Annotated in this window: 34 protein-coding genes, 2 tRNA genes and 1 pseudogene (1 of these 37 running past the window's edge); 22 read left to right on the plus strand and 15 right to left on the minus strand. The window is 31.7% G+C overall.

From position 1 onward, the window contains the following. The 5 genes from ACQ0RB_RS12730 to ACQ0RB_RS12750 all read right to left on the minus strand — a co-directional run. A protein-coding gene (locus ACQ0RB_RS12730) for an amidohydrolase family protein (RefSeq protein ID WP_430498892.1) crosses the window boundary here: on the minus strand, window positions 1-892 show its 5' portion. Its footprint begins 563 nt before the window's first position; 892 of the gene's 1455 nt are visible here — the first part of the coding sequence; it begins with the start codon at window positions 890-892; the stop codon falls past the left edge of the window. A gap of 9 nt (window positions 893-901) precedes the next feature. After that, window positions 902-2938, minus strand: coding sequence for an FISUMP domain-containing protein (locus tag ACQ0RB_RS12735; protein WP_370000184.1), 2037 nt, complete (start codon window positions 2936-2938; stop codon window positions 902-904). 100 nt (window positions 2939-3038) lie between these two features. Then, window positions 3039-4316, minus strand: coding sequence for a DUF418 domain-containing protein (locus ACQ0RB_RS12740; protein WP_430498894.1), 1278 nt, complete (start codon window positions 4314-4316; stop codon window positions 3039-3041). Between the two features lie 18 nt (window positions 4317-4334). After that, window positions 4335-6362, minus strand: coding sequence for a serine hydrolase (locus ACQ0RB_RS12745; protein WP_370000189.1), 2028 nt, complete (start codon window positions 6360-6362; stop codon window positions 4335-4337). 36 nt (window positions 6363-6398) lie between these two features. Next, window positions 6399-7172 (minus strand): hypothetical protein, encoded by a 774-nt coding sequence (locus ACQ0RB_RS12750; RefSeq protein ID WP_430498896.1) that lies wholly within the window; start codon window positions 7170-7172, stop codon window positions 6399-6401. A gap of 145 nt (window positions 7173-7317) precedes the next feature. Here ACQ0RB_RS12750 and ACQ0RB_RS12755 point away from each other — a divergent pair, with 145 nt between their 5' ends. Next, window positions 7318-8229, plus strand: a complete 912-nt coding sequence (locus ACQ0RB_RS12755; protein WP_370000195.1) for a PAS domain S-box protein — start codon at window positions 7318-7320, stop codon at window positions 8227-8229. Between the two features lie 3 nt (window positions 8230-8232). On the opposite strand, the gene ACQ0RB_RS12760 is transcribed toward ACQ0RB_RS12755, so the two are convergent. The 4 genes from ACQ0RB_RS12760 to ACQ0RB_RS12775 are packed head-to-tail and all read right to left on the minus strand — an operon-like array spanning window position 8233 to window position 10679. Further along, window positions 8233-8580 carry a hypothetical protein gene (locus tag ACQ0RB_RS12760; RefSeq protein ID WP_430498898.1) on the minus strand — a complete coding sequence of 116 codons (348 nt, stop codon included), beginning with the start codon at window positions 8578-8580 and terminating at the stop codon, window positions 8233-8235. A gap of 60 nt (window positions 8581-8640) precedes the next feature. Beyond that, complete coding sequence (locus ACQ0RB_RS12765; RefSeq protein ID WP_430498900.1) at window positions 8641-9219, minus strand: RNA polymerase sigma factor; 579 nt, start codon at window positions 9217-9219, stop codon at window positions 8641-8643. Beyond that, window positions 9206-9538 (minus strand): DUF6249 domain-containing protein, encoded by a 333-nt coding sequence (locus tag ACQ0RB_RS12770; RefSeq protein ID WP_370000204.1) that lies wholly within the window; start codon window positions 9536-9538, stop codon window positions 9206-9208. The genes ACQ0RB_RS12765 and ACQ0RB_RS12770 overlap by 14 nt, the downstream gene beginning before the upstream one ends. A gap of 28 nt (window positions 9539-9566) precedes the next feature. After that, window positions 9567-10679 (minus strand): serine hydrolase domain-containing protein, encoded by a 1113-nt coding sequence (locus ACQ0RB_RS12775; protein ID WP_370000207.1) that lies wholly within the window; start codon window positions 10677-10679, stop codon window positions 9567-9569. A 296-nt stretch (window positions 10680-10975) separates the two neighbouring features. On the opposite strand from ACQ0RB_RS12775, the gene ACQ0RB_RS12780 reads away from it, so the two are divergent. From ACQ0RB_RS12780 to ACQ0RB_RS12845, 14 genes are all read left to right on the plus strand, one after another. Continuing rightward, window positions 10976-11740 (plus strand): LytTR family DNA-binding domain-containing protein, encoded by a 765-nt coding sequence (locus ACQ0RB_RS12780; protein ID WP_343799591.1) that lies wholly within the window; start codon window positions 10976-10978, stop codon window positions 11738-11740. A 105-nt stretch (window positions 11741-11845) separates the two neighbouring features. Then, a complete protein-coding gene (locus ACQ0RB_RS12785; RefSeq protein ID WP_430498903.1) occupies window positions 11846-12550 on the plus strand; it encodes an MBL fold metallo-hydrolase in 705 nt (234 codons plus the stop codon). A gap of 632 nt (window positions 12551-13182) precedes the next feature. Beyond that, window positions 13183-13692, plus strand: a complete 510-nt coding sequence (locus ACQ0RB_RS12790) for a hypothetical protein (RefSeq protein ID WP_343799595.1) — start codon at window positions 13183-13185, stop codon at window positions 13690-13692. A gap of 121 nt (window positions 13693-13813) precedes the next feature. Next, window positions 13814-14077, plus strand: a complete 264-nt coding sequence (locus tag ACQ0RB_RS12795; RefSeq protein ID WP_343799597.1) for a helix-turn-helix transcriptional regulator — start codon at window positions 13814-13816, stop codon at window positions 14075-14077. Window position 14078: 1 nt separating this feature from the next. Further along, complete coding sequence (locus ACQ0RB_RS12800) at window positions 14079-15347, plus strand: type II toxin-antitoxin system HipA family toxin (protein WP_430498905.1); 1269 nt, start codon at window positions 14079-14081, stop codon at window positions 15345-15347. Window positions 15348-15352: 5 nt separating this feature from the next. Continuing rightward, window positions 15353-16999 carry an N-6 DNA methylase gene (locus ACQ0RB_RS12805; RefSeq protein ID WP_430498906.1) on the plus strand — a complete coding sequence of 549 codons (1647 nt, stop codon included), beginning with the start codon at window positions 15353-15355 and terminating at the stop codon, window positions 16997-16999. A gap of 1 nt (window position 17000) precedes the next feature. Further along, window positions 17001-18407 (plus strand): restriction endonuclease subunit S, encoded by a 1407-nt coding sequence (locus ACQ0RB_RS12810; RefSeq protein ID WP_430498908.1) that lies wholly within the window; start codon window positions 17001-17003, stop codon window positions 18405-18407. Then, on the plus strand, window positions 18404-20101 hold the full coding sequence (locus ACQ0RB_RS12815) for a restriction system-associated AAA family ATPase (protein WP_430498910.1): 1698 nt from the start codon (window positions 18404-18406) through the stop codon (window positions 20099-20101). Before ACQ0RB_RS12810 ends, ACQ0RB_RS12815 begins: the two co-directional genes overlap by 4 nt. Then, window positions 20101-21165, plus strand: coding sequence for a hypothetical protein (locus ACQ0RB_RS12820; RefSeq protein WP_430498912.1), 1065 nt, complete (start codon window positions 20101-20103; stop codon window positions 21163-21165). The genes ACQ0RB_RS12815 and ACQ0RB_RS12820 overlap by 1 nt, the downstream gene beginning before the upstream one ends. Next, the gene (locus ACQ0RB_RS12825) at window positions 21158-21952 is read left to right on the plus strand and encodes an HNH endonuclease (protein ID WP_430498913.1); all 795 of its coding nucleotides are present in this window, start codon (window positions 21158-21160) and stop codon (window positions 21950-21952) included. Before ACQ0RB_RS12820 ends, ACQ0RB_RS12825 begins: the two co-directional genes overlap by 8 nt. Window positions 21953-21956: 4 nt before the next feature. Then, the gene (locus ACQ0RB_RS12830; RefSeq protein ID WP_343799611.1) at window positions 21957-23243 is read left to right on the plus strand and encodes a hypothetical protein; all 1287 of its coding nucleotides are present in this window, start codon (window positions 21957-21959) and stop codon (window positions 23241-23243) included. A 9-nt stretch (window positions 23244-23252) separates the two neighbouring features. Further along, the gene (locus tag ACQ0RB_RS12835) at window positions 23253-24854 is read left to right on the plus strand and encodes a hypothetical protein (RefSeq protein ID WP_430498915.1); all 1602 of its coding nucleotides are present in this window, start codon (window positions 23253-23255) and stop codon (window positions 24852-24854) included. Continuing rightward, entirely contained in the window at window positions 24838-26505 is a 1668-nt protein-coding gene (locus tag ACQ0RB_RS12840; RefSeq protein ID WP_343799615.1) for a hypothetical protein, read from the plus strand. Before ACQ0RB_RS12835 ends, ACQ0RB_RS12840 begins: the two co-directional genes overlap by 17 nt. Before the next feature lie 726 nt (window positions 26506-27231). Next, complete coding sequence (locus tag ACQ0RB_RS12845) at window positions 27232-27708, plus strand: hypothetical protein (protein ID WP_430498917.1); 477 nt, start codon at window positions 27232-27234, stop codon at window positions 27706-27708. 86 nt (window positions 27709-27794) lie between these two features. Here ACQ0RB_RS12845 and ACQ0RB_RS12850 read toward each other — a convergent pair whose 3' ends face one another. Beyond that, complete coding sequence (locus ACQ0RB_RS12850; RefSeq protein WP_430498919.1) at window positions 27795-28304, minus strand: hypothetical protein; 510 nt, start codon at window positions 28302-28304, stop codon at window positions 27795-27797. 187 nt (window positions 28305-28491) lie between these two features. Here ACQ0RB_RS12850 and ACQ0RB_RS12855 point away from each other — a divergent pair, with 187 nt between their 5' ends. Together ACQ0RB_RS12855 and ACQ0RB_RS12860 are read left to right on the plus strand one after the other, a co-directional pair. Next, window positions 28492-29415 (plus strand): hypothetical protein, encoded by a 924-nt coding sequence (locus ACQ0RB_RS12855; protein WP_430498920.1) that lies wholly within the window; start codon window positions 28492-28494, stop codon window positions 29413-29415. A gap of 224 nt (window positions 29416-29639) precedes the next feature. Beyond that, window positions 29640-30413, plus strand: a pseudogene (locus tag ACQ0RB_RS12860) (recombinase family protein); the annotation flags it as partial. A gap of 733 nt (window positions 30414-31146) precedes the next feature. Here ACQ0RB_RS12860 and ACQ0RB_RS12865 read toward each other — a convergent pair. The 3 genes from ACQ0RB_RS12865 to mutS all read right to left on the minus strand — a co-directional run bounded on the left by ACQ0RB_RS12865 (window position 31147) and on the right by mutS (window position 34040). Further along, window positions 31147-31230, minus strand: a tRNA-Leu gene (locus ACQ0RB_RS12865). A 23-nt stretch (window positions 31231-31253) separates the two neighbouring features. Then, window positions 31254-31325, minus strand: a tRNA-Gly gene (locus ACQ0RB_RS12870). 102 nt (window positions 31326-31427) lie between these two features. Then, window positions 31428-34040: a DNA mismatch repair protein MutS gene (gene mutS / locus ACQ0RB_RS12875; RefSeq protein WP_430498922.1), complete on the minus strand. Its 2613-nt coding sequence runs from the start codon at window positions 34038-34040 to the stop codon at window positions 31428-31430. Window positions 34041-34339: 299 nt separating this feature from the next. Between mutS and ACQ0RB_RS12880 the strand changes: the two genes are divergently transcribed. After that, on the plus strand, window positions 34340-34876 hold the full coding sequence (locus ACQ0RB_RS12880; RefSeq protein WP_430498924.1) for an RNA methyltransferase: 537 nt from the start codon (window positions 34340-34342) through the stop codon (window positions 34874-34876). A gap of 107 nt (window positions 34877-34983) precedes the next feature. Further along, a complete protein-coding gene (locus tag ACQ0RB_RS12885; protein WP_430498926.1) occupies window positions 34984-35709 on the plus strand; it encodes a T9SS type A sorting domain-containing protein in 726 nt (241 codons plus the stop codon). Window positions 35710-35760: 51 nt separating this feature from the next. Here the strand turns inward: ACQ0RB_RS12885 and folK are convergent, their stop codons facing one another. Next, window positions 35761-36903, minus strand: a complete 1143-nt coding sequence (gene folK / locus ACQ0RB_RS12890; protein WP_430498928.1) for a 2-amino-4-hydroxy-6-hydroxymethyldihydropteridine diphosphokinase — start codon at window positions 36901-36903, stop codon at window positions 35761-35763. A 72-nt stretch (window positions 36904-36975) separates the two neighbouring features. On the opposite strand from folK, the gene ACQ0RB_RS12895 reads away from it, so the two are divergent. The 3 genes from ACQ0RB_RS12895 (at window position 36976) to rpsU (ending at window position 40996) form a co-directional block, all read left to right on the plus strand. Beyond that, complete coding sequence (locus ACQ0RB_RS12895; protein WP_430498930.1) at window positions 36976-37680, plus strand: queuosine precursor transporter; 705 nt, start codon at window positions 36976-36978, stop codon at window positions 37678-37680. A gap of 216 nt (window positions 37681-37896) precedes the next feature. Next, window positions 37897-40545 carry an AsmA-like C-terminal region-containing protein gene (locus ACQ0RB_RS12900; RefSeq protein ID WP_430498932.1) on the plus strand — a complete coding sequence of 883 codons (2649 nt, stop codon included), beginning with the start codon at window positions 37897-37899 and terminating at the stop codon, window positions 40543-40545. A 256-nt stretch (window positions 40546-40801) separates the two neighbouring features. After that, complete coding sequence (gene rpsU, locus ACQ0RB_RS12905; RefSeq protein ID WP_129761159.1) at window positions 40802-40996, plus strand: 30S ribosomal protein S21; 195 nt, start codon at window positions 40802-40804, stop codon at window positions 40994-40996. An 11-nt stretch (window positions 40997-41007) separates the two neighbouring features. Here rpsU and ACQ0RB_RS12910 read toward each other — a convergent pair. Continuing rightward, window positions 41008-41407: DUF2797 domain-containing protein (locus ACQ0RB_RS12910; RefSeq protein ID WP_430498934.1), on the minus strand; the 400-nt coding region annotated here is incomplete at its 5' end.

The raw sequence follows: 41407 nt of genomic DNA on the forward strand, positions 1-41407 counted from the left end.
GCTTTACTTCTGGGCTGTCAATAATTAAATCATCCATATATTCGCGACCACCATTACACTGTCCATAATCTTTATTGGTTCTAAAATCACTTGTGCTGTTTAAGCCATGTTCGATTGCATCTATTCCTAGTTTTGTAGCTTCTTCAAAGGTTATTGAACATAAATGTCCTCTTACTTTTGCTTGATTATTATGGGCAACTTCGATAATTGTTTTTAAATCATCTGGATTTGTATTTCGATAGACTTTAAACCATTTTACACCTTGGTCTAACCAATGTTTCATGGTGTCTTTCAGATGTTCAGTATCTCTTGGAATAATCATATTAGGGTTACCACCTTGTCCAGTTATAAAAGGCGCGCTAGGGATGATTTCGGGTCCAACTTGTTTAGCGTCTTTTATTCGTTTTGACAGTTCCAATTCATTATAAGGTGATGCCGCGCCACAGGTCTGTATGGTTGTGACCCCAGAAGCTAAATATAATTTAGCAGCTACGTCACCAACATCAGGAAATCTAGGAATATGTAAGTGGTTGTGCATGCCTACTATACCGGGTATGATTGTTTTTCCTTTTAGGTTAATCGTTGTAGCATTATGAGGAATTTTAATATCAGCATCATTGCCCATCTCTTTGAAAATTCCATTCTTAATGATTAGTGTTTGATTTTGTTTTAAAGCTTTACCTGTTCCATCCACTATCGTGGCATTGGTAAATGCTAACAAATCTTTGTTGTATTTTATGTATGGTTTTAAGCTGTCTGATAGATTGATAATTTGATTTTCATTGTATTGTTTGTCTACAAATATTTTACTTTTTGTAGTGTTTTTACAACTTGAAAAACAAAACAAAAAAGTCATTATAAAATAGAGATAAGTTAAATTGGGTAATGACATAAATTCCAGTTAATTTTTTGATTTTAGTTTTTCTAAAATCTTTTCTCCATTAATATTTGTTGGATCTATTTCAATAGACTTTTTATAGTTTTCAATTGCGAGTTTTTTATTTCCAGCTTTCATATAGGCTTCTCCTAAACTGTCATATACATTTCCAGAACTAGGAAATGCTGCTACATTAAGTTTAAAAACCTCTATAGCTTCCTTGATTTTACCAGCTTGTAATAAACTATAGCCGATTGTATTCATTTCACTTTCTTTAAGGGTGTAGTCTTTAGAATTCTTATATTTTTCGTAATGCTTGAGACCTTCTTCTATTCCTTTATCATTTATGATTTCAAATAGGGAATTTGCCAATGACACTATCTTTATGTCATATAATTTGGCTTCAAACAATTTGTTTAAAAAGCGTTCATACGTTTCTTTATCAGTTCTTCTGCCATAAATTCCTTTTGTTTTTAGAGCCACAACAATATCCATTGATGGAATAACTGTGATATATTGCCCTTGATTTCCAGTAGCCGTATATGCTCCTTTAAATTCTGGCTTTAAATTTGGACTGTCCCAAATGCGCCACATAAGTCCTTGTCCCCATTTCCACCAAGGCCAATCTTTTAGTCTCGGGTCGACTTTATACATATCTTCATAGCTTGTAGTTATCGTAGTCATTTTTTCTACCCAAGATTCTGGTATCACTTGTTCATTTTTCCATTGACCCTTTCGAAGCATTAGATAACCAAGTCTTGCCATATCTCTGGTAGATAATTCAAAATGATAGGCTTTAAATTTAGATTTGCGTGTGTCTCCTGATTTTTGTTGTTTGGTTATATCCCATTGTTGGAAGTCTATTTTTTTTGCAATATCTATTTCGAAAGCTTTGTAAATGTCTTGACCTGTTTCCTGTTCGAAAATGTGACCTGCTACGTTGAAGTCCCAATTGTTGTATATAAAATAAGTTCCTGGTTTTTTACTCCCACGTTCTGGAAACAACCATTCATTACCTCCTGGGTTACTAGCAGGATGAAACACCCCTGATTTAGATTGTAGAATATCTATTATTTTGGCTTCCTTTTCAATATCTAACAGACCTCCAACATCATCAATGTTCAATTCTTTAAGTGTCTTGTTTAAATCTATAGTTCCATTCTCCACATATTTTCCATACAGCATTGACAGTAAACTTTTTCTAACAGATGCTATGTAACTCAATTCATGAGTGTCCCCATAATCATAAATCATTTTACCGCTTTGAATCACAATAATACCCGTAGCATTTGTACTGTCAATAGCATATCTGTATAGTTGGTTAATTTTATCTTGGCTCCAGCCAAACTTGGAAACATCTTCCATCATTTCCCACTCCTTTTCAGGATATGTGATGTATTCTTTAGCAGGAATATCCCTCACATACCTTACACTAAAACCGCAACCCTTATTACCATATTCACGTCCTATTTTTGGGTTATTCACCCCCATCAACCTTTCATGTGCTCTTGTAATATCGTGAGCATCTGCTACCCAAAAATTGGCATGTTCATTTTGAAATCTAAAGTCACCATAATCCGTTCTCCAGCCAGCAAACCTTATGTCAAATCCAGAACTTCCATTTTCTTTTAAAGCAATAATACTTTTTTCATTACCCCTCCAACCATTTTTCGCTACTATCTCTTTGGGCATTCCGACAGCTGTTTCCAACTGCATCCAATCAGCATCAGTTGGTAGTCGCCATCCCTCGGGTGCTAACTCATTTGCCTTTTCCCAAGAATAGAGTGCACCGTATGTTTTATAAGATGCTGTTTTTTTTGCTTTTTTAACCGAATTGCCCTTGTAACCATAAACCGAAATATTTACAGTATCCACCTCTGGCAGGTAAGCAAAGTTTTCAGCAAACCAAACTTGTGAGCCAATAGTTACTGTTTTATACGCTTTACCATCTCTAGGGTCTGTAAAGGTGTTTTCTTTTGACTCTTGCGCATTAGCATAATTCTGGAACCTAATTGCCAATACTGCAATGATGATAATAATTTTGATTGTTTTTGTTTTCATTTTGATTGATATTTTTTTAGTACTATATATTACAAGATACTATTTATAGCAAAATGTTACAATTTGAGTACTCTTCTTAATTCTTTAATAATTCTATATTTTAAGTTTTGTTAAATGACTTATAGGTTAATTTTCTCCAGAGAAATTCCAATGGTCCTTGTTTGAAATTTCTCAACCATATATGTGTGCAGATGATTTGAATAGCCCAGATTGCTACAACAAACCCTAACAGCTCAAATCTTGAAAAGCTATTGTGCAATCCAAAGCCATAGCCATAAAACAGAAGTCCTAGAATGATACTTTGGAAAATGTAATTGGATAAAGCTGTCCTGCCTATTTTGGTAAACACCTTAAACCTTACATTCCTTAAATACTTCTGATATGCCCCGTTTAATATTAATATATAGCCAACGCCTAAAATTTCTTTTGGAAACGTAAAGAGCAATGCATTACATGTGCTGATATTTGGAATATGGTCTTCGTAGGTCCATTGATAATAGCGTAAATAGTTTATTGCCAATCCAATTATTAAAACAGAAACAGCTATAGGCCAATAATATTTCCATGATTTATAGTCAGAAAATATGCCTGTTCTAAACAACAACATGCCTATTATCATCACTATTAAGGTTGATAGAATTAAAGATTGATAATAGAATTCCCCTTTATGAACGTTATGATTTTCATAAGAGTTTATCACTCCTTGCCAATAGGTAGGTTTTGGAACCTCAACTTCCTCTGAAAGATTAGGCGACTTTTTAGTATATCTGTTTTCCCAGGAAGTGATTAACTTATAGTCCTTATCTGTTCTATTAGCCTCTTCTTTATATAGTGCCTTGGTATAATTTGAATATGATTCCTGTCTTTTTGAAACACTCTCGTACGATTTTATAAATAAAAAGGAAGCTAAAAACAAAACAATCAGCACCAGGTTTTTACTTTTCATAGAACGGAATGGAAGCAAAAAAAGACCACAAACAGCATAGTGATACAGTATATCACCATCCCAAATAAAATAGGCGTGAATGATTCCTATAACAAACAACCACAACAACCTTCTAGCATATATATCCATAGTCGTTAAGCCATTGACTTTTTGCTGGATACGTTCCATAAAAATAACAAAGCCTACACCAAAGAGTAATGCGAACATGGTGTAAAACTTGCCTTGAGTTAAAAAGTACACCCAAAAGCGTGTGGTGTGATCTATACTACTTTCATAACCATAGTGCCAAGAACTCCATGGGTTGGGATACACAAAGGACTCTATGTTTATAAACAGGATGCCTAAAATGGCGATACCTCTTAAAAAATCCAAGGATGGAATACGCTCTGTAGCTGTTGTAGGTTTTATATTTTTAAAATTCTCTGTAGTCATTTAATTATTCATTGCACTCTATTTATCAAAAACAATTTTACTTAACACCTGAATATCTGGTATGAAACCATAGTCAGATTCTGAAATTATAGTGGAATTAGTTAGTAAAGCTATAGATAGGTTGCGTTCAGGATAGAGCAACAATAAAGAACTTGAAGATGGCAACTCTCCCAAGTGGTAGTATACTTTCTCTCCATCTTTGTTTTGACCGATATACCAACCCAAACCATAATTAACGGGTTTACCTTTTCCATTTAATTGATTTTGGAACATTTCAATTCGAATCTTTTCATCCAGTAGTCTATTATTAATAATGGCTGAACCAAACTTTACAAGATCGTCCGTAGTTGAAAGCAAACCTCCTGTTGCGTAAGAATAACTTAAATCATAAGGGGTAGCTTCTTCACCAGAGAGAAAATAAAATTTACTCTTATTGGGCATTATACTATCCTTTACTTCACCATAGGTATTATGCATATTTAATGGATCCCAAATATTGTGATGCATATAATCCAAGTAGTTCCTTTTAGATATATTTTCAATAGCTGCACCTAACAAGGTATAGTTAAATGAAGAGTATAAAAATTTAGACCCTGGTTTTACTACTAAAGGATCGTTTTTAAAAATTTCAAGAGCTTCTGATAAACTGTTGTAATGTTTCTGAACAAATATCTCATCTAAACTCTTTCCGTAATAATCGCGTATACCTGCTAAATGGCCTGCTACTTGTTGGACAGTAATAGGATGTTCTTTAATCGGAAATTCTGGTACATACTCTTGAATGGTCGTATTTAAATCTAATAATCCTTTGGAGTAAAGCTGCATAATAGCTGCTGCTGTCATTGTTTTGGATACGCTGGCTATTCGAAATTGAGTTTGGTTATTGACTTCTTTCTTTAATTGAATATCTGAATAACCATATCCGTTTGAAAATATGTTATTACTGTTTTTAGAGATTGATAACTGCAAGCCAGTTACGTTGTATTTTTCTTTAAACTCTATTGCCCAATTTTCAATTTGATTCGTTAAATCTTTTCTCTTACTGATTTGTGACTTACTGCTTTCGTTAACCTCTGTAGGATGATTAGACAAGGTAACTTTAGCCGATAGTATACCTGAAGATCTTTTCCATTCTCCGAAACTATTTGAACGATAATAACAGGCAAAATTCTCACGGTCTTTTTTAGATTTCGTTACCCCAAATACCGTACCTGCTACAACGGTACTCACTTGAGGAATTGAGATTTTTTTATTGTTAACTACAACCGTATCATAAGAAACACGATTGGGATACTCTTGCATATATTTTTCATATTTTTCTGCAATGTACTCACGGTCATCAGCGTTTAAAATCCATTCAAAAACAATAAAGAATGAGCCATCTGTAATTTTATGCAACTCTTTTACTTCAAAGTTCAGCCACCCTTTTTTTATATCTGATATTTCTATAATTTGTTCATTAATTAAATCCTTTCCAGGTTCATTCGTTAGGCTGTCTACAGACATTAATCGAAATCTAACTTTAAATTCAGGCGAAAGATTCTTTGCTATATATAATGAAGCATTGGTTATAAATTTTAAATCACGATTCTCTTTTTTAACCATTAATGCCATTGCACTTCCTGCTTTTAGTCTATCATAATGCAGTTGCCCTGATAACAATAAACTTTTACCGTTTCCATACGTTTCACTTTCCTTTTTACTCCTTTTAAAAGACAGCGTTACGGGATCTAATTTGGTAACATCCTCCTTAAGTTGAATTAACACATTTAATTTATCTGAAAACGATGAGACGTTTGCTGTTTGAGAAACAAAACCTAATGATGAGAAAATTATTGATGAATTTAATTTCTCCTTTGGAATTTGAATTGAAAAACTGCCGTCCTCATTGGAGATAGTTCCTACTTCAGTGTTTAGAATTCCAATATTTGCATAAGGTATTGCTTCATTTGAATTAGCATTTATTATTTTTCCTGCAAGCTTTACTTGAGCATCACTGGTTGTTATAAAAACAAATAATGCTAAAAAAGATAAAAAATTGTTCATAAATTTAATTTGATTTCTAATGGATTTAAAATTATATTATTCTATTGCTCTGTAACTAATTCGCCAAAGCATCGGTTCTTCTGTTTCTACACCTTCCCATTGCACTTCAATGGTTTTAGGAAGATTATACTCATTGTATTCGTATAGCCATTGTGTACCACTTTGAAGGTTTAACGTCATGTTATGACATGATAAGTTTTTTGGCAGCACTGCTTCTGTACCAAAGTAAGGCAATGGTTCTATCTGGAATATTTTGTCTAACCCAAAGTTGGGTGTGGCAGCACAATCAAATTCATAGTTGTAAATAATTTCATCTGTGTAATCTGGTGATGTCAATAGCCTAACCTCATGAACATTTCCGCCTTCGGTATAGGTGAAAGTTGGGGTGACCACATTGTTTTCATGAACTAAACCTTTAAGTCTTCCATTTTGGTAATAGGTATAATTGCGCTCTCCTATCTGTATTCCATTTTTATAGGTTTCATCCTTAACAATCTGACCTGCCTCGTTGTAATAAATTAATATATTGTGATTCAAAGAAGGGTATGTAAAATCGGTATAGATAATTTCCGAAACCCTATTGTCAGTATACATAAACTCATATTGTGAGCTTCTGTTATTTATGGCATCTGTGTCTTTTCGCTTTATTAATTGGTTGTTACTATTATAAAAGTATTCTCCGATTAAGTTGTTATTAAAGTTGTAAACTTTATCAACTAAAACTTGATTTTGGTCAGGAATAATAAAATCGTCATCACTACAACTAATGAATAAGATAGCTACACAAATAATTCTAATAATAGTTTTCATATTTTTTATTTCAAAATTAATTTGTCTATGAATTGTATACAAAATCACACTCTCAATATCGTTAACAAACCGTTAACAAGGACGATAATTTTTTCGATAGAAAGGCTTACTTTAGCGTTATATATATTTAGAATCATAAACCGAAATGCTTAAAAAAAAACAAGGACGAGAAACCGAGGCGCTTCTTACATTAATAGAAAAGAACAAAAAGCTAGATAGTTCTGGTCTATCTAAATTATTGAAAGAGCAGAACATTAATAAGCTAAAGTTAATAGCAGAACACTCTATTGATGTTGTATGTTTGCATCACCCCGCTGATGGCCGATATTTATATGCTAGCCCTTCTACAGAGAAAATAATGGGTTATACAGCCGAAGACCTTGAAGGTAAGGTGCCCATTGATTTTATCCATCCAGATCATTTTATAATACTTCAAAAGAATATTCAAGCTTCCACAACTGGTTTATCCAAGAAATTAGAAAAACTTGAGTTACTTTTTAAAACAAAGCACGAAGGCTATCTATGGTTTGAAGGGTATACTATACCTATATACAATCAAGAAAATGAGGTCGTTTTAATTTTAAGCTGCACGCGAAACATTCAGGAACGCAAAATTGCAGAAATAGAGAAACAAAAAAGAGAAATTGCACAACAAAATTTATTACTTACTTCAGCATTATTTGAAAAGAAAAAAGCCATCATAAAAAAAATTGAAAACAAAATTTTAGAGCTTGAGCCACAATTAAGAAAAGAGTTAAGAAGTATTTTAACTCATATTCAAGAAACCATGAATTTGGACGAAAGCTGGGAAGAGTTTTTGATACAATTCAAACAAATGCATCCAAATTTTTATAAGAACATCTCAAAAGCATATCCGCAACTAACCCAAAAAGACATCAAGCATTTAGCCTTTATAAAAATCGGTATGACGTCCTCTGATATTGCCAATGCCATGTTAGTTAAAAAAGAAAGTTTGAGAGTTAGTAGAAATCGGTTAAAAAACAAGTTAGGGTTAAACCCTTCTCAAAATCTATATGATTTTGTTCAAGGTTTTTGATATCTAACTCTTATCTTGAAAGCTTGCTAATTGTTGTGTTTTCAAAATATGGTTTGTACCCAATAATAAAAACAGAGTAGTTACAACCAACAATGGCATTTTACTTATTTTCAATTGAACATTGAACATGTTTAGTTTTGGCAAAAAATCAAAAAATATCAATAAAAAACAGATTATACCGATTCCAATTGTTCCTATCATAGCGAAGCGAAACATTTGAATATATTGGACATCTGGAAGGCGTTCTGTAGCTTTTTCAGCTTCTAATTTAAGCATTAATTTTTCTGTAAAATCTTCTGATGTATTGATTGTACTTTTTTGGATCAATTTTTTTGCGATGTCTTCTTTCATTTTTATTACCCTATTTTATTTTTTGTCCGTTTATTGATTTATGACGATTTAAAAATCGATTTATAGCAAATCTTTTAATTGATTACCCAGTAAGTCTTTTAGCACGATTTCCATATTCTTTCTTCCACGGTGTAAATCCACTTTAATCTTTGAAGAAGTAAAATTGGTTATCTGTTGAACCTCCTTTAAGCTCATATCACAAAGATAGAATAACCTTAATACTAATGCTTCATCTGCCTTTAATCTATCTAAAGCTAAAATCACGTATTTTTTTTGTTCTTCTTCCTTAAGAAATTGGATTGCTGTTTTGTCTTTTGCTAATGATTCAGTAGAGTTTAAGTCATCCAAATCCGAATAGCTTTTATTTCGTTTTAATTCATTGTACGCTGTGTTCACAACAATACGGTACAACCAACTTGAAAAGGCAGATTGATGTTTAAAACTATTTGCTTTTTGAAAAACTTTCATAAAAGCATCTTGAAGCACGTCTTCTGCTTTTTCTTTATCCTTTAAAATTGAACAAGCTAAAGAAAGGGACACATCCTTATATTTATCGACCAATTGTCTAAATGCTTGTGTATCGCCTTTCTTTACGCTTTCAATAAGTGCTGCGTCTATGTCGTTTTTATTTGTCGCCAAACTTATTTCTTAAAAAATGTGCAATCACCAAACCTATGGCTCCACAAATAAGAATTGTACCCCAAACCAATAAATCGGTTGTATCTTCTGAAAGCTCCATGGTTGTAAATATGGTAGAAACCATTAGTCCAACCCCCAAGCCACCTACTATGCAACCTATGTCTATATATTGGGCTTTTTTAGAATTTGAAGGTGTAGCGAGGCCTTTTTCAATCATTGCTCTCTTGATCAAGTATGTATATTTTGCAATAATAAATACTACAATAACTACTCCTGACATTAAGAATAATGCGCCCAGTGCTTCTTGATAATTTTCCATGTCTTTGTATTTTTTTATTAAAATTAATTTAAAACTGTGGTCCCAAAACTTTCGATAAGTTTGTTAAGAAAGGAATCATCTTATCACTATTAGTAAATACCACCAATCCATAACTCTTTTCAGGTATAAACATCGCATAAGCTTGAAAGTCGTGGTTATTACCTGTATGCATATGCATTGTATAATCCTTTGTTATTTTTTGAGTAAATCCTAATCCCCAGCCAGTTTGACCTATCTCTTGTTTTAATGGATTATCATCCTTAAAATGCGTATGCTCTTTTAACATTTCATTAAACGTTTTTTCTTGAAGTCCTTCTTTCTTTAGCATAGCAATAATAAATTTTGCATACTCATTTGCTTCACTATGAAGACTTGCGTAAGAGAAAAAAGTAGTTCCATCTCCCGACCCAGCTCGTGGACTATCGTCTATAGGCCTTCCTTCTTTATCATGTCCAAATACCTTATGTTTTGCTACATAATCATCCCAAACAAAAGTTGAATGTTGCATTTTTAAAGGTACTGTCACTTCATTTTGAAATAATTCATTTAAGTCTGCTTTATAACCAACTCCATTTTGCATCCCAATAATGGCTGCCAAATATTGATAGGCTTCTCCAGAATACATAAAATCTGTTCCTGGCTTAAATGCTAATTTTATAGGTTGGCCATTAGAATGGTTTGGAAAACCTGTTTGATGCGCCAAAACCATTCGAGCGGTTATCATTTTTGCATCTTCTTGAGATTCAGGAACAATACCTGGGTGTGGAAGGTATTCATAAAGCGGTTTGTCTAAATCCAATTTCCCCTTCTCAACCATTTTCATTACAAAATAAGCAAAAATTGGTTTTGATAAGGATGCTGCTTCAAAAATGCTATGGTCATCTACTTCTATTTTGGTTTCCATATTACTCACTCCCATTGCATCATGATAAACAACTTTGTTATCATTGATTACAGCTATGGAAATTGCAGGGATATTTTCGGATTCCATTATTTTCTTGATTTCAGAGGTAAGTTTGGCATCTTTGATAGTTTTACCATCTACAGTTGTTATTGTTTCCTTTTGCGCACAGGCAAATAATGTTGTTAAACAACAGACTATTGTAAGTGCTAAATAAATTGGTGTGTTTTTAAAAGTCATCTTATTCTTAATTTATATGATTATAATTTTGTTCGATGTGAATTCACAATTATAGGACAAGATGACTTAAAAAAAGGTTGCAGAAATAATCCAAATTGATTGTATCAATCCATTATTGAAAAAAATTATAGGCTTATTAAATGATTTTGAGTAATCAAAATAATATAAGTTAACCAGTTTTTATAGTTTTGTTTCCAACAATTTAGCGTTTAAATTACCAAAAGCATTAACTCATAAAAACACATTCAGAAAATATTTTGAATTTCTTTAATAATCAGGTCCATTTTGTGTCATCCTTGAGGATTAAACTTGTTATTAGTATAATCATTGGAGTTTTTTTATCGTTTGTGATTATTTTTCTTGAACCTTTTAACACGAATGAATATAAATCTAGTTTTAGAACACTATTACTCATTGGATTTGGTTTTTTATTGTCTTTAGTTTATGTAATTCAAAGTGTTTTTGAAAACATCTGGTATCGTAGATTCAATAAAGTTTGGAAAGTCTATCATGAAATAGTTTCTATATTAGTTTTTTTTGTTGTTTCGGGAAGTGTTATATTTCTGTATAACACTAAAGTTATCAATGGTTTAGATTATTCCATCGAAGCTCATTGGTGGTATTACAAAAATATTGTCTTTGTTTTTATTCCCATTCTTACACCACCATTATTTTACTTACGAAACAAATTAGGGGAACGTATTTTGCCTATAGATAAAAGTATAGTTATCGTAACAGGAGAAAACAAAAAAGATTTTCTAAAACTTGAAAAAAAGAAATTACTCTACATTAAAGCAGTTCAAAACTATATTGAGATATGTTTTTTAGAAAATGACACAAAAGTATCTACAAAAATGTTCAGACAGACGCTTTCTAACGCACACAAACAACTACCCTATTTAGAAAAATGTCATAGGTCTTATCTTTTGAATATAGGTAATATTAAAAAAATAAAAGGTAATTCTCAAAATGCAAAAGTATCTTTTAATAATGTTGAGCAAATGATACCACTTTCAAAAACATATTATAATAAAATAAAAAGTAAATTATTCATTGAGTAAAAGCACAACCTATTCATTAATCAAAATAAGGCTCATTTCGTCACTTTTACTTGAATAGCATACGGTTTGTTATTTTATTTGAAAATCAAATTTAAAACATCTGTTATGTACGACTATCAAAAAACAAAAACCAAATTACTAACTATATCTTTAATTTTTATATCATTCTTTGGGTTTAGTCAATCAAAGGAAATTAACATCGAATTCATTGGTAACTGTGGATTGTATATGACTGATGGATTAACTAATATCTATACTGATTTCCCATATAAATCTGGAGCACATAATTATATGGAGTTCGACGAATCTGAATTGGATAGTGTAAAAGAAAATTCTATATTTATTTTTACTCATAAACACTCTGACCACTACTCAAAAAAGAACTTAAAAAAGATAATTAAAGAAAAAGGAGGAGAACAATTTGGAGTTTCTAACATTTCAGATTTAGAAAAATTGAATAATACAATAAATGATTTTGAGATTAAAGCATTTAAAACTGAACACAAAGTATTTGGAGTTTCATTTAAACACTATTCATTTTTAATATCTTGGCACGGTAAAAGGATATACTTATCTGGAGACACAACTAATCCTGAAACAATGGGGAAAGTTAAAAATATTGATTGGGCTTTTGTCCCTTATTGGATTTTAAACAACGCAAAAGAACAGGGAATCTCAATTGATGCAAAAATGTATTTTATTTATCATTTGTTCCCCGAGCAAATTCCAAGTGCGAAAGCACAATTGAAAGAGGTTGAGAACATGCATCCGTTAACAGATCAAGGAGAAATACTCACTCTAAAATATTAAACTAAAAAAAATTGAGTTGGGATTAAATCTTTGAAAAACCAAATAAACAACTTTCTAGAACCATCGTGGTTTTATTGTTGAAACCAAGATACGTCCAAGTTTGGATTCAGAAAAAATCATAAATTGGATATTTTTATTTATATCATGAGAAATTTTTTAAAAATAATATTTTTTGTTTTTGGATTTGCTTTTATTTTTATCGCATATTCAAGTATTATGTTTTCCATCTCAAAGCTCTTATCTGATTCTAATACTGTATTTTACACATTACTGATTCCCAACTTCTTTATAACTATGTTCACTATTATGAAAATGGATGAAACCCGTCATGAAAAGAAATCTATTATAATTATTCTATCTATTATATTCCTGATATTAAATGTCAGATTTTTCTTGTTTAATTTTCATTATATTTTTTAACTGCTTTTAATAATATTTGTTATAAAAGCAAAAAACAAGAACCTGTGTTACTGTCAACTCCAAAGCGAAAGAACTCGAAAAGCTATATAGAGCAGCCGAGTTTATTCCAGAATGCGCCAACTATTCAATTTAACTGCTTTTGATAAAGATAGTGTAGATAAACGAAGTTAATTTAATTAATTTTAACGGTATCAATCATTTTATAAAGCGTTATGAAAGAGTTTGCTTATTCAGTTTATTTAAGCGAAATAGTTTTTCAAGTAAAAATTGCTCAACAAGCGGCAAGCCGTTTACCTGTCGATCCTGGGAATTTTGACCACATTGAAGTTTGGTGTTCAATTCAATCTATTCTTGGGGCAACTGCAAATGTTTCTAAAATACTTTGGCCCAGTTTAAAAAAAAGCCAAGGAAGAGGTGAAGAGTTAAGAAAACTGCTGGGTGTTGATGAAAACAGTGTTATTGCTGATAGAGGTATACGAAATCATTTTGAACATTATGACGAACGCATAGAACGTTTGTTTCAAGGCAAATCAAGTGTTAGTTTTATTGATCTAGCTTTCAACCCTTTTAAACCACAAAAGTGGGAAACGCCAAAATATTATCAAAGGGCGTATAATCAAGTTGATAGAATAGTGACATTTCAAAACGAAACTCTTGATTTAAAAGAAGTTCTTATAGCTCTTGAAAGCATTAAAACAAAATGCAGTGCTTATGTCCTATAAAGTTTATTGCTTTTGAAAAAGAAAGTGTTGAAATGAGAGTGTAACTTCAAATAATTAAATAACCATTATATTGGTTTTTTTAAACTAAAAACACTATATTTGACTGTTTTAATGGTTTTTTATGTTAGATATAGTTACAATAAAAGATGTAAAAGTAAAGTTAGGAGAAATTTGCAAACAACAACGTAAAATTCACGAATTATCACGTGAAGATTTAGCTGATGCATTGGATGTTTCTAGAACAACTATTCAAAATTTTGAAAACGGTAATAATGCAACATTAGATACCGTATTGAAAATTACGAATCATTTTGACCTGTTAGAACCCCTTTATAAATCATTAAAGGATTTAGAAGATACTAATAATTTAAATTCATTGTATTAGTATGTCTAAAAATAATATAATAGAAGTCATAATATTTGGTCAAGAGATAGGAAAACTGGGCTATGATATAGACAAAAGAGCGTCCTATTTTCAATACAACCCAGACTTTTTAGAATCGAACCAATACACGAATATATTTCCCTATATATTTAAGCGAATAAAACCAATACAGGTATTTAAAAAGTTTGAAGGAGAAACATTTAGGGGCTTACCACCAATGATTGCCGATTCTTTACCTGATATGTTTGGTAACATTATCTTTAAGGAATGGTTTGAGACCAAAAATAAAGAATTCAAAAAAATAACCCCACTTGAGCAATTAACCTATGTGTCCAATCGTGGTATGGGTGCTATAGAATACCATCCAACGGCTGAAATACCAAAATCATCAACAATTAATATTGATGAAATTGTTGAAGTATTGAATAAAGTGTTGGATTTAAAAAATGAAACGGCAGCAGAAGAATTGAACGATGCAGCACTGTTAAATATATTCAAAATAGGTACCTCTGCAGGAGGCGCACGTCCTAAAATTTTAATCTCTGAACATAAAAAGACAGGCAAAATTATTCCTGGAGATATTGAATATAGTGAAGACTATAGCCATTATTTGGTCAAATTAAGTATGAATGAAGAATGGGGCTATAACAAAGAAAAGGTGGAATACGCCTACTATCTCATGGCTCAAGAGGCAGGAATCCAAATGATGCCTTCAAAATTAATTGAAAACAAACACTTTGCAACCCTGCGTTATGATAGGCAAAATGGTGAAAAACAACATGTGCTAACGGCAACTGGTTTAACAGGTTGGGATTTCAAAAAACCAGACAATGCTAGTTATGAAAACGTATTCAAATTAGCTTTAGATATTAAAGTACCCTACAAGGATATTCAAGAATTGTTTAAGCGGATGGTCTTTAATCTCGTTTTTGCAAACATAGATGACCACTTAAAGAATCACAGCTTTATATACAATAAGGAAACCGATGCTTGGGGTTTGGCACCAGCCTATGATTTGACATACCCATTAAATATTAATTTCAATTACAATAATATTTCTAGAGCGCTGTCTATAAATGATAAAAGAGCAGATATATCTTTAGAAGATATAATGACAATTGCAGAGACCTATGCAATTAAAAATCCTAAAGGAATTATCAAAGAAGTGCAAAATGTAATAGATAGTTGGGATGCTATTACCAAAGATTTGGAGATTCCAGAAAAGGTAAGAAATGAAATTAAAAAAGAATTTACAAAACTAACAGATTAATTAAAATGTTAACAACAGACATAAAAAGTAAAATACAATTGCTATGGGATAGACTTTGGGGCGGTGGTCTTTCAAACCCTATAACAGCTATTGAAAACATTTCCTATTTAATTTTCATGAAAAGGTTAGAAAAATTTCATGAGGAAGTAGATGATAAGTACAAATGGAGTAAATACAATAATCTAAAAGGAAGCGAACTCAAACAAAGATTTGATGATGTCTTTTTGTTTATTCAAAATGATTTATCAAAAGAAGACGAGGATCCATTTGCTGAAGAAATGAAAAAAGCAAAATTTGGTATTTCTACCCCTTCATTGTTGGAGGATTCTGTTTCAATTATCGATGATATATTCAAATTAGTTGAGGAAGAGGAGCGTAAACATCAAAATTTTCAGGATTTATTAGGTGATGTCTATGAATATCTATTAAGGGCCACTAATGAAGCAGGTAAAAATGGACAATTTAGAACGCCAAGGCATATTATTCAAATGATGGCAGAATTGGTGGCGCCAACAATCGATGATCCAGATACAAAAATTTGTGATGTTACTAGTGGTAGTTCAGGTTTTTTAGTAGGTAGCTTTCAGTATATATTAAAAGAAAATTCTAAAAAGGTAGAATTAGATGAAGACAATCAGTTGCCAAAAGGGTTAGATGGAGAAAAATTATCAGAAGAAGATAAACAACGTTTAAAAGAACATACTTTTTTCGGGTTTGACATAGATGCTACTATGGTACGAATAGGAATGATGAATATGATGATGCATGGTATTGAAAAACCACATATCATCCATTTGAATACGTTGTCAAATCAATATGAAGATTATTTTGAACATCAGTATTTGAATCAAATTACTATTGATAATTTGGTTGATGGTAAAATTAAAGCCAGTATTAAAATGACCAAATCCCCAAGTAAGAAACCAACTAATTGGGGTAAGGAAGAATATAATTATATATTAGCTAACCCACCTTTTGCCGCTAAAGTAAACAGTAAGGTTATTAGCAAAAACCTTAATAGGATTTATGATATAAAATCCGACACAAAGACCCCCCAGTCACTTAAAACCGAGTTGTTATTTTTAGAGCGGATCATCTATATGCTCAAAAAAGGCGGTCGTGCTGCTGTGGTTGTTCCAGAAGGAGTGCTATTTAGTTCGAGTAAAGCCTATAAAAAGGCAAGAGAAATACTTTTAAAAGATTGTGATTTGGAAGCTGTAATTTCCATGCCCAGTGGTGTGTTTATACCATATACTGGAGTGAAAACTTCAATTTTACTTTTTACTAAAAAGCAATTCAATAGTAAAACATTCCATACCAAAAAAGTATGGTTTTACGGGATGGAATCTGATGGATATACTTTGGATAGCAGTAGAAAGAAAATCAAGGAAGACTATCCTTTACCTTCGCTTATTGAGAATTACAAAACAAGGAATAAAAGAAATAATCCCCAAAAAGATAGAAAGCAAAATCATTTTTATGTTCCTCTAAAGGAAATTGAGGATAATGCTTTAGAGCTCAATTTTAATTTTTATAAGGAGTTTGTTTTTGAAGATAAAAGTTATGAGCCACCAGAAAAATTAATAAAAAAAATAACTGAACTTGAAAATAAAATACAAGAATCATTAAGAATTTTTGAAAAGGAATTTTAGTATGGAATTTATTTCAAAAAAAATTGAAGATATAGTTGTTTCGATAAAAACAGGGAAAACACCAAATACTAAAGAACCATTGTATTTTGAGGGTGATATTCCTTTTGTTACCCCTGTAGATTTGAAAGGTCAAATGTTTATTACTGATTCTTTACGAAAAGTTTCCGATTTAGCAATCATAGAAAATCAATCTTTCTTACATGAAGAAAAGAGTATTTTAATATCAACTATTGGGGAGATAGCTAAAACTGGAATGGTCAGGTCACCATTAGCTTCCAATCAGCAAATCACAGGTGTATTAGTTAATGAAGAAATTATAGATCCTCATTTTTTCTATTATTGGGTGAAAAACAATAAAGATCTATTGAGTTATAAAGCTAACAAAGCTGTAATTCCTATTTTGAACAATAAAGTCTTAAAGAATATAACAATTAATTTTCCTTCAAGTCTTGAATTCCAACGTAAAGTCGTTGAGCAACTTAATATGATTCAAAGTTTGATAGATAGAAGGATAAATACAATCAAAATTTTAGATGAGTTAATTGAATCAATTTATTACAAAGAATTCGGTGATGTGGTTAACAATCAAAAAGAATTCTCAAAAAAGAAACTTGGAAAATTAACAAAGAAGCATAGGCCAATTACTAGAGGTATAGAGAATCCTGGTTTAAATGTGAATGAAGGAGTGGAAATAATAAAAACTAGTGATTTATACAATGGGAAAATAAAAACAGAAAATTTGACTAAAACCAGTAATCAAATATCTACACAATTTTCTAGAAGCATTTGTACAGAGGGTGATTTACTACTGACTATTAGAGCCACTGTTGGAGAATGCGCAAAAGTCACTAAAAAACATGAAGGAGCAAATATTACTAGGGGGATAGCTTTAATCTCACCAGATGATAAAATTGTATTATCGGATTATTTATTGCATGCATTTTTGTCTAATGGATTTAAGTTTGTTTTGGACCAAAAAGTAAAAGGAGTTACTTTCAAGCAAATTAATTTAATTGATTTAAAAGAGATTTATATACCAATTCCAGATATTAATCTTCAATTAAAATTTGTCAGAAAGAAAAAAGATATAGATAGAGTTAAATATGATCTTCAAGAATCTTTAAAGCTTTTTACCGCTCTTTTTCAGTCTATACTACAAAATGCTTTCAAAAAAGACGCAGTTATTGACGAAGAACCTATATTCAAAGAATTAATTAAAAATTTCACACTAGAAGATTTAAAAGAGAATAAAAAAAGACTTCAGCTTCTAATTAATTTATTTGATTCAAAAGAATTTGATGATTTAGATGATTATTCGGATGCAAAAGAAAAATTATTCCAATTAATAGAAGAAGACCAAATTATTCAAGAGCTTACTAATAACAATTTAAAATTAAAGGTTAAATGAAGTTAGTAAGACTTACCATATTAGAGCAATTCCGAAGCTTAAAAAAAATTAAAGCTGAAAAGGATTTTGAAGATTTCACAGTTCTTTTTAGAGAAGATGAGCCTAATGAAAACTGGACACAATTTCATCCCTATTGCTTTGCTGGTTTAAATGGTAGTGGTAAATCTAATGTGTTAGAAGCTTTGGCTAATATTTTCTATCATTTAGAATGTAGTACCCTAGACCCAAATACTTCGGAATATTTAAATGAGGATTTTGATCTAAAAAAATCAGACCCAATAGCTTATGAGTTGGAATATTATATCATTCCTAAAGAGAGTGAAAAAAAGTCTATTGAAGATTATGTAAATGTAATTATAAGAAAAGAAAAGTTAGAGGCACCACAAATTAAAATTACTGCTCAAGACCAAACTTCAGAATCTGTTTTTATAGACATTTCAAATTCTATTAGAAGTTATTTACCTGAATTAGTTATTGGGTATTCTTCAGGAGAAAATGAGATTTTAAGTTTGCCATTTGTTAAATCAAGGTTATTACAGTTAGATGAGTACTATTATCATCTTAAAAACCGTGACAAACTAAAGCTTACATACAATCTTAATGAAAAACCAGAGAGTAGCCTGGTGTATATGGATTATCATATGAGTCAGGCAATACTTTTGGCAAACTTTTTAATTCAGGATGATGAAACTTTAGAACCAATTAAAGAACAACTAGAAATTGATAAACTTCATAGTTTTAGATTGGTAATAAATAACCATAAACTTTATCATAAAGACGATGATCCAGAGCTTGGACACCTCTTGCCTTTGGCAGAAGAAATTTTAGTAAAACTACGCAGTTGTGCTACATCAGTATTTAAAAATTCTAATGATGAATTTGAAATATTTGATTTCTATTTTGATCAAAATTCCAAAACAAAAAATAGTACATTAAAAAAGGCTTTCAAAACCCATTTTACTTCGCCAATAGAGCTTTTTAAAGCATTTCAGATACTAAACTTGTTAAACTTAAGAGTGGTTAGTAAGTCACTTAAAAAAGAGATTTACAATTCCGATAGTTTATATGCAATGTATAAAGTGCCATCTTTTGAAGAGTCAGAACATGTATTTCATTTTAATTTATTTAAAATAAAAAAGAAGAACTCATCTGATAAGATGCTACTAAAAGCATTTTCAGATGGAGAGCATCAGTTTCTACATACAATGGGTATCTGTTTAATACTAAAAGATAAAAATACCCTGATGCTTCTAGATGAACCAGAAACACATTTCAACCCAGAGTGGCGTTCAGAGTTTATAAGTTTACTAAAGGATAGTTTAAGTAAAAGTGGAACTAATCATTTAATGAGAGATATCCTAATCACTTCACATTCACCCTTCATTATTTCAGACTGTTTCCCAGATAAAGTATTAGTTTTTGAAAAAGGAAAACAACCAAAAAGTGCTTTTAAAATGAATTTTAGAACTTTTGGAACTTCAGTAGACTTAATCATGGATAATATTTTTAATAGAGGCAATACTATTGGAGATTTTTCGTCAAGGATTATTTTAGAAATTGAAGAAGAAATAAAAAACAAAAAGTCGTTAAAAGAAGAAGAAGTAAGAGCATATAAAAATAGAACAAATGATTTAGGTGATTCAATAGAGAAAATTCTACTGTTTACTAAACTGAATGAACTTAAAAAGAAATAATGCTATATAGTTATCAGAAAATAGAACATAAAATTTTTAAAGCTCATGATTTAATTAGAAATCTGGTTGTAGAAGTTATATGTAAGGCAGATAATGAAGACTGTTATACAAAGTTAAAAGCATATCCTATTTTAGTAAAGTTATATGATAATAATCGTTCAGATTGGTTTAAAAATTCCATTGAAACTATTTATAGAGAGAGTAAAAAATTAAATAAAAATGAAAGGGCAAAATTAATTGAGGTTTTTGATAACAATAACAATATTGAATATCTGTGTTTAAATCCAACAAAGAGGTTGCCTATATCTTCTATTAAAGACGAAGTATCAGGAATATTAGTAGACTTTTTTAAAGAATTGTATTCTAAATTTCTTTCTTGGAAAGATGTATTCTCTGAATTTGGTACAAAAAAGGAATATTATGACGATTTAATATGGGGTAATGAGTTTAGTTTTTGCCCAGGCTGTGGTTATGGTATTATTAAAAATGTTTATGATAAAGGACATTCAGCATATGATCATTACTTACCCTTAAAATATTATCCATTTTCTGCGGTTAACTTCAACAATTTATTTCCATTATGTAATGATTGTAATTCTGATTCTAAAGGGGAAACAGATATCTTAAAAAAAGGAAAGAAAATATTTTATCCGTTTAATAAAAGCCATCCAAGAATAGATTTTAATGTTAAAGTAGAGCCTAAAACTTTATTCAAATACATAAATAAAAAAGAGCGTATAGAAAAAAAAGAGTTGAAAATTGATATTATCTGTGATTCCAAATTTAATGAAGAAATAGAATCATGGGACTACATATTTGAAATACGCAAAAGATATTTTGGACAGGTAGCCCAAAATGGCAAAAGCTGGTTGGGTGATGTTTTGGAGAAACAACGCAAAACAAAAAAAACAATTCAAAAATCTTTTGATACAATCATTGATGATGATTCAAATAAGCATTTAGGGTTTCTTAAGTCCCCTTTCTTATCAGAGCTTAAAAATTATGACTCTTTGATAGAGGCTATAAATGAATCCAGAAACTCTTCAAAAATTCGTAATGAGTAAAGAAGTAAACCAACATCAACGAGCAGCAAAAGCATGGGAGATATTAATAAAAGTTGCAGAAAAGAAAGACTTTGTTAGATATAAGGAGCTCGGTGATAAAATTGGCATACACCACAGAACTGTTAGATTTGTCCTTGCGGTTATTCAAGATTATTGTTTGGAGAATAACTTACCACCGCTTACAATTCTTATAGGTGATGAGAATGGAATGCCAGGTAAAGGTTTTACAGCTTGGGATAGAGACAATATTGATCAGGGAAAGGAGGAAGTCTATAATTACAATTGGTTATCACTACAAAACCCCTTTAGGTTTGCATTGAAAGGAGAAAGAGAAGCGGATTTAATTACTACACTTCTTGAAAAACCAGAAAAATCTAAAGAGGTCTATCAAAAAGTAAAAGCACGAGGAATGGCTCAAATCATATTCCGAAAGGCGCTACTAAAGGCATATAAAAGTAGATGTGCAATTTGTGGTTTGAGTTATGACATCGTTCTACAAGCTGCACACATAATACCTTGGTCTAAATGTAATCTTGGACAAAAAATGGATGTGTGTAATGGCTTGCTTTTATGTGCAAATCATCATTGTTTATTTGACAAAGGACACATTAAAATAGACAGTGATTATAATTTAATTATTAATCCAAAACTCAAGCAAATAACAAATCTAGATAAAAATTCAACTAGGAATTTTAATAATCAAAAAATAAGATTGCCTAAAAATAATCTTTGGTGGCCAAATTCAAAATATTTGGCAAGTCATCGAGAAACTAAACCTACATCATAATAGAATGTCTAAAATCAAGAAAAAATTTTATCATCATTTTTGGCATAACCCATCTTGCCAAAATTTATTTCTACTATCAAAAGAAGAACTGCTGGAGACAAAAACTTTTGGTACAGGTAAGAATACATTTACCTTTTCTACGAATAGAATTATTATTTCTAATGTCCAAGAAGGTAACGATGATGTAATGGAAACAGTAAAGTCAAGAAGTGAAATATATAATATTGATTTAGACAGTTCAATAGGCGAAAAAATTGAATATTTCAAACCAATTTTAGAGCAGTTTTTTGATAGTCGTTTCAAAAAATCTTTAGATAAATTGTCAAATGATGTAGAAAAAAAAGGATGGAAGCTTTTTATGAAAGTGGTCAAAATTCTAATTAATGAAGACTCGCGTGAGTCTAATATTATTAAACTATTACAACAATACGGCTTTATCGGTAAGCATATAAATAGTTTCAAGGAAGCAGAATCCAGTTTTGAAAAAATGTTAATTCCCTCAAAAGGTAATGAGTTAATCAATGAAAAAACAATAAGTACGTTTTTTGAAGGCATAAAATTTATCAAAGAATACTATGTAAACAGCTCATATAAAAATTTATATAATACAAATCAAATACTTGTAAATACATTAAATAGCGAAGATAATTTTACTTCAAGGGTTGAGCTATTTGGCAAATTGTATGACGCCAAAATATTAGAACCTAGTGCTGATGATGCTTTTATGGAATGTACGCATTGCGATCCATTAACTTATAGAGGCGTTTTTCAGTTACGTTTAAATCCCAAAAAATTAAAGAGCCTCAAGTGTCCAGTTTGTGCAAAAGAACTAACCTATTTTGTTCCTTATGAATTACATGAAGATATTTATAGCATAGTTAGAGAAAAAGACGGTCTGTTATTAAATGCCTTATGCAATAAATTAGATACTCATAAAATTAAATATCAATTGAATCCAACATTCTTAAAAAACATAGAAATCGATTGCTTATTTAAAACAGAAGAGTCAATATTTATTGTTGAAGCTAAAATGTATAAAATCAATACGTCAAAGGCTAAATTAAAAAGTAAAATACGGAAGCATTTTGGAAAGTTAGTCAAAGACATTACCCGATTAATTGAACTCGAACAGTTTAAAAATCAACCGATAAAACCAATACTTTTACTAAACATTCCAGACAAAGAGTTATTGACAGAAGTTAATCATGAGCTGAAAACAAAGAATCGTGATGCTATTTCACGACAAGTAAATATCATAAATTTAAGTTTATTAAAGTTTAAAGAAGAATAAGAGTTCGATATGAGTATAAGTGATAAATCGTTTTTAGAACGCTTAAATGAGAACCCGGATTACTTTGAATTTTGGCAAGACTTCCATGAATTTTGTAAGGATATAAAAATTAATGATAAAGAATACTTTGTCAATTCACTACCAATTATCTTCAAAAAGATTAAAAATGATGGGGCTGGATATGCAATATATCAGGGTTTAAGAAAACTTGCAGTAGAAAAACCATCAGAAGCTATTCAAATTATTGAGCTTATAGAAGAAAAAAATAATAATGAATGCCTAAACTTCATTTCTTCTTTGTTAGGTGGGCTATCCCAGAGTAAATCTAAATATACCTATAAAGATAAAATCCTCACACTTATTAAAAGCGAGGAAGAAGCTAAAATAAATAGCGGAGTTAATGCAGCATATCAAGTGGTTATTAGCAATAAGCAAGAAGAATTAAAATTCATAAATGAAGTTAGTCAGAATATTATTCAGACCATTGAAAAAGGAAATATAGAGGATTTGGGTATTATAACTAGATTTTATAATAAACATTTAAACAGTATAAATGATGCAAAAAAAATGGTTGTTCAGTTACTGAATACCAAAAAAGTAGAGGTGCAAAGCGAGGTAGCTAGATCAATCAATGCTGAATTTAATTTTGATGAAGACCCAATACATTTTAAAACTTGTTTAAAATTATTAACACATACTGATTCAAAATACATAGGTATTTACAACACAATCAACTTTAGATTGAAAGATACTATAAAAGAACAGCCAGAGTTAGTTACTGAATTTGTTAATCTATGGATTTTAAATAATAAACGGAACCTTAAAGGAATAACTGTTTTAAAAGAGATAATTGAGGAATTGTATGCATCAGACCCTCATACCATTGAAAGTCTTTTTTTAGAATGGTTAAATTCGGATAAAAGTATTTACAAAGATGCTTTACAGTTTGTTATTAGCGATTTAAGTAATCATATAAATGCTGTTGGGCTTCCAAAAGATAAATTAGAAAAGTTTACCGAGACGGATGCCCTTTATGTTGTCTTTATGATTGTAGGGAACATATTAGACCGTAAATACGCTTCAGAAATGCTCTATAATATTTTAGAGGTACATTTTAATAATGAGCGTATTAGAAATCATATAGCAACACTTTACGCTAAATATTTAATAATTAACTATTATTCTGTTACTGATATTTTAAAAGAAAAAAGAAAAATAGCTAACCCAATAATAACTTCAATAATAGATCAAATAATTGAAGTGTCGGAACAATATTATAAACAAGTAACCGAATTGGAAGTGGTAAATGAATTTGAGCCTTCCGACAAGAGAATGACTTATTTTTTAAAGCAGCAAAATAAGCAAATGCAAGAACTTATGGATGCAACAGAAAATAAGAGAAACTCATTTTTAGATTTTGCAACCAAGATTAGTTTGAAGGCAGGCAAATCATTCTTTTCAAAATACAACGGTCAGTATACTGAAGAGAGAGAAATGCAAAACTTTAGAAGTAGTGTTGAGGTAGCAAGATTACAATATATTGATGAAATAGGTCAAATAAAATCAAGAATAATGTGGCAAAATATGAAGAGAAATGAACTTCCTAACTAGTGAGTATATAGCACTTCTTAAAGAAGATGGTGAACTTGATGCTTTACTTATTGATGTTTTAATTAGTAAAGGGGTAACACCCATTTCTAAACCTCAAAAAGGGAGACAATATGGTGTCGATATAGCTGCGATAGGTAAAGATGTAGATGGAAAGGAAAAATTATTTTTAATCACAGTAAAGCAAGGAAATATTACCAGACAAATTTGGGATACTGGACCTACAAGTGTACGTCAATCTTTAAATGATATAAGAGAAACTTATATTAATATATCACTCACGAGAAGTCAAAAAAAACTTCCCAAGAAAATAGTAGTAGCAACAAATGGTGAGTTAGAACAAACTGTGCAGACAAGCTGGGGGCAATATACTGAAACTTACAAGGCCAAAAAATTAGAGTACCTATTTTGGGGTATTGATGACATTTCTAAAATGGTTTCTGAAAATTTGTTGTCAGAAAGACTTTTTAATGCCGAAATGCGATTGTTATTAAAAAAGACATTAGCATTTTTAGAACTTAAGGACTATGATTTAAACCACTTTGTCAAACTAGTAGACCTAATACTAGACAAACCAATTAAAACAAAAAAACCTCTTTTAAAACGATTAAAGTTATTACAAATTTGTTTAAATATTGTATTTAAATGGGCTGAAGATAGTGGTTACATTAAATCAGCTATATATGCAGCTGATAAAACCATATTAAAATCATTTGATTGGTTAAATACCCAAAATCATTTTGAAAAGAAATATATTCAGATAGAGTTTTATAATATTCATGTATTAAGACGGAAAATTGGAATAGCTTACTTTAATAAAGTAAATGACCATTATTATGTAGAACATAGCATACAACGTTACTCAAAAAATCAAATTGAGTATGGACTAACGCTGTGGCAAGAAATAGGTGTTTTAGGAAGTATTGGTTTAACAGAAATAAAACACTATCTATACCATTTTAATCTTGAGGACAAAAGTTTAGCAAAAATATATGAAGATTCAGTTATAACTATAGCTCAAGCACTTATTTCCTTTATAAAAGCTAATCCACCTTCTCATTATCCTTTATATGATGAACATTTAATAGATATTGAACCAGCAATGAGATTTCTTTATTTATCTGGCTTCAAAGAAGATTGTAAAAAATGGTTACGAATGATAATTGTAGGCATTCACGACGCTAAAATTCTTAAAGACTTTTTTCCTCTATTTAATACTAATTATGAAAACATGGTTGAGTATTATTTAGGCACAAAAAAGCAAAGAGAACAATCATCAATGCTGCTAGCATTTTTAGCAGATTGGTCAGTGATACTAAACTCTAAAGAAGCTTATAATGATTTACATAATATTTTAGAGTTATTTGATAATAAACTTAATCTTCAAATTTGGTTTCCAAAAAAAGAAACTGAAGATATTTATTCAGATAAGGGTTACAGTTTAAAATCGGGAAAGGTGAAGCATTCCATAATGCTTTACGAATCAATTGATGACTATAAAAAAGAGATTCAAGAAGAGTTAGAGCTCTTTTCAGCAGAAAAAGATTTTATTGTTGTTAAGTCTGGTTTCGATTTTATTTTATCAATATCTAGTTTACACCATAGAGATTTACCATTCCCTTTTCTTTGGAGAAGACTTATTAAAACAGAATAGAATTCCCCACAAACCAAAACCCAGTTTATTACTATCGCAACAATCCTCTGTCTTTTGGTTTGTTCCGCTCCCCAACGCTCATGTAGTTTTTGGCTGCTAACCCGCACACAGCACATTGCTTGTTTTGTTTAGAGGAACTATTTGTAAAAATAGGTACAACAAAAAAGCAAAGAGCAGTTTCCAACCCTCACACCAAAAACTACCCCAAGTCATGTTATGTACGGGTAAGTATAAAAGCAGCCGCAAATTAACACCATACAACACCAAAGCTGTGGTTATAACGCCTTATGTAAAATACTTGTTAGCCTTTATGCTCAAATTAGGACTGAAACTATAATAGTCGGTATTAATGAACACTTCTAAAATAAAAAGAATGATGCGAACTAAATACCAGAAATACAAAGGGATACTTTGATGATGCAATATGGGTTAAAGTCAAATACCTATTCGAGAATTTTTCTCAAGATTCTTGAAAAGGATATGACTTTATTGGCTTTAGCAAACAACCAAAATTTAAGCGAAACATTTAATTTGGGAAAAGGAAATGTGTTAAATTCAAAATTTGCAATAGCATTTTTAACTTGAACTAGATCTCATATACTCTAGAAAAAATTGTTGATGAAATAGGTATAATAATTACTATTCTCCCTAAACCGTATAAGTTGTTCCTCCGGTTCCGATTCAGACGGTTGTCAAACCATTTTCTGCACTAATGGTGGTACTTTTGTGGATTGCGAATGCCAATGTCCTGATGGTTATTCAGGAAACGATTGCTCTACTCAAGTAACGCCCTGCAAAGTAATCATTAACAAAGCTATTGTAAAGGTATTTCCAAACACTGATAATGGTGATAATTGGGATGTTGGCATACCCAATGCTGAAGATGCCTTGCCTGATGTTTATATCACTGTACAAAATTCTGATCTTAACTTAATTTTTGATAGCCCTAGCTTTTATGAGAATGCATTATCTGGAAGTGGAACATTCTATGAATTCAGTTTTAACCCCAATCTTGAAATCACAGACTATGATGATCCCTATTTAATCAGTATTTGGGATTATGATCCCTCCGATACTGATGACTTTATGACTAGTTATGGTTTCTTTGCTTATACATCAAACAATAACTTCCCTAATGTAATTACTGTTGTTAGTCAATCCGATGAAATATTGATTGATTTAGAAGTAACCTATCAGTGGTAATATTCTATAAAGCACTTAGAGAAGAATTACAATCTTATCTAGGTGTTTTATGTCTTTAGAATTCATTTCCAGTATTCTGTTCTTCATCATTTTTTAAAGAGTACAGGTGCAACAATCAGTACCAATCCCGAAAGTACAATAGAGCCTATAGATCCCATAAGTAGATTTGTATCAGCATTTTTCTTTTCAATAGGCTGATTTGATTTGATTGCTTCATTCAACCTATGCATCTCCATGTTAACCGTTTTAAGCTCTTCCCTTAAATCGAATATTGTTTTGTTCAATTTAAACTGTTCCTCAACAAATTTTCGATTGGCTCGTTGTTCCATATCTATTCTGTTATTTGCATTCTCCAGTTCCAAGGTCAGTTTCCTGTTCTCCCTGTTTACTTTTTCAAGCTCCTTTTGAAGTGCCTGTTCTCTTGGAAATGCTTTTCCAATAAAATCGTAGTAAGGCATATAGGCATGCACTACGCTTGCTACAAATTCAGATCTTGTTACATTTTTTTCGTTTGCTAATTGCTGCAGCTTGATTTTATCTTCCTGCGTGGTCTTAAAACTTAGGGTTCTATCTCTTGCTCCTACAATGTTTTCCATAATTTAATAGTTTTTTGTTAAGGTATACCTCTTGTACACAGCTAGTAAACCTAGTGTAAACTTTAGGTATACTTATTAATATTGCTTGTAATAATAATCAAATATAGTTCATTTGTGTCGTTTTTTTCAAATGTTTTTAGATTCATTTGTATCAAATTTGTATATTTGAAATATCAAAACATAAAAAATGACAGAACAGGAACTTGTACACATCGGTAATTTAATCTATAGTGAGATTGAGATTAACCCAAGTAAAATTGGTGTGTCAAGTAGACAAATAAACTATTGGATCAGTAAAGGGCTTATTCCTTTTGCTTCTTCAGCAGCAAACAATCAAAAAGACAAAAAAACAAACAAAGGCAAATGGGTGCGGTTAAATGCTTCTCAAGCTGTATGGGCTTGTCTTATTCAAGAGCTTTTTAAATTGAATGTATCCAAGAAAAGGGTACAGGACATCGCTGAAGATATTTGGCAAAAATCAAGGAAGGAAAAATATGCAGATGAAGTTTTTAAAAGACATATTGAAAAGAATCCCCTTAAGTTGTCAAAGCAAAGCATTGAACAATTGGAACGTATTTTACAGGATGAGATGCTTATGGAATATTACTACCGTACCATCATCAATCCGTTTACCGATTTAATTAAATCCGCATTCACAAGAAAGGACCTACCCTACTCCTTTATTTATGTTCCCGATACGGGTGAACATGGGTTTAGATACAATGGAAATGATCTTTTAATGGACCTAAATAGTCTTTATCTGCAGCATACCGTAATTTCAATTCCCTTTTTACCCATACTTTCCAGAATCATCAACACTGAATTTAGCGACAGAAAGAAAAAAGACCTCAACTATTTAAATGAAATTGAAAAGCAGATTCGGGATATTGTGGTCTTTAAAAAACCGAAGGTAGTAGAGATTGCTTTTGAAGAAGACAGCATTAAAACCATTGTAGTAACGGAAGAGCATAAGAGCAGGGAAAAACTTGCTGAATATATCCTTCTAAACAAAATGAAGAAGGGTTCAAAGCTACTTATTGACATCCGATCAAACGACAACTATAAGATTACATTGATTAAAAAAGAAGAATCACATAATACTTTGAAATAATTATGAAACGAAACGTAGAACACAATCAGTCCCTGAAAATACAGCCTGGTTTTATCACTTACAGAGATGGACCAGAAATCAAAATTGTTCGAAGAAGCAAAACAACTATTAAACGATAATGAAACAGAACCGTATTCTGATTCTGAAATCAACGAAATCATTTCTATTTTAGAACTCTACTCCGATATCATATACCTTAACCTGACACAAAATTCCAAACACAAATGAAAAACGCCATTCTATACACTAGAGTCTCTACAGATGAGCAAGCCGACAAAGGGTTTTCACTAAGAGACCAGGAACAGAAACTGTTGAATTACTGTAGCTCCAACGATATAAATGTCATAGCGATTTTCCGTGATGACCATTCCGCTAAGTCCTTCAACCGACCTGAGTTTAAAAAACTGTTTGGGTTTATTAAAAAAAACAGATCAAAAGTAGACCTGCTATTATTTACCAAGTGGGATCGGTTTTCCAGAAACACCAAAGAATCCTACAACAAGATTAAAGACTTTTATGATCTTGGTGTTATTGTCAATGCTATAGAACAACCTTTGGACCTTTCGGTTCCTGAACAGGGGTTGATGCTAGCGGTCTACCTATCCATTCCAGAGGTAGAAAACCACAGACGTTCATTGAATGTGATATCAGGTATGAGGCGAGCGTTTAAGGAAGGTAGGTATGTTGTCTCTCCACCCAAGGGGTATGATATGAGAAGGGATGGACTGAACAAACCTATTTTGGTTCCTAATAAGGAGGCCAAATTCATAAAACAAACCTTTGAACTCCTTGGCAAGGGAATATATTCCCAGCAGGAAGTATTGAACAGGCTCAAAAAAAGTGGTTTTAAAACCAGTAAGGCCGCTTTTGGTCGGATCGTTAGAAATCCTATCTACAAAGGATATATCACACTGAAAGCCTTTCAGGATGAACCTGAACAGCTGATCAAGGCCATCCACGAACCTTTAGTATCTGAGCGTTTGTTTGATAAGGTACAGGATATCATTAACGGCAAATCCAAGCAGTATAGGGTCTCGCACAAAAAATTAAATGACAAGTTTCCCCTTAAAGGGTTTGTGCTCTGCCCAAACTGTTTGAAACCACTAAAAGCAAGCACTTCAAAAGGCAGGTCAAAATACTATTCCTATTACCATTGTTACAAACCTTGTGGCACACGTTATAAAGCTGAAGATGTTGACAAGTGGTTCAATTCGTTTTTAAGTGGTATTTCCCTGAACAAAAACGCACAGAAACTATTGACAAAACTGATCGAACAGCGTATTAAAGCGCAAACGAAAAATGAAAGGTTAAGCCCAAAACACTATACAGAGGTTGAGTCTCTTGAACAAAAATTGATTCGCTTACAGGATTTATACCTAGATGGAGAATTTAGCTCCACTGAATATCAAAATGTCAAAAATCGTATCCAATCCAGACTCAATGAGCTTAAAGATATTCAACTGGCTTTTCAAAAATCCAAAGAAGTAATGGATATCTATAAAAACGGACTTAAAAAACTCGAATCCTTTAACAAACAATTCACCCTTAGTAACTTAGACCAAAAACGACAGCTCATAGGTTCGATTTTCCCTGAAAAGTTCCGATTTGATGACAACAAAGTTCGAACCGAGGATATCAATCCGATCCTTCTTAAGATTGCCAGTGTTAATGAGGGTTTGAAAAGGAATAAAAAAAGGGACAAATCAAAAAAATCTGATTTGTCCCTGGAAGTACTGAAGGCGGGACTTGAACCCGCACGACCTAATGGTCATTGGATTTTAAGTCCAACGTGTCTACCAATTCCACCACTTCAGCATGGTATTTTTTTCAAGGTTTAGAGCGAAAGACGGGATTTGAACCCGCGACCCTCACCTTGGCAAGGTGATGCTCTACCCCTGAGCTACTTTCGCAATATAGCAATTATTTAAAAGAACGTTTGTTATAATTGCGAGGGCAAATTTAAAACTTTTCTCAGAAACTCAAAGCCTTTTTGCAAAAAAAAAGAAACTTTTTTATGCGCGCTTCTTTTTCAACAACATACGTTTTATCTCATTTAGTTTCATAAGCGCCTCAACAGGTGTTAAGGTATCAATATCAGTATTGACAATTTCTTCTTTAATCTGCTCTAAAAGAGGGTCATCTAAATTAAAAAAGCTTAACTGCATTTCGTTATCCAACGATTTCACCTTATCAGTTAACTCTTCACTAGAATGCGATTTTTCTAGTTGCTTTAATATTTTATTTGCTCTATGAATGACTTGCTGAGGCATTCCTGCCATTTTTGCAACGTGTATTCCAAAACTATGTTCACTACCTCCTTCAACTAGTTTTCGTAAAAACAATACATTATCTTTCAACTCTTTTACCGAAACATTAAAATTCTTAATGCGTTCAAAAGTTTCGGTCATTTCATTAAGTTCGTGATAGTGGGTTGCAAATAATGTTTTTGCTTTACTAGGATGTTCATGCAAATACTCACTTATTGCCCATGCAATTGAAATACCATCGTAAGTACTGGTTCCTCTACCTATTTCATCTAATAATACCAAACTACGTTCAGAAATATTATTTAAGATAGAAGCCGTCTCGTTCATTTCTACCATAAAAGTAGATTCTCCCATAGAGATATTATCACTTGCTCCTACTCGTGTAAATATTTTATCAACCAATCCTATGTTTGCTGATTCAGCTGGCACAAAACTTCCTATTTGAGCAAGTAAAACAATTAAAGCTGTTTGCCTTAATATGGCTGATTTACCTGACATGTTTGGCCCTGTAATCATAATGATTTGTTGAGCTTCTCTATCTAAAAACACATCATTAGCAATATAAGGCTCTCCATGAGGCAACTGTTTTTCAATAACAGGATGCCTACCATTTTTTATATCTAAAGCAAAAGTATCATCTATTTGAGGCTGAACGTAATTGTTTTCTGATGCTAACTGTGCAAAACCAGACAAACAATCTAACTGAGCAATTAAAGCTGCGTTTTTTTGAACCGGTTGAATAAACAATCCTATCCAACTTACTAATTCGGCAAACAATTGTTGCTCTATCACTAAAATACGTTCTTCAGCACCTAATATTTTAGCTTCATATTCTTTAAGCTCTTCTGTAATGTAGCGTTCTGCATTTACTAGAGTTTGTTTACGTATCCAGTCTTGAGGAACTTTGTCTTTATGCGTATTTCTAACCTCAATATAATAACCAAATACATTGTTTGATGCTATTTTTAAAGAGGTAATTCCTGTGCGTTCACTTTCGCGCTCAAGCATGTTATCTAAGTATTCTTTCCCAGATGTAGATAAATCTCTAAGTTCTTTTAATTCTGAAGAAAAATCTGAAGAAATCGTATTTCCTTTTAAAATATTTACAGGAGCATCTTCATTAAGCGTTGACTTTATACGTTGCCTCGGCTCTTCACAGGCCTCCAATTGATTTCCTATATGTTGCAATGCCTTATTTTCAGCTTGCATTGTTACTGCTTTTATAGGCACAATGGCTTCAAGTGCATTTTTAAGTTGCACCACTTCTCTAGGTGAAATTTTAGTGGTTGCTACTTTAGATATCAATCGCTCTACATCGCCTATTTGTTTTATATACGACTGTATTTTGGCAAGTATAACAGGTTCTTTTAAAAAATAGTTTACTACTTCATGTCGTTGCCTTATTTTATCAATATTCACCAATGGCAACGCTAACCAACGTTTTAACAAACGTCCTCCCATTGGAGAAATAGTTTTATCTATAACATCTACCAAAGTTACTGCCTGAGCATTGGTTGACTGATAAAGTTCTAGATTTTTTATGGTAAATCGATCCATCCAAACATGTTCGTTTTGCGTTATGCGCTGAATGGATGTTATATGCTGTAATTTATGATGCTGAGTTTCTCCTAAATAATGAAGTACAGCTCCTGAAGCAACAATACCTTCAAACAAATCTTGTACCCCAAAACCTTTTAATGATTTGGTTTCAAAATGCTTTAACAATGTTTCATTGGCATAATCGTCTTGAAAGACCCAATCTTCTAAATAAAACGTATGAAAATTGTCACCAAAAACTGTTTTAAACTCTTGACGTTTTGGCTTAGCGACCAACACTTCGCTAGGTTTAAAATTTTGAAGTAGTTTATCTACATACTCTGTATTGCCTTGAGAAATTAAAAACTCACCTGTTGACACATCTAAAAACGATACACCAATACTATTTCGACCAAAACATACAGCAGCCAAAAAATTATTGGTCTTGGAGTGTAAAATATCATCGTTTAGAGCTACTCCAGGAGTTACAAGTTCAGTAACACCACGTTTTACAATAGTTTTGGTTTGTTTTGGATCTTCCAGCTGGTCGCAAATAGCAACACGCTCTCCAGCCTTAACCAGTTTTGGCAAATAAGTATTCATGGAGTGATGCGGAAAACCAGCTAATTCTATTTCGCTTTCACTACCTGCACCTCGTTTGGTTAAGATAATGTCTAGAATTTTTGCAGCCTTAACAGCGTCTTCTCCAAAAGTTTCATAAAAATCACCAACTCTAAACAACAGCAACGCATCAGGATATTTTGCCTTTATAGCGTTGTATTGTTTCATCAAAGGCGTTTCTTTTTTAGCTTTTTTTGCCAATGGTAAAATGGTTTTTAAATGTTATTTTTGTTCGTATAATTCTCGATACATTTTGAATTACATTCAAAACACTCGAATTGACGTTCTTTTAATTTTATGTCAGTTTGAGTGATTTTCAAAACATTGAAAATTGTATCGAAAACACCTAAAATTAAAGGATTGCTAATGTACTTATATTTTAAGGGTTTTTAAAACCTTGTAACTATAAGTTATTTACAATTATAGCGAGATTTTAACAAGGTTAAGTGTAAATAAATAGAAGGTTTTTTGCTTACGCGAAAACAAAACATAAATTTTTGATGCGAAAACTAAAAAATAGCGAACTAGACAGACTAAGTGTAGACGAATTTAAAGACAGTAAAAAAACACCTATCATTATTGTGTTAGATAACATACGAAGTTTAAACAATATTGGCTCGGTATTTAGAACTAGTGACGCGTTTTTAATTGAAAAAATATATCTCTGCGGTATTACAGCAACTCCACCACATAAAGACATCCATAAAACCGCTTTAGGGAGTACAGATACTGTACAATGGGAGTATGTTAAGGACACGCTTTCACTTATAGAAAAACTGCAATCTGAAGGTGTAAAAGTTTGTGCTATTGAACAAGCTGAACATGCCACTATGCTTAACACCTTTCAACCAGAAACAAATACTACTTATGCTTTGGTTTTTGGCAACGAAGTAAAAGGTGTTGCTCAAAATGTGGTTAGCAAAAGTGATATTGTTATTGAAATTCCTCAATATGGCACCAAACACTCTTTAAACATTTCGGTGAGTTGTGGTGTTGTGGTTTGGGATGTGTTTTCTAAGTTAAAAGAGAAAAGTTAATCATGCTTATTACATAAAAACTTATCTTTAGTTAAAGATTTTATTTACTTTAGCATTGCTTTTTAAAGCCTTAAATACGAATTAACCCTAACTTAACCAAAATTAAAATGAGTAAAACTTTACTTTTCTTTTGTGCTTTTTTTATTTTTCAATTTACATTTTCTCAAGTCATTGCCGTAAGCGGGTCTTGTACAGATAGTGAGGCTCTTAGCAATTACTATCAAGTAAATGGAACCGACTCACAAAATGGGAAACCCAAATACACTGGTGAAAACTCTATAACTGGCTGCTCCCAATATACAGATGAATTGACTTGTGACTCTGGCAGCAATATTAGCACATTTATCTATTATACAATAGAGTGGAGTGGCACTAATTGGGAATGGGTAAAAACCACTACAACTGGTAGCTTTTGTGTTTGGTTAATAGAAGAGTGTGTTCCTACACCTGAGCCAGAAACATCTAATACAACGAGAGAGGTGTTAGCTAGTAGTCCAGCAGACACTCCTACGCCTCCATGTACTGGCTGGACAGGAGATTGCAGCCCTACATTTTCAGAGTGTGCTACTTTAAGCATAAGCAACAATAATTTTGATAAGCAATTTACTTATTACCCAAACCCTACAAATGGTAATTTTAACATTAAATTTGAAGCACCAATTGATGAGTTAAATATAAGTTTAACCAATGTTTTAGGTAAAGTAATTATGAATAAAACATATAATAATTCTCAACTTATAGAATTAAATATCGATCAACCTTCTGGAATTTATTTTGTTAAACTTGTTTCTAAAAACGGTCAAAAAGCTAATATAAAGTTAATTAAAAATTAATTTTTTTAATCCAATACACACAACATAAGAGAATCATCTTATGTTGTGTTTTTATTTTTTAGTTGAAGAACTAATAATTTGATCCAATACCCATAAATAATCTTCTCTACTGCTCACAAAATCCTTATCTGAAATATCAATAATCTTTACATTAAGCTCAGTTTGGTTTTTTAAAAACTCTAAATATCCAGCATTAATTTTTTCGAGATAGTCGTTATCTATATTCTGCTCATAATCTCTACCTCTCTTTTTTATGTTTTCTTGTAAACGTTGTGTGTTTTGATACAAATACACATACAATTCAGGTTTTGCAATGTCCTTATACATTAAGTAGAACAACTTTCGGTAGAGTTTAAATTCGTCTTCAGGCAATGTGATTTTTGAAAAAATCAACGATTTATAAATATCATAATCGCTAACTATAAAATCTTTAAAGAGATCTAGCTGAGAAAGATCGTCACTTATTTGTTGGTATCGATCTGCTAAAAAAGACATTTCCAAAGTAAAGGCATAGCGTTGTGCATCTTCGTAAAACTTTGGTAAAAACGGATTATCAGCAAAACGTTCTAATATAAGTTTAGCATTGAAATCTTGAGCTATTTGAGTAGACAAACTGGTTTTTCCTGCTCCAATATTTCCTTCAATAGCAATATAGTTGTAACCTGACAACTTGTATTGCTTTATTGGATTTTTCAACCAAATATTTATGGTTTCAATAGCGCTTTTATCATCACAGTCTTGCAGTAATTCGGTAATACTTTTTTGATAAACAGGATGTTGATATTTTGGCGCAATATCAAATAAAGGCTGCAACACAAACTTACGTTTATGCAACTCTTTATGAGGTACAACAAGGTCTTTACTTTCAATTATTTCGTCATTAAAAAACAAGACATCCAAATCGATAGTTCGTGCTTCGTATCCAGAATTTTCAGTACGCAGACGTCCTAATTGTGTTTCAATTTGCAACAATTGCTGTAACACATCTTGAGCTTCAAGAGACGTTTCAATAAGCAAACATGTGTTTAAAAAATCGTCGCTTTCAAAGCCTAAAGCAGGTGTATTGTACACTTTTGAAATAATATTCACCTTCCCTATTTGCTTAAAAATAAGATCTACAGCATCTTGCAGATGCTTTAATCTATCTCCTTTATTGCTCCCTAATGCGATGTAAACTTTGTTGATATTGCTCATAACAGGCTTCAAAATAAGTAAAAGAAATTTTAATAGTTTATATTTACTAAACCTATTTATTCACAATTTAAAATGACGTTAAAAGACAAACTTGCTGCACAACGAATTTACCTACTCCTAGCTGCTTTGTTTATAACCTCCTTGGTGGTTTCTAATTTAATTTTTCAGAAGTTTTTTTATTGGTATCCTGTAAATGTTTCGGTTTTTGGAACAAAGCTTTTTGAAATTTCGGTTGGTATTTTACCCTATCCTGTTACGTTTTTAATTACCGACCTTATCAGTGAAATCTATGGTAAAAAGAGAGCTAACCAAGTTGTAGTTACTGGTATTTTTGCTTCGGTATTTTCGTTATTAATAATTTTTGCCGCCAACTCTGTTCCTGCTACTTCTTGGTCTTATGTTGACGATGCATTATTCTCAAAAGTATTCGGGAATTCTGCCATTGCTGTTTGTGCTAGTATGATGGCATATCTATTTGCTCAGTTTATCGATATTCAAATTTATCATTTCTGGAAACGCCTTACTAAAGGCAGACACTTATGGTTAAGAAACAATTTTTCTACTTGGTTTTCTCAATTTGTCGATACCTTTACAGTATTAATGCTTCTTTGTTCGTTTGATATTATTCCTTGGGAAAACTTCAAAGGCTTATTAGTTGCTGGCTTTTTGTTTAAAGTACTCGTCGCTTTATTTGACACTCCATTTTTATACCTTGGAGTATACTTGTTTAAAAGAAGGTTTAAGCTTAAAACCAATGAAGAACTTCAACTGCTCTAAAAATGTTAAAGTTTATTTAACCTTTTGACTTATTAAGTTTACGAGTGTCTAACTTAAAGATTGTTAAATTTGCTTTGCATCAACCAATCTGCTATTTTATACGTATATACTTACACAAATCAACTTATGACATGTCCAGTTTTTATAGATTACAAATTATCAATAATAACATTGAGGCATTGCATATAACCAACAACAAACACTAAAAATCATCTGATGAAAAAAGCATTAAAAATATTAGGTATAGTAATTCTTATAGTATTTCTTCTCCTGTTAGCCATTCCGTTTGCGTTTCAATCTCAAATAAAGGATATGGTAAAAAACTTTATCAACCAAAACTTAAATGCTCATGTTGAGTTTAGCGATGTTAGCTTGAGCTTGATAAGGAGTTTTCCTCAAGCTCATGTAAATGTTGATGATTTAGTGATTACCAATTTTGAACCGTTTAAAGACGAAACCTTTGCTACTGCAAAGAATATTTCGTTTACCATGTCAGTAAAAGAACTTTTCAAAAAAGCCGATGAGGATCCAATTGTGGTTAATTCTATAACTGTCGATGAAGCTTTATTGACATTAAAAACTGATAAATTTGGAAACACAAACTACGATTTAGCCAAAAAAGACGATACAGCAAATAACACTGAGTCTTCAACTGAAAGCTCTAGTTTTTCGTTTGACATTGAAGATTATAGTATTAACAGTAGTGCATTAACTTATTTAGATGAAGGTGCCAATACCGAAATTTATGTTACTGAACTTAACCATAGCGGAAAAGGAACATTTTCGGCAGAAACTTCTGAATTAGACACTAAAACCGAAGCCAATGTGAGTTTAAGTATGGATAGCACAAAATACTTAAACAACAACCACATTAAGCTAGATGCTTTAATTGGTTTAGATCTCAACAACCAAAAGTACACATTTAAAGACAACAAAGGTTACATTAACCAGTTACCACTTGAGTTTAAAGGGTATGTTCAGATGGTAGACGAAGGTCAAGAAATTGATATTACTTTTGAAAATCCGCAATCGTCATTCAAGGATTTCTTAGCAGTAATACCTGAAACCTATTCCAAAAACATTGATGATGTAGAAACCTCTGGAGATTTTAAAGTTTCTGGTGTTATTAAAGGTTTGGTTTCTGAAACCACTATACCAACATTAGATATTAGCATTTTATCAAACAATGCATCGTTTAAGTATCCTGATTTGCCAAAACGTGTTGAAAACATTACCATTAACACAGCTATAAAAAACACAACAGGAAATGTTGATGATACTTTTGTAGCTATAAACACCTTGAATTTTAAAATAGACCAAGACGTGTTTAAATCTTCGGCAACTATAAAAAACATTACAAAAAACATGTTGGTAAATGCTAATCTTGATGGAACCTTAAACCTGAACAACATCACTAAAGCATACCCAATTGAGTTAGAAAATGAGTTAAGTGGTATTTTAAAAGGAAACCTAAATACTGCTTTTGATATGGAAGCGATTGAAAAAAACCAGTACGAACGCATAAAAAACAACGGTTCGGTAACGGTTTCTGATTTTATATTTTCTTCAGAAGATATTGTAAACCCAATTCATATTTCAAAAGCCGATGTTACTTTTAATCCAGGAACTGTAAGCCTTAACAGTTTTAATGCAAAAACTGGAGAAAGCGACCTAAATGCCACAGGAACTATCAAAAACCTTATTGGATTTTTACTAAGCGACAAAAAACTACAAGGAAACTTTAATGTAAATTCTAACTATTTTGCAGTTAGTGATTTTATGGTTGCTAGTTCGGAAACAGAAGGCACCAATAAAACTACTCCAGCCTCAGAATCATTAAAAATACCTGACTTTTTAGATTGCACCATAAACGCTAATGCTAAAACTGTAGTTTATGATAATTTAAACCTTAAAGATGTAAAAGGTGCTTTAGTGATAAAAGACCAAGAAGCAAAACTGCAAAACCTAACCTCATCCATTTTTGATGGTATTTTGGCAGTAACTGGAAACATTTCTACCAAAGCAGATATACCAACTTTTAATCTTAGTTTAGGTGCAGATAGTTTTGACATTTCAAAATCATTTAAAGATTTACACTTGTTGCAAAGCTTAGCTCCAATTGCAAAAGCATTGCAAGGAAAACTTAATACTACTATTAATTTAGCTGGTAGTCTTGACAACGAGTTTTCGCCAAAATTAAGTTCTATTTCAGGTGATGCTTTTGCAGAATTGCTGACCACTAAAATAGACCCAAAGGGAGGCGAATTGTTAAGTAAGCTAGAAGGCGCTCTAAATTTTGTAGACTTCAGTAAACTTAACCTTAATGATATTAAAGCTCAGTTAAAATTTGAAAATGGTAATGTCACTGTTAAACCATTTAAACTATCCTATCAGGATATAGGTATTGAGGTTTCTGGTTCGCATAGTTTTGAAAAAACCATGTCGTATAACGCAGTGTTTAATGTACCTGCAAAATATTTAGGAAGTGATGTAAACAGACTTATTGGAAAAATAAATGACAACGACGTTAACAAAATCACTATTCCTGTTACTGCAAACATTACTGGTTCTTATACGAGTCCGAAAGTTTCTACCGATTTAACAAGTGGTGTTTCTAATCTTACAAAACAACTTATTGAGATTGAAAAGCAAAAATTACTTAACTCTGGAAAAGATAAAGTGAATGACTTACTTGGAAATCTTTTAGGTGGTGATAAAAATACCACTAACGAAACAACAAAAGACTCAACAGCTACTAAAACAGACACTACCACTACAAAAGACCCTGTTAAAGAAGGTGTTAAGAGCCTTTTAAATGGACTAATAAAAAACCGAAAGAAAACCGACAGCACCAAACAGCAGTAGATATATTTTAAGAAAGTCGTCAATTCGAGTATGCCTGCATTTACTGTAGGCATGTATCGAGAATAAGACTTGAGTTAAAAGAAAAGCAGTTCTCGATACAATTTTTTCTTCCTTACGTTAGAAAAAACCACTCGAACTGACATTTGCAGATTAAAGGTTTTAAAATATTTTTTAATTTTTTATTGAAAGAAACAAGTATTTTCTTGCGTAACTCAATAAAAAAGTTAAGTTGTAGGTTCACATTTAAACACAAAGAATGATAAAAATTGTACTAAAAGAAGGAGAAAGTATAGAGCGTGCTTTAAAACGCTACAAGCGTAAACACAGAAATGTAAAGATTATGCAAAACCTAAGAGATGGTCAATTCTTTACAAAGCCTTCTGTAAAACGCAGACGCGAAATTCAAAAAGCCTCTTACATTCAGCATTTAAGAGATCAAGAAGAATATTAGTAGATACTAGCTTAAACGCTAATACCTACAAATAACCCTTCATTACTTCTTATATTGAAAACGGTTTGGTCTTCAAAAATAAGATACTGTCCTTTTATACCCTTTAAAGTTCCTGTATAGCTTTTAGCTTTTAAAAGATTTAAGCTCTTTGGCTTTTCAGGGTATTTAATTACAGGAAAATCTAAATTGGTTTCAGTATTACTTTCGATGAAATAATCTTTGGCTTCATCAGGAATGTATTGTTTTAATCGCTCACGCCATTCTACCAAGTTTTCATCAACTATTTCGTTTTTTAACATGGTTCGCCAATTGGTTTTATCACTTACATGGTTCTTTAAAGCGACTTCGGTAATACCAGCTAAATAACGATTAGGTACTTCAACGATTTCAATAGCTTCATGAGCGCCTTGG

It is taken from the genome of Gaetbulibacter sp. PBL-D1, from assembly GCF_050509525.1.
In the GTDB taxonomy this organism is placed as follows: Bacteria; Bacteroidota; Bacteroidia; order Flavobacteriales; family Flavobacteriaceae; genus Gaetbulibacter_B; species Gaetbulibacter_B jejuensis.

Coding starts and splice junctions, on each gene's coding strand:
- ACQ0RB_RS12735 (WP_370000184.1), bottom strand. CDS start 2,938: ATGAAAACAAAAACAATCAAAATTATTATCATCATTGCAGTATTGGCA.
- ACQ0RB_RS12740 (WP_430498894.1), bottom strand. CDS start 4,316: ATGACTACAGAGAATTTTAAAAATATAAAACCTACAACAGCTACAGAG.
- ACQ0RB_RS12745 (WP_370000189.1), bottom strand. CDS start 6,362: ATGAACAATTTTTTATCTTTTTTAGCATTATTTGTTTTTATAACAACC.
- ACQ0RB_RS12750 (WP_430498896.1), bottom strand. CDS start 7,172: ATGAAAACTATTATTAGAATTATTTGTGTAGCTATCTTATTCATTAGT.
- ACQ0RB_RS12755 (WP_370000195.1), top strand. CDS start 7,318: ATGCTTAAAAAAAAACAAGGACGAGAAACCGAGGCGCTTCTTACATTA.
- ACQ0RB_RS12760 (WP_430498898.1), bottom strand. CDS start 8,580: ATGAAAGAAGACATCGCAAAAAAATTGATCCAAAAAAGTACAATCAAT.
- ACQ0RB_RS12770 (WP_370000204.1), bottom strand. CDS start 9,538: ATGGAAAATTATCAAGAAGCACTGGGCGCATTATTCTTAATGTCAGGA.
- ACQ0RB_RS12775 (WP_370000207.1), bottom strand. CDS start 10,679: ATGACTTTTAAAAACACACCAATTTATTTAGCACTTACAATAGTCTGT.
- ACQ0RB_RS12785 (WP_430498903.1), top strand. CDS start 11,846: ATGTACGACTATCAAAAAACAAAAACCAAATTACTAACTATATCTTTA.
- ACQ0RB_RS12790 (WP_343799595.1), top strand. CDS start 13,183: ATGAAAGAGTTTGCTTATTCAGTTTATTTAAGCGAAATAGTTTTTCAA.
- ACQ0RB_RS12795 (WP_343799597.1), top strand. CDS start 13,814: ATGTTAGATATAGTTACAATAAAAGATGTAAAAGTAAAGTTAGGAGAA.
- ACQ0RB_RS12800 (WP_430498905.1), top strand. CDS start 14,079: ATGTCTAAAAATAATATAATAGAAGTCATAATATTTGGTCAAGAGATA.
- ACQ0RB_RS12805 (WP_430498906.1), top strand. CDS start 15,353: ATGTTAACAACAGACATAAAAAGTAAAATACAATTGCTATGGGATAGA.
- ACQ0RB_RS12810 (WP_430498908.1), top strand. CDS start 17,001: ATGGAATTTATTTCAAAAAAAATTGAAGATATAGTTGTTTCGATAAAA.
- ACQ0RB_RS12815 (WP_430498910.1), top strand. CDS start 18,404: ATGAAGTTAGTAAGACTTACCATATTAGAGCAATTCCGAAGCTTAAAA.
- ACQ0RB_RS12820 (WP_430498912.1), top strand. CDS start 20,101: ATGCTATATAGTTATCAGAAAATAGAACATAAAATTTTTAAAGCTCAT.
- ACQ0RB_RS12825 (WP_430498913.1), top strand. CDS start 21,158: ATGAGTAAAGAAGTAAACCAACATCAACGAGCAGCAAAAGCATGGGAG.
- ACQ0RB_RS12830 (WP_343799611.1), top strand. CDS start 21,957: ATGTCTAAAATCAAGAAAAAATTTTATCATCATTTTTGGCATAACCCA.
- ACQ0RB_RS12835 (WP_430498915.1), top strand. CDS start 23,253: ATGAGTATAAGTGATAAATCGTTTTTAGAACGCTTAAATGAGAACCCG.
- ACQ0RB_RS12840 (WP_343799615.1), top strand. CDS start 24,838: ATGAACTTCCTAACTAGTGAGTATATAGCACTTCTTAAAGAAGATGGT.
- ACQ0RB_RS12850 (WP_430498919.1), bottom strand. CDS start 28,304: ATGGAAAACATTGTAGGAGCAAGAGATAGAACCCTAAGTTTTAAGACC.
- ACQ0RB_RS12855 (WP_430498920.1), top strand. CDS start 28,492: ATGACAGAACAGGAACTTGTACACATCGGTAATTTAATCTATAGTGAG.
- ACQ0RB_RS12880 (WP_430498924.1), top strand. CDS start 34,340: ATGCGAAAACTAAAAAATAGCGAACTAGACAGACTAAGTGTAGACGAA.
- ACQ0RB_RS12885 (WP_430498926.1), top strand. CDS start 34,984: ATGAGTAAAACTTTACTTTTCTTTTGTGCTTTTTTTATTTTTCAATTT.
- folK (WP_430498928.1), bottom strand. CDS start 36,903: ATGAGCAATATCAACAAAGTTTACATCGCATTAGGGAGCAATAAAGGA.
- ACQ0RB_RS12895 (WP_430498930.1), top strand. CDS start 36,976: ATGACGTTAAAAGACAAACTTGCTGCACAACGAATTTACCTACTCCTA.
- ACQ0RB_RS12900 (WP_430498932.1), top strand. CDS start 37,897: ATGAAAAAAGCATTAAAAATATTAGGTATAGTAATTCTTATAGTATTT.
- rpsU (WP_129761159.1), top strand. CDS start 40,802: ATGATAAAAATTGTACTAAAAGAAGGAGAAAGTATAGAGCGTGCTTTA.